We start from the raw sequence: 57,671 nt of genomic DNA, 5'->3' as shown, positions 1-57,671 counted from the left end.
TTTATGGATCAGTGTATTGTTTTTTGGGTCTTTTGTTCTAGATGATAACAGTACTAAGTTCAGATATAAGTACTAATTTGTTATGAAAAGATATGTCAATAAACAGATCTTAGTTATTGAATAATAGATATATGCGCATTCATCTACAAAATATATGTAACCCGTTTTGCATTTAGAATAAAATGTAAAAGAAAAGTCTCAATTTGAGTGATTTTTTGTAATGAAATGAAGAGAAATTGTACTTAGACAAGCTCAGCAGAGCTATCGAGAATAGGATTTTGATTAAAAAAAACAAGTACACAAAAGGATGTATTGATTATACTACTAGTGAAATTCTAAGATAAATTTTTCGGACATTTTTTGTACTATAAGATTAGCATATAATTAGATACAGAATTTAGTAACGTGAAAACGTATTTGCCAACATATGAGGTTATGGTTTTAGATTGACATTTAATACCATCAGTCAATTATAAAAAATCCTCATCGTATTAGTAATGCGATAAGGATTTTAAATTTGTTTTTTTAGTTTAAAAAACTAATGTATCTTCATCTAATCACAGTTTCTAGATGGACAAAAAAATGGCATATTCGTAACCACACCGCAGTCACAACCATCGTAACCGCCATTTACAGTTTTCTGCGCTTCTTTTGCAAGTACTTTAACTCCTTCTAAGTTTAAAATGTTTTTTTTCATTGTGTAAAAATTTTATTTATTATAACGTTTTGTATTATCTTAAAATACATAATCTACCGAATGGAGAACTAGGAACGGCAACACACTGATAATTATAACTAGCAGTAAGATCAACACAATCTCTATTATTATGGCATGGTAAGAGTAACCCTCCATTGATTGTTTTTTGTTGTTCTCTGGTTAAAGCTTTTCCTAAGTTTGATAATTTGTTAATCATGATGTAAAAAATTTAAGTTTATTTATTACGCGATGTAATAAGTATACTTAAGGTATTATTTAGAAATAAGATACTATTCGTATAGTGGGGCTTTGGTCTAAAATTGTGGATAAACAACAGATTGATGTGGATGTGCATAATAGGTTACATAACTTAAATCTGGATTGTGAAATTTAGTGATGAAATGTTGAAATACGAAAATTTACAATACCTCAAAGAACCAATAGAATTTCTAATACATAAAATTAGTTAAATACTAAAAAGGCTATTATCACTAGAAGGTTTTGGTTTTTTCGAACTACTACTGGTGTTTTTAGATTTTGATGAAGTAGGAGTGATTGTTGATTTTTTATCCTTACCAAGTTGTTCTCCCATAACTAAAGAAGATTTATTTTCTTTCTTAGGTTTTGTTGTCTTTCCTAGATGTAGGAGGTTGGTATGACTAGCTTTATCTTTAGATGATTTAGGATTAATAACTTTTTTAGTTACTGGTTTTACAGGAACTTTAGCTACACTAGGTTGTTCTTTTTCTTTTTTTAGTTCCTTCGTAGATTCCTTGAACTGTTTTAGAGGAGATGTTTTTTGCTTTTTTTTACGAGTAACTCTAGAAACAGGTTTGGTTCTAGGTTTTTCTTTAGGGACGGCTATGTCTCCAAGAATTGGAGATGATTTGGAGGTTTTTTTCTGTTCCAGATTGTTTTTTTGTGTTTCTAATATTTCTTGTTTTTCAGATGGAGTAGGAGTAGGTATAAGTAAATCAGGATCTTCTCCTCTAAGCATCATTTCATCTTCTTGTTTGAATTGAAGCATTTCATCTAGGGTAAAATGACGCACGGGAACATCGATAAAACCTTTTAGATCATCTAGTGAATTGCCGCTAAATATATGCTCTGATAATTGTAGACATTGTTTATGGGTAACATAACGTTGTTTGTGTATTTTACGTAATTGTATTGGATAATCTATTTTCCATTTGTTTCGATCTTTCCAAGAGAAAATAACTATATAGTCTTCTTCTTTTTCTTTGTATAGTTTTATTGATGATTTTATATGAGTAGACGCAGTATCAATTACATTTTGTAATTCTTTATTATTTATTTTTTGATCACTAACGCTTATGTTTTTTGGAATGTCGACAATAGAGGATTTCATGATATTTAATTATTTACTTCAACAATTATTTTAATAGTTAAATCATTTGAAATAACCATCACAGCTTATTGATAACTAGTCTTTGATATTCTTCATTGTTTTTAGGGTTAAATCTTGGAGAATGAGGACTTATAGAAATGCCTAGTACTTTTTGCGTATTAAAACGAGAAGACCAATGCAGATAAATACTTCTTAATTTTTTTAATTCATCTTTACTGATTTCAATTTTTAATTCATTTGATTTCAGGGTGTTATACGATCTTTTGAGTATTGAGTATTTGGAAAAATCATAAGTGCGATATATACTTTCATCATCAAATGGTACGCCACATAATTTGGCTTTTTGTGTCATAAAGTGTAAAGGTATATAGCTATAGGTATTCCATATAGTTTTTCTTGAAGCTAATAGTACATAACGCCAGTGATTTCCACCTGTATTTCTAATGTCAATAAAAATTTTATCATTACTGCCATTCGTTTGTTCTTTATACCATCCATCATCAATAAACCGTTTTTTAATTTTTTCCATTTTGTCTAGTAAAGCTTTACTTTCAGGTTCCTGACTACTATTAGAAAAAAACTCACGACTTTGGTATAGAATTAAATTATTTTCTTCCTCAACAGGATTGTAACCACCACCAATATCAGAATGTACTCCTGGAATTACTATGGTTTGTCTATATCCATTTTTACCTGGTTCACTCCTTCTAAAAGCTGTAATTTTATCTTTTCTGTGTGGCGTTAGTATAGGAGTTATGGAGAACTTTTCGCGATATTCATCAGCAGCAACAATATGGAATATGCCTTTAACTTTATCTAAATCCATTAGTCCTAATTGTTTGACATCATCTTCTAAATTTATTATTCCGTAAGATGATACTGTTTCATACAAACCAGCAAAACGCCAATTAATTTTTAGTTTAATTTCCTGCCTATTTCCTGAAGTATTCAAGAGAAAATACATGTAATTCTCAAAAGTTTCAGAATAAGATTGACCTGTTATTGGGTTTGTTGAAGACCTAGGTGTATGAGGGTTGGAGTTTAGAGAAATAAAATGTCTGGCTGTAGCTGCTCCTCGACTAAATCCAAAAACATCAATAGTAAGTTCTACCATATTAATAGTTTCTTCGGATTTGATAAGTACAGTATCTATGAGTTGTCTAGATGCTAATTTAGCACGTTCTTTTATACCGGTAATTCCAAATCCAGTTCCAAATCCAATATCATTATCATCTTGATCTCTGGTTGTTCCAATTCCATCAATATAAAATGATAATTCTTTTCCTACTTCTTCACCATTATATGTACTCTCGTAAAACTCATAAGCACGGGCTACGTTTGATAGACCATTATTATAACTATCTCCTCTATCTTCAGTAGAAGCTACATTAAACATATTATTCCCTGTTCCATCAAAAAAAATACCAGCAACGGCCGTTACTACACCTCCCTTGCAGGCTGCCATTTGGCCTTCTGCTTTATTTAGTGTAGAGTTTCTTTTTGGAGTACAGACTACAGTTCCAGAATTTCCTGAGTTTATATTGTTAGCATTGTTAGTCATAGTATAATTTTGAATTACTAATTAGGAATTAAAAAAGTTCTTCTTCATTTTCTTCTTCGATGGGTAATCTGGAAATAAACTTAATTTCGGTTTTATCATTTAATGGTTTTTCTTTTCTTTTCCCCGAAGTATCTAATGCATAATTAGGATCACTTACATCATAAGATTCTCCATTTTTAAAATTCGGACTTTCCCCTAGTAAAGTTATATCTTCAATAATCCTATCAGTATCATCCTTATCTTTGCCTACCTGTCTGTAATGAAAAGTTCTACCTTGTAAGTTAAGATCTACCTTTTCTCCATTTGCTTTACCATTAGCTTGAATAATAAGGTCTACCCTAATACCAGGTAAGATAGTATCAGCAGTTACAATATCACCTTTTTTATATGTTTCCCCTTCTTCAGGATCTTGAGCATAGATAGCGTAGATTCTTAATATACGTGGTTCTTCGTTTCTATCGTTTAATACATCATCAAGACTTCCAAATATATTACCTGCTCCTGCCACACCTGTACCATCACCGTCTTCGTCATTTTCTCCTTCTTTTTTGTCTTTTTCAGGAATATGAGTGATTACATCTCCTGCGGTAAATCCACCAGCTGCATAACTTAATCCTTGCATAGATGTGTTAAGTTGGTTCATGTTTTTACCGAGCTTATTTATTCCTTCTTTATATTTTTTAAGAAGTTTTCCCATATGTTTTGCTGCAATACCATCTATAAAAGCATCAAAATCTCCTAGGATATCTAATGTTGCAGATGCTTTATCTAAATCCTCTTGTAACTCCCCGGATTCTTCGTTATATTTTTTTGATTTTTCAGCATATTCTATTTCTTTTAGTAGTTCATTTATTTCTCCTTGTACTCTAGAGTTGAGTTCGTCTCTTTCTACATTAATAGTCTCTTCGACAGTAGGGACGTTAGCAATATCAGTTATATTTTTAGAAGTGTTTATATCGTTATTTAATACTGAGGTTAGATCATTAAGTACCGCTAGAGATTGCCTAACGTTTGCTTGATTATCATTGTTTATTGCAGTAATTCCGAACTCACTAACTGTGCTATTGGCAGCATCAATTTGATCTACTGTATTCTGTATAGGGTTCGTGGTGGGATTTGTTGTATTAGAGGGTGTATTATTTGTTTCTGCAGTTGCTGGAAGCGGATCTTCTGTCAATAATCGGGTACTATTGGCAGATCCTTCATCTACTATAATATCATAATCTTTTGTTGTATCTAACCTAGAAGTATTTTCTGTAAGGGTATCAATATCATTATTGATTCCTGTTAAAAATTCATTGACAGCTCTTTCATTTTCTTCGTTAAAATATTCTTGACTATACCTATTTTCTTCTTCTATTGTTTCAGAAGTAGTATCTGTATTTTCTTGCGTTTCGTTTACATCTTCTATGGTCATTAAATCTTGTAGTTCTTGTTCTTGACCTGTAAGGAGTTGTTTTAACTCTTTCCGTAAGTTATTTAACCTAATATCTAAGTTCGCAACAGAGACATCTAATCCTGCTTTTTTTCTATCTACATCGTCGACAAAATCACTGGTACCTTGTAATGCTTTTGTCACTGATTCATTTTTTAAAAAACCGCCAGCTTCTTTGGCTGCATCTGCAATGCCATCAATCGCATCATTAGCTGCCTGTGCTACTTCAGTGGCCTTTTTAGTTACAGAATTTGCTGCTTTATTAATTTTGGACTGCGCTTTATCAACTATGTTTTCTGGAGCGGCTGGAGCGACAGGAGTTGGTATAAAAGTAATATCACCTCCATACGCATCACATTTTAATGTATCCTCTACGGTTAGTGGTTTGTTTTTTAGGGAGGTAGTGTTTTCAATATTGGCATCCCATAGACTGCAAGAAGCAAATACACATTTTTTTAATGGATTAAGGTTACAATTAGCAAATTGTTCGATGTTTAGTTGTAAATCAATAGAATTATCTAATAAAATAGGTTTACCCTTTATATGTACATTGGAAGGGTTGGCTTTTAATTTAGAAGGTGTTGTTGAACCAGAACACAAGATTTGCATTTCGCTTATAGCAACCTTAACAGGGACTTTTTTGGGTTCTTCTTTATTAGCAGCCATATATTTTATTTTTTAATTATTATATCTCTACATCCTTTTAACGTATATATAGTTAAATACTAAAAAAGCTTTTCTCCTTTATAGGTTTTGATTTTTTTGAAATATCCACAGTGTTTTTAGGTCTTTGGCTAATAGCGTCTTTGCCTTGTTTTTTGTCCAGTTGTTCTCCCAGTACTAAAGAGGATTCATTATCTGTTTTAGGGCTTGATGATTTTATAGTAGATGGTGATTGTGAAGAAGAACTAGAGGTCATATCCGGATCTTCTCCTCTTAACATCATTTTATCCTCTTGCCTAAATTCTATCATTTCATTTAAGGTAAAATGCTGTATAGGTACATCAATAAATTTATCTTCATTGTCCAAATTTCCATATTGATATAGTTTTTTAATGAGGAGCACACATTCTTCAGTGGTGGCATACTGTTGCCTATGGATTTCATATAATTCTACAGGGCAATCTATCTTCCATTGATTGATTCCATACCAATTAAATGAAGCTATGTAATTCTTACTATCCGATTTAAATAATTTTATTTCGGAATCATGATGTTCTGATAAATCCTGAAAATAAGAAAGGGTATCGTTAATGCTTAATTTTTGGTCCATAAGATCAATACATTGTAAACTATCTATAACAGCCGTTTTCATAGTAAAAGAATTATTATATTTATATTATGCTTAGTTCAGAACTGTTAGTTTTTTTATGAAGTTTAAAATTTAGCTGAACAGTTTTTCTATTTAAAGGATTATAAAACATTAGTACTGGAAGATTATTTTTCCTAATTAGACGCACAAGTTTATCATTTCCCATTAATTCTAATTTTAAATCATCAAACTTAATTGGCAATAAGTTAAGGCCAGGTTCTTGAACTAGATCTTTTATTTCTTGCTTTTCTTTCTTAATTTTTTCTGGCCCATAATAGTATACTTTTTCGATTATCTTATCTCTTTCATAGGTAATGTCATTATATAAGTCTACCTCTTTGTTGGAAATGGTAGTGTGGATCTTTCGATAAAAATTATAAGTTTTTACCAAAAGACTTTGATAAGACAATTTAGATAAATCGGAAGATCCTAACCAGCCTTCTTCTTCAAATGGAAGAGCTTCTGCCTTGAATTTACTATAAATTTCATACTTGGGTAAACCTTCTAAACTTTTAAGTGGTTGGGATGGGGTGTTTTCATTGTTTAATTCAGATTTGCTGGGTGTTGTCAATTTTAGTAAACTAACTAAGGTTTGCTTTGGAGCAACATAATCCATTAGATATAATTCCAGAGATAAAGAAGAACTATCTTCTAAAGTTTCGGAATCAAAAATTGGTAAAACGGTACCTCTAATATCAAAATCTCCATTTTTTAATAAGACATGATTTATGGGCATACTTAGTGAAATACCGTTTTTCTTGGCAGAGTTTTTTCCTTTATATTCGAAAATAATAACGTCATTACAACGTATTTCTATTTGACAATTTACACTACTAATATTTAATCCGTATGCAGGGTTGATTAATTTCATTTCATAAGCTTTTTAATCCTCTATTAATTTTAATTTATTTTTAATATTTAAAAAATAGCTTTCTTTTCACTTTTCCAGGGATGATCCCATGCGAAAAAGCTTTTAGAATATTTTTCTTCAAAATTCACACCCACTTCCAGATCGTCAAACCAGAGAATACTAACGGTTCCTGAAGCTTTTGCGTGAACGATAAAAGTAAATTCTACACCGTTGAACATTACTTCTGTATGATTATACCATTGATCTTCCTCATAGCTAAAAACTGAAGCAATATTTAGTGATCCTGCAGGAGTGGCCTCTAACTTTATGCCTGCTTCATATTCAATGCCTCCAGCGGTTCCTTTGTCGAAAACGGCTACAACGAATTTAAGAGCTGGGCTAACTTCAATTTTTGCGGATCTTCCACCTTCATCATTTCCATCAAAGTTCCCTGCAATTTTAAAATCAAGAGATACGTTAAACGTTAATATCTCTTCAATTTTCTTATCTGATAATGACTCGAAGACACCTGCTAATACTGTAATCACTGGCATTTTTCTAGAAGTTTTTACTAGATTGATAAAAATTTCTGCAGCAAGAAAAGGGTCTGCAGAAAAGGAAACTGTAGTCAGTTTTTCTGCTTCATCGAATATAGTTTTATCTCCTACTTTCATTTTATTTTTCCATATAATGTTTACCGTAGGAGGTATAATTCTTACGGAGTAAGCTTTACCCGTTTTACGTTTGGCTTCATCTACAACTATTTTATCAGTTATTTCATTTACTTTTTCCGCAATTTTATAGATCCATCTAAAAATGTTTACAGCTTTTGATACTTTTGATGCTTCAAGTTTGAGAGAGTCTTTTCCTCCATTATATGTAACACCATATGCAAATTTGATCTCTCCTTTTAATTTACCGGAACCCATCGAGATTTTTTTAAGACCAAATACTTTATCTGCTTTCTCTAATTCACTTTTGTACAAAGCTTTATTTCCCTTATTAGTAAAAAAAGAACTGGCAATTGGCGATGTTATTGCAACAGAAAACACGAGACTCCATTCGGCATCAGGAAACACATTAATGTTTATTGTCGAATTTATACGAGCACAAGGTATACTCAGTGGAATATTATATAAGGTACTATGCATAGCTCCAAATTGATCACTAATCAAGTTACCTCCTGGATGAAATAAAAGCCCCATAAAATTATTTAGAAGTCTGTTTTCTTCTAAAAATCTATCATTATAATTAATCTCGAACTTTAGTTCAGGGTTACCATCAGGAAAATTAATTACTTCGGTTTCCCCATCTACTTGATAATAGAGTTGATCTTGTTTATGTTCGCTGGTACGGAACAAATCTTTAATTTCAATTGTAAAATCTTTTTTAGTATTCTTTCCAGTACCAGCAACAAACGAAATAGGCTTATCTATTGGTTGCTCTTGTATGATATTATCTCCATCCTTTTCAATAACTACATATTCTAGAGTTTTGTTTTTAATAACTGTTAGTTTCGTAAATGTACATTCATCCGTTTCTTCGGGAGTTTCTTCTTCAGGTTCTTTTTCTTTTGGTGGTGGATCTACTATAGTAACAGGTGGCGGTAATACAGGTGTAGCCGTATCTTCCTCTTTTTCTTCTTCTTTTTCTTTTGGTAGATCAGGAGCATGAGTAACAACATCTCCAGCTTTAAAACCACCAGTCATAAAACTGGTACCTCTAAGAGAATCATTTAGACGAGACATATTTTTACCCATCTGATCCATTACTTGTTTATATTTTCCTGCAAGTCTACCCAAATGCTTTGCTGCAATACCATCTATAAAGGCATCAAAGTCTCCTAAGACATCTAAAGCAGCAGCACTTCTGTCAATATCTTCTTGTAACTCTTTTGATTCTTGTTGGTATTTTTGCGTTCTTTCCAGGTATTTAATTTCATTCAGGACTTCATCAATTTCTGCTTGTACTTTGGTGTTTAGTTCTGTTTTTTCTTCGTTAATTCTTGCCTCAAAAGGATTACTAGATTGATTATTTTTATTAGAAGCAGGAAGAGCATTTAATATAATCGTTGATGAGTCCGTAGGAGGATTAGGATCCGTAAGTCTGTTTAGTAAAGCTAATGCTTGTAAAGATTCTTCATCTTGTGGCAAAGGTTCGGCATCATAATTACCAAGCGTAGTATTTGCTTCTGTATATTGAGAATTTGCAATATCTGTGTAGTGTTTATCACTTTTCTCATTATTATTCAATATCTCTTCTAGATTTTCTTTATCTGATTTCGAAGAAACTATATTATTCGCAGTTTCTGCACCACTAGTCGAATTATTGTTTTTTGTATTTGTACTAGGAGGTTCATCTGTGAAAAGGCGGGTAGAAGAGTTTTCTGCTGTTATTGTTTCAAAATTTCTTGGTGTTTTTCCTGCCTCAGAAGATACTGTAAGAGTGTTTACATCTTCTTCAATACTATTTAAAAAAGCATTTACACTTTCTTGATTTGCTTGATCAAAAAAATCTTGATTGTACTTTAACTCTTCTTTTTCTTCTTCGGCTTTATTTTCTTCATTAGATTCTGGTACGGCGTTTTCTTCTTCTGTTTTAGCATTATCATCTTTAGGAGCACTTTTGTCTTGCACGGTCATTAAATCCTGAAGTTCTTGTTGTTCTCCAGTAATCAATTCTTTTAGCTCTTTTCTCAGATTTTCTAATCGAATATTTATATTTCCCACAGTAGCATCAAGCTCCGCTTTTTTTCGATCTACGTTATCAACAAAATTACTTGTGTTTGATACGGCTCCTTGTATGGATTCGTTTTTTAAAAAACCTCCTACTTTTTTAGCACCTCCAGCGATATCGTTGATTGCATCACTAGCATCTTGAGCGACCTCAGTGATTTTTTTAGTTACAGAATTAGCAGCTTTATTAATTTTGTTTTGTGCTTTATCAACAACATTTTCTGGAGGAGGTGGTGTACTGGTTTTTTCCGAAATTGTTATTGTACCTATCCCTGTTTGTGCTTGACATTTGATACGATTTCCTTCTATAATAGGAGTTTGTCTTTCGATATCTATTTTTTTCAACTCACCTTGAGTTTCCCATTCACCAATAGGAGCAGGAATACAAGTATTCGTAAGACTTAATGAACAGGTAGGGAAAGGTAAAAAACTAGATGGTAAGCCATCTTTAATCGTGGCCATTGGCTTTTTTTTAACAAACACTGTTGGAGTGGTAGAAATCAAATTAGAGATTCCACAAGGACAGCCTGTACATTCGATTAGAGAATTGCTAGGTGTAAAATGTTTTTGATCTTCTTTTTTCTGTGTAGCCATGATTTATCTCTTTTTCTTAAGCTTGCTAATTTGTTTTAGCTGATATAGATCATTTACTTTTACGCCTAACATAGCGTTGGCTTTATCTATTTGATTTTTTTGATCAAGATCAAAGGTTTCTAGGTAGGAAGCTTCAAAGTTCAAAGCGTATTCGTGTACTCCATAAGATTTAGCAAACAATTTACTGGCAACTTCTTTGTTAAACCTAGCTTTATCGATCTTTCCTGAACGTATCAATTGTTTTCCTTTTGTATCTGCATGGATTCCTGTTATAGCAGTATCTATACGGAAGGGAAGTGTTGTAGTATCAAAAAAGTTATCAAAATCTTTTTGCTGTTCAATAGTGATTTTTTTCATAAGCTCCTGATTATAAATAGGAGGGAATAACACACTGTATATTTCTGACTTTTTAATTAGAGCAACGAAGGATTTATCATCATCTATTAGTGAATCAATTCCTGATAAGAAATTCTGAATTTCCGGAATTAAATAATTAAATTCTTTTTTGATTCGCTTTGCTTGATCGTACCAATCCTCTGCAATTTGACCTCTATTAAGAATTGTAATGATTTCTCCATGAGTATCTGTATATAGTACTATGTTTTTTTGGAGAAAAGCTAGCTCTTGCTCAAGTCCAAACATATCATCTATATTGCTCTGAGATCGGTTACTTATTTTTACATTGTATAAATAACCCAATTGATCTTTTTTTACGAACGTTTTTTCGACCGTTGCCGTGATTTTGTTTTTTGTAGTTTCTTCTGGTGAAATTACTTGTTGAACCACTCCAAAATCATATAAGATGGTATCTGTATTTTCCGAGAGCAAAAGACTTTTTTGTTGTATTGTTGCCAGCATAGGTTTAATTTATTTCCACTTTACCACCAAGAACTTTAACCTTAGCTCCATTAATTAGGTTTTTAGCTGCTCCGGTAATGTTTAATACTCCTGCCGTAATTATAGTCATAATGGCACCACTCTGTATATTGGTCATAATCATACCGGTTATAGATACTCGTTTCCCAAATATTGTGGCGCTTTTATCACCTTTAAAAGAAGCTTTAGAACCAGCTTTAGCTTTTAAATCACTGCCCGCGTTTATGCTAAGATTAGTTCCCGCACTGGAACTTATATCTTTTGTCGCCGTGGATGTAATATTATTCCCCGCGTTCACGGTTAGATCATTACTTGCTTCTATTGCAATATCGGTAGAGGAGAAGGTGATTTTATTAGGTGCGTTGATTGTGATTTCTCCATTACCGCCCATCACAATAGTATTACCGCTAGGATCTGCTATAGTTACACTGCCATCTGCATCATTAAGTGTTACTTGATTTCCACTTCGGGTTTTTATCGCTTTTAAATGATTGTTACCACTTTTAAAACTTTCTGGTACAGAAGAAGCATTGGTTACACTACCTTTTACAATAGGTGTTTCTGCATTGCCACCTTCGTGATCAACAATAACTTCGTCTCCCTTTTCCGGTACAAAATACATTCCTTGTCCAGGTCCTCCGGCGAGACTGGCCTGTCGGATCCAGGGCGAAGTTTCTCCTGTTTCTTTTTGCCAGGCATATTGTATTTTTACACGCCCCATGCCTTCAGGATCTACATTATCTACAACCACTGCGGTTTGTGATTTACCTTTTGGATATGCTTTAATAGAAGTTTTAGGATAGGCATCAGTTTCTGCAGTAACAGCTTCAAAAGTGTTTTCATATCTGCCATTTTCAGTACAACTGTGTTTTATTTTGGTAATTCTATAACCACCATATGAAGAGGTTTCTCCGTCTATTAAGATAGTACTACCAACTGTAATACTAGGATTGCTACTTTTTCCTGTTACTTTTACTTGATTAACTTCATTAGCTTGTTTTTGATGTAATATCTGATCATCAATTCTGGATTTCATTTGTGGATCATCATGAGCACTCACAAAAACCTGTGTTTCTTTCCGAAATAGTTTATCGCTTTTTTGACTAACAGTGGATATAAATCCTTTTGTATTAGAATTTAATTCTTTTGTTTTTACTTCATGAAAAGCATCTGTTAAATAATCATTTGTGAAATACTTAAAGTTATTTGGAATAGCCTCTAGTTTCATTGATAATTCAAGAAGATCGTATCCATAGTGTAATTTTACGGGGTCTTTGCCTTCAGGTTTTCCAAAAACTAATTTAGTTCCATTATAATAAAACCATTCACCATATTGGGCTGCTAATCTACTCGCATATTGAAAAGCACTCTCTTCTTGTTGTACGCTGTAATGAATTGGAGTTGCTTTTTTTGGAGAGATATTGCATTGCAAAATACCTTTGTCGTAACCTGAGAATGTTTTTTCTAAAATTTCTGATATTCCTATATCCTGATGAGAAGTATAATGAGGTCCGTCATCTGCAATAATGCTACAGCTTTTACCTAAAATGTGAACTAGGTCACCAGTTTTTTGATAGAACCCTTTAACTGTATTTACAGTAGTTACAATACCTTTAAATTCTAATATTTCATCATCAGCAAAACCATTGACTGATTGAATTTTCAAAAGAAAAACTGCTCCTAGAAAATTAGCACTTTCTCCTGTAATACTGTCCGTGATGGTGTCTAGTACATCTTTTCTACAGGTTAACTCAAAACTATGATGCGCATCAATTTCCTGATGTAATGATAGATTTTGGAATGCTGGAATTCTTTCGCCGTCTATAAATATTTGTACTTGTGTATCTGTTGCCATAGTATTTTTGTGTTGCCATAGAGAATACTCTATTTGTTCTCTTAAATTAATACTAAGTGTTATTATAAAATAGAGGATGAGGACGAATGGTAGTTATCCAAGGATGTTTGTAGTAGATTTTGTGGTCTTAAATAAATAGAAAACTTAAATAACTAATATGTAATAAGATAAGTTACCTGTTTCATAGTAAGTTGTTCAGCTATAATCTAAAAAACATAGAGGAATTGCATTACTCCTTTCAGATTAGCTGTTGGTCAACAAAATTCACTCGAATGTCCTCAGGTAGACTTTATTTGATGATAAGACTTTTAAGTTTATAACCGATTTAACAATTCATTTTAAAATTAAAAGCAATGAAAACTCAGAACATTTTTTTTAGAAACGTAAATAAAGTAGTATTAGTTTTATCTATCTTATTTATGGCATCTTGTGGTAGTGATGATGATGGAACCGAAGTTGGTTTTGTAGAACTTCCTGCAACACTTTTAACATCTTATACTGGTGTTTTAGGATATAATCCAGTAGATGGATCAGGAATCACTGAAAATACTAGCGGAACAGCAACGTTATCAAGATCCGGAAATACGTACACAGTTAGTTTTAGTGATGGAGTTCCTTCTTTAACAGGAATCACTTTTATAACTGGTTCTAACGGAACTTTTAGTTCAGCTTCTACAGGTTCATCTTCAGACGGCATTGTTGTAGGAGAAGATGATTTAAGAGTAGGAGTTCAGATGAGTGGAAATACTTGGTCATTTGCAACTAATTAGATTGGTTTATTTGAATATCTCTAGGGGAGAGTGGTTTTGGGGAAAACCGCTCTTTCTGTTTTTGTTAGGTGGTAATATTATATTAATTTAACACCCTATAATTCGTAAAAATATGAAACATATACTCACAGTTAAAACAATTACTTTCACATTATTGTGTACAATAATAATAGGATGTGGTAGTAAAAAATCATTAAAAACAGAGGTGATTAAACCTCCAATAGTTACACTGGATTCAGCAGTGAAAAAAATTGGAATCCTTAATAGGAGTATACCATCTGACGAGAATAGTGGATTAGATCAGGTAGATAAAATATTATCTATAGAGGGAGAGAAACTGGATAAAGAAGGTGCTGAGCAAGCGATTGTTGCTTTAAAAACAGCACTATTACAAAATCCAAGATTTACTGAAGTTGTAATATTACCTATAAAACTGGACCAAAACCCCGGTGGAGGCGTTTTTCCTTCGTCTTTAGGTTGGGATCAAATAGAGAGTTTATGTAAAAAGAATAATGTAGATGCTATCTTTACATTAGCGGTATATGATACCGATGCTAAAGCAAACTACACGGTTGAAAATACAAAGATAGAGGGACCATTAGGGATAGAAATTCCTGCAATCGAACATATCGTAAATATAGATACAAGAATCAAGACCGGATGGAGGATTTATGATCCAATTCGTAAAAAGGTATGTGATCAACTCTCCGTTAATGAGAAAACAAGATCAAAGGGTAGAGGTATTAATCCAATAAAAGCAATTGAAGCAGCAACAAACAGAAAACAATCAGTCTTACAGATTAGTCAAAAAATTGGAAGCGATTATGCTTTGAGGTTACTGCCTTATAAAGATAAAGTATATCGAGATTATTATGTAAAAGCCACACCTAATTTTGAAATTGCAAAACGAAAAGTAGAAACCGGACAGTGGGACGGGGCTGCAGAATTATGGGAGAAAGAAACATCCAATCCAGATCCTGAAATTGCTGGACAAGCATGCTTTAATATGGCTTTTTACAATGAAATTAAAGGGGATTACACAAAAGCTATAGAGTGGGCAACAAAAGCATATACCGATTATGAAAATAAAAATGCTTTGAAATATATCGATGAACTAAAAGAACGGATAGAAAATCAGAGAATAGTTAATGAAAATTAAATAAGTAGTGCGAAACAAATCTGAATAATCTTAAAATCAGTGTGTTATGTTTTTGTTAATATGATTGGTATCGATTTTAGAAAAAGATGTCAGATCTGAACTATAATATCTTAATTAATAAAAGTTAACAGCTGGGCAATATTTTGTTATTATAGCGTTAAGTTTAAGAACAATTTAACAATTTATTAAAATTTTAAAAGCAATGAAAATCCAAAACAATTTTTTGAAGAACTTAGGAAAAGCAACGTTAGTAGCATCTGTTTTATTCATGACCTCTTGTGGTAGTGATGACGCACAGGATCTTATAGATGACGTGGCTTGCGAAAATCAGACTTTGGCTTCTAAACTGGCTGTTGAAACAGCAATCACAGCATATGATGCTGCTCCGAGTCAAACTACATGTGTATCACTTAGAGAATTAATTGAAGCATACAGAGATTTTGATTGTATTTCTGACAGTGCATTTTCTGCAGAGTACGACGCCTTACCAACTGATTGTGCAGATGCAGGATCGGGGAACTAATACGGATAGTTCTTTTATTAAATAATATCTTAGGAAAGAGTGGTTTTGGAATAAGATCACTCTTTTTTCTGTTTTTGATAAGTAGTATTACATTAAAACAGAATCTATTTCTTTCCAAACATAGAATCCATGATTGTTTTTATTCCTCTAAAAGCCATGAAAATAGCAAAAGCTGCTCCAATCAATCCTAAAATTAAAATAGGAATATAGTACGGATGATCTTGATTCTTAAATGCTGAATGTATAATAACTGGACTAATAAACATAAATATAAGTGCAATCGCCATGCGTTGTACTCCTTTACCCAGTAATTCTTTATCAGTTCTTTTAGGTTCCATAATTGTTTATTGCGTTACGAACACTGCCATATTTTTCTAATAATTCTGAAGCGATTGAACGATCAATTTTTAACTCTTCCATGATCATTCGAGTACCACGATCAACCAACTTGTTATTGCTAAGCTGCATATCGACCATTTTATTACCTTTTACTCTTCCTAATTGGATCATAGTACTGGTTGATATCATATTCAAGACTAATTTTTGGGCAGTACCGGCTTTCATTCTAGAGCTTCCAGTTACAAATTCTGGACCTACTGTAACCACAATAGGATATTGCGCAGTATCGGCTAATGGACTTCCTGCATTACAGGTGATACAACCAGTAATTATGTTAGATTCATTGCACTTTTTTAGAGCTCCAATAACATAAGGCGTTGTTCCAGAAGCTGCAATACCGATAACAACATCCTTTTCCGAAATTTGATAATCTTCGAGATCTTTCCAGCCTTGTTCCGTGTTATCTTCAGCAAACTCTACAGCTTTCCTTATAGCAGGATCACCACCAGCAATTAATCCGATTACCAGATCATAAGAAACTCCAAAAGTGGGAGGGCATTCACTAGCATCTACTACACCTAACCGACCACTGGTTCCGGCACCCATATAAAAAAGTCTTCCGCCATTTTTTAATTTTTCAACAATTTGAAACACTAATGCTTCGATTTGCGGAATAGATTTTTCTACGGCTTCTGGAACAGTTTTATCTTCCTTATTGATGTTAGATAATAATTCGGAAATGTTCATCTTTTCCAGATGATCATAGTTTGAAGCTTGTTCTGTTGTCTTGGTAAACGTCATGCTTCAAAAATACTGATTTTCCTGATCACTCTTCAATAGTAAATTGAAAACGATTTGCTTCAGATAAATTAAAGTATCCTAAAGCAAAATTATCAGGATTCGTGGTATTAATAATATTTCCTCGTATTTGTACAGGTGGTGTCTGAAAAGGATTTCCTCCTTCTTGTTCGCTTTGTTCTATTAAGATGTTAGAATAATTATAATATCGTTCGTCTATCCCGAGAATTTTGATAGTTACTTCTTCGCCTCCTACCATATCTTCATAAAAATAAGAGAAATTAAAAGCTTCTCCCTGGTAGAATCGATCTTCACTAGGAAGATATAAATTGAAATCAAAATCGAATAAATAAAAATCATCTCGACTACCATCATCCGTAAAGAACACTATAATTTCGGTTTCATCTCCATCAAACAATGTTCCGTCTCCTTGCTCTATATTATCTATAGTAGCGGTTGGTATCAACTGAGTTGTTGCTTTATATGTTTCCTCTTCGTATATAACAGTTAATTCATAATCTGTATCAAATTCCGGAATAATATTAATGTTTTCTGGAATAAAAAGTCCAGGTTCGGTTAATGATTCTACAAAATTAATGATAGAATTGTCGGATAGATTGGTTATAAATACGGTTGCATCACTTACTGTAGGGACATTATCATCAAAAAAAGGAGCTGATAATGTAAGTCGTACTCCACCTATTGCATCAATAGGGGTTTCGTCTAAATAAATTTCAAAAGAAGCGTCTATTACTAATCTAGGTTCTCCGTTAGGAACATCCACATCAATAACATCTTCACAACTCGTAAAAAGAGTAAGTCCGATTAGTGTATATAGTAATTTTTTCATCTTTCTAAAATTTAAAATTATAGGTTACTGCAGGTACTATTCCAAATATGGAAGTTCTCACAGCTTCATTGACTCTAGTTTCTGTATTTTGGCTAAAGTTTATAGAAGCAGCATTTCTGCGGTTATAGAGATTGTAAATACTAAAAACCCATTCTCCCTGCCATTTTCTGTTTTTGTTTTTTCTTGGTGTTAATGTAGCCGAAACATCCATACGGTGATATGAAGGTAAGCGCTGATCATTTCTTAAACCATCATATACAGGTACCACTAATCCCTGATATACAAATTGTCCAGTTGGATAGTTAGTAGGTTGACCAGTTTGAAAAAGGAAATTAGCATTAAATTTCCATTTTTTATTCAATTCATAACTTCCGTTAAAAGAAATATCATGAGTCTTATCAAAAGGTGTATTATACCATTGTCCATCGTTAATACCAATTTCTGTTGGTGTTCTTCCGGGTGTTCTTTGTTCGGATTTGGATAATGTATATGCTAACCATCCCTTAAATTTACCTTGATTCTTCCTGATTAATAATTCTAAACCATAAGCTCGAGCTTCTCCATTAAGAATTTCTTGTTCGATAGCATCGTTTGCAATAAGTTCTGCACCGTCGATATAGTCAATCCTGTTTTCGATATCTTTATAGAACACTTCTGTTTCTAGGGAGTACGCATCATCTTTAATACTTTTAAAGAAACCTAATGCATATTGATTTAATAATTGAGGTTTTACATACTTCCCGCTTGGCGTCCATACATCTAGTGGAGTAGGAGAACTGGTATTGGATAATAGGTGTAGGTATTGAGCCATTCTATTATAACTTGCTTTTATAGAAGTATTATCATTAAAAGCATAAGCCAATGCTACTCTTGGCTCTAGATTTGTGAAATTTTCTATTTGATCACTTCTACTAATTCTCTCTGTTCCGATTGGATCTGCGGCTTCATAAATCTGTAGTTCTTCATTAAATAATAGGGGATTGTCATTTTCGTAGATATTCAATTCGTCTTGTCCTAATCTGGTGAAGTTACTGAGCCTTACTCCATATTGTAAAGATAACTTATTCGAAATTTTATGCTCGGCGTCTATATATACTCCTAATTCATTTGCATATTTATCAATAAGTTTATCTCTTATAATTCCGGAGTCTTGACTATTTGGTTTGATCTCACCTGGATTAAAACGATAGTAAATATCGTTTATACCATAATTAAGCTGAAAATTATCACTTAGGTAATGTTTTAAGTCATATTTTACATTAAAGTTTCTAATACCGGAGTCCCATTCGAAACCAACAAAATCAAGTTCTAAGCCATAAAAATAATCTGAATATATTAAGGATAAATTAGAAAATAGTTTGTCAGAGAATAGATGATTCCATCTTAGATTTAAGACTGTATTACCATAAGTATTTCTAAAACTTTCGCTAATGGAGAATACATCTCGTCCAAAATACCCAGAAAGGAAGATGTTGTTGTTCTCATTAATTTTATAGTTCAATTTTGCGTTGAGGTCATAAAAGTAGGCAACATTGTCATTGCCATCATCAACTAAAGGTAGAAAAAGATGTGCGTATGATGCTCGACCTCCAACCAGAAATGCTCCTTTATTTTTTACAATAGGTCCTTCTGCTAATAACCTACTGGATACGAGACCAAGCCCTCCATTAAGGTGATATTCTTTACTATTTCCTTCTTTTTGATAAATATCGAGTACAGAGGACACACGACCTCCATATTTTGCAGGAATGCCTCCTTTATAGAGTTTGATATCTTTTATGGCGTCTGGATTAAAAACTGAAAAGAATCCAAAAAGGTGCGAGGAATTAAATATTGTTGCTTCGTCCAATAGAATTAGATTTTGATCTGCGGCACCGCCACGAACGTTAAATCCTGAAGCACCTTCGCCACCACTTGTTACACCTGGTAGTAGTATGATAGATTTAATGACATCCGCTTCACCAAGAACCACTGGAATTTGTTTAATAGTTCCAGACGTTAGTTTGTTAAGACTCATTTGCGGATTCTTAATGTTTACTTTTTCTACATTTTCTGTAATCACTACTTCATCTAACATTTCTGAAGCTTCTGATAATTGAAAATTCAATTTTTTATCCTCATTAAGAGTAATTTGTTGAATAATATCTTTAAATCCTAAGTAACTAACTTGTAGCTTGTAAGTTCCTTCAGGTAAGGTAATGGAGTAAAATCCATATTCATTGGTTACAACTCCTTTACCAATTTCAGGAAAGAGTACATTAACGCCGATTAAGGTTTCATTACTGGATTGCTCAGTTATAGTGCCATTAATAGTAAATTTTTCTTGGCTAATAGAGGAATAATGTACTAGTGTGCATAGCATTACTAGCAGTGTATTAATAGAGATATTTTTTTTCAAAAGATATGTTTTTCAGATAGGTATACTAAGGAGACTATAAAGTACAAAATTTGTTACAGCAATTTTATGCTATAAATCTACAGACAATATAGGTATACAAATGTTATTTAATTATTAAAATAAATACTTTGAAAACCAAAGGGCATTCCTGCTTTTAATTAAGGTTTCCAGCAAAAACTAATGGGATACCATTCTTGGGAGTATAAAGAATTACTATTTGTGGATTTAACACTTGATTTGCGTTTAAGATATACTTGGCTGTTCTCTGAAAATACATAGTTAGTATCAATTTTTTTGGTTTTTACAATAACTTTAGTTTTCATTTGGGGCTTTGGTAACATTTCTTTTTTATACAAATTCATAGTATCAATTTTTATGCCTAATTATATATAACTTGTTTTTTAGATATTTTTAAATACTTTTTTTATCTGTAGTTAATTGATAGTGGGTGTTTAATAGATCTTTTTTTAGAAATTATTTTTTTGGGGCTTTTTTCTTATATCTGTTTTTATTTAGATTAAAAACTCCCATTTTAACACCTAAACCAATTGAAAATCCATTAATGTTATCTAGAATATTTGGAATCGGATCGATTGGTGATGAAATTCTATATTTTATACCAGCTTCAAATTGTACATATCGCGATAGGTTATACAAGATATTTACCCCTGGTTCTGCGATTAATGTGATATCAGTATTTTTTAATTGTGGACCAGAAACTTGTATGTGGCCGATACCAATTAAAAATGGAAAAGAGAAATTGAATTTAGATGTGCTAAGCAGTATATTTTCTGAATGAAGGCCACCATAAATAACTAATAAATCAAAATCTCCTCCAAAAGAACGATCTACAGATCTTAAATCAGAATATAGTGCCTTTGTAGTTATTCCTATCTCCATTTTTTTGTTAACAACATATGCTAACTTAATTCCCATAGAGGTAGTTTCATTTTTTTTAATTTGACCATAGCCAAAGTCCAAGCCAAGATATACTCCGTGTACAATGTTTTTTCTATCATTAAACTCTATATAATCTTGATTTTTAGTTTCTTGAGAATATGTTTGAGGAGTGATAAGGATAATTAAAATTATTAAAACACTTTCTTTAAATTTCATAAATTCTATTTATTTGAGGTTTAATTAACCTAAGCTTTACTTTAACTTTTTCTATTCTCTTTTCGGAGCTTTTTTCTTATATCTGTTTTTACCAAGATTAAAAACTCCAACTTTTACTCCTATTCCTGCAGAAAATCCATTGATTCGATCTATACCACTAGGATGGATATTAAATTTACTCGAGAATCTATATTTTACCCCGGCTTCCAATTGTAGAAACCTGGATACATTAAATAGAAGGTTTATTCCAGGTTCAGCAACAAACACTGCATCCCAGTCATAATCATTCTCGTTAAATTCATCGTTATCATCGAACTGCCCATCTATATAGCCAACCCCTCCAAATCCAATTAGTAAAGGAAATGATAGATTTACTCTTGATTTACTGAATAATATGGGTTCTAAGTGCATTCCTGCGTATCCTCCAATTAAATCTTCATCATTAGAAATAGATATTCCTGGTAGATTTTGTTGAGAATAAAAAGCCTTCATGCCAAAACCAACTTCGAATTGTCTGTTGGCGACATATGCTAATTTAAGGCCTATTAATGCTGTGTCTTCTCCTTCAATTTCTCCATAACTAGCACTAAAACCAAGATAGACTCCGTGCACAATATTTTTACGGTCATTAAATTCTATATAATCTTCATCTGTTGATTCTTGAGAATTGATATGATATGTACTAATCAATAGAAAAGTAATTAGTAAGTTGATTGATTTTTTCATGAGTATTGATTTGATTATTGAATTGATAAATGGTTATGTTTTATTCTTCTTTTAATATGATTACTCCTTTTTTGCCGGTAATATTAAAAGTACCTTTATTGGAATCGATTCCGTAATTAGCTTTTATTTCTCTTAATCTTTTCTTACTATCTATTACGTTGTTTTTAATATTTTTGAATGTTTTAGGAATTCTTAATAGTCCTTGTTCTAAGGAAGCACTAAAATCGAAATTAAGACCTGAGACATTAATATCTAGCTCAGAAGATTTTTGGTCAATATTAATGTTTGTGTCGGGTTTAATAATTTTATTTACTTTAAAATCTGCTACATCCATTATGAGATCTACGTCGTTTTTTAAGTTTTCAAGTACTATATTTGAAAACTTGAGTTCTCCTTTTATCCTTTCAATATTTTCTATAGTAATTTTATCTTTACTAGAGAAAATTTCAAGATTGATAACTTGGTCAATAGCAACTGTAGATCCACTACTTATAATTCTGAGATCTTTAGAAGTTTTATGATCAAATTCGCTGTTTTTTAATTTTATCTTTCCATATGTGATAGACTTGGTTTGTAGCTTTCCAAATTTCATTTCGATATTAGCATTAATAATATCGTTATTAATCCACATATCACCATGTTGTAAATTTGTTTTTAACTTTCCATTCCAATCATTAATAATGATATCTCCAAATTTGTTTGTTACCTGAATCTCTGCATTAGTGGGTAGGCTGATTTGGTAGTCTATTTGGATGCTTCCTTTGTCAAAATCAAAAGGGTTTACACGATTGAATACCTTGGAGAAAAAGCTGTCACTTTTCTCTTCAATGTTAGAAAATATGATAATTGATTGACCTACAGTTGTTATAGATGGTTTTATTCTTGCTAAAAGATCTTCGGCTTCATCTTTATCTTTTTTGTTAACTACAATATCTATAGCAACCTCTATCTTATTTTGGCTCCATCCGTTGATAATAATGTTACCATATTTATTTTCTAGTTGTAGTTCTCCTGCATTGGTAAAATCATAAACCTTTTCAATTGATTTAGATAGTTCTTCTTGTGCATTAATATTATACCCAATGTTTAATATCAATACTAGGAGAAATATTTTTTTATAAAATGTATCCTTCATTATCATCGGATTTTTTTGAATCTTTAATTTGTTCTAAAAGATTTTCTATTAATTCAATTCTTTTTTTGTAATTCTGTATTATGGCTTCCAGAATGTATTCATTATTAAGGTTAGCAGCCATTTCTTCTTTTAATAAAAGATGTTCTTTGTCTAGCTCATCCATAAAAGAGAGGAACTCTTCTTTATCCTCTTCAGAAAGTTTAGCATTGTTTTTTACTAATTCTACCTGAAATGAAACCAAGTTTTTGTAGTAAGTGTCAATATCGTTTAATTCTTGATTGGCAAAATCATTTGACTCATTTGCAGCTGTAAAAATAGTAGTCAAAGAAAATACTCCAATCAAAATAACTACAGCTGCGGCTATTTTGATCATCGGAGATCGCCAAAATGTAACAGTTTCTTCTTTAAAATCTGCATTAAGTTCTACATCAATATGCGACCAAAGCTTTGTCCTATCTGGTTTATGCTCATCAAAAAGAAGTTTGTTTTCTTTGATATATTTTTCAAAATCATCCATCTTATTCTAGTGTATTTATAATCTGAATTAGTTTTTTCTTAGCTCTATGATATTGTGATTTGGATGTAGAACTAGAAATTTCTAGTATTTCCGAAATTTCAATATGATCATATCCTTCAATTAAGTATAGATTAATAATCTGTTTGTATCCATCTGGTAATTGTGCTATACCTTTTTTGATTTTAGTTACATCCATTGTTTTAATAGGCTCGTTCATCTCTTCGCCTATATAATATTCATGTTGCTCTAGTGGTATGACAGGTACTTTTTTTAGTTTCAAATGATTAATACTCTTGTTAATTACTATTCTTTTTAACCAGGAACCGAAAGTACTTTCATATCTAAAAGCGGTTAAGTTTTTAAAAGCATCAACAAAACTATCCTGAATAATATCTTCTGCATCTTCTTTGATACCTAATATCCTCATGCTTACATTATACATAGCATCTATGTAGAGTTCATATAGTTTATATTGCGAATTCCGGTCACCAGATTTGCTTTTCTCTATAAGATCCTTATGTGTATAAAGAATGTTAGTTTTCAATTATTTATGATTGATTGTAAGTTTCTTTAAAGTTACTTTTCTTTTCTAGTTATTACTATTGACAAAACAAAAAGTAAAAGGTTGCATCATGTTTGTTTTTTTATGGAGAAAAATAAAAAAAGCCTATAAATACTTTAATTCATAGGCTTTAATTTATTGTAAGATGTATTTTATAAATCAGTCATTGGTGAAATATTGTAAGTTTCCTTCGTTACATAGAGTTAGAATTAAGGTTTTATTTTTTTTCTGTAGCATAACGATACCGCGAGTATCTCCAATTACCGAAAAACCACTTTTATGAGCAGGAATAGCTTGGAAATTACCAGTTCCATCACCTAATAATACGGAGCCTATGCTTGCATCACTGCGTCCCATTTCTACATCGGTATGGTAATTATTTCCAGTTACGATAAGATCTAGGTTTCCATCTTTATTCATATCTATGGGTAAAATACCGTGAACTTCAGAGAATTGAGCTGATTTGGGTAAGTTGTGAGCTTCAAATGTTCCGTTACCTTTGTTTTCAAAATAAGCACTACTAAAGGTATGTGCTAATAATTGCAGAGCTCCTTCCAATTCTTTTTTTGAAAATATTGAATCCAGCGTTGCTTGCGAATATTGATGATACCTCCTAAATTTCTTTTTAATATCCGGATATTGTGTGGCAATTTCATCTAACACATGTTTAGGATAACTTTTTCCATCACTGAAATAATAAAAAGGAAATGCATCGATCCGACCGTTACCATCGAAATCTTTGGCATAAATAGTACCTGGTTGATCTTCTGAAACTTTATAAAATGAATTTTCACCACGGTTTCCAGCGATCAAGTCTAGGTCACCATCCTTATCTATATCCGCTGCAGTAATAGTATTCCACCACCCAGCAGTTTTTAAAAGACCAGCTTGCTCTGTAATTTTAGTAAATTTCGAATTATTATTTTTTAAAATAGTAATAGGCATCCATTCTCCTGCCAGAATTAAGTCTTTATTTCCATCGGTATCATAATCCATCCAAATAGCATCATTAACCATTCCTAAATTTCCGTTATTCGGCAACATATTGGTAGCATTTGTAAAACTACCTTCATTATTGATAAGTAATTGACTTTGCTCTTCAATAGGGTAGGATAGAGGCTTAGCTCCACCACCTATAAAAAGATCCAGATCTCCATCATTATCTATATCATGTGCTGTAACACAGGTTCCATTTTTAAAATTCTTTGGTAATGCATTTTCGGCTTTACTAAAATTACCTGCTCCATCATTTAAATATAATCGGTCCTGATATAAGGGTGAATTATATGCTGAAGCATAACCACCACTTACTACGAACAAATCAAGATCTTGATCAGCATCTGCATCAAAAAAAAGAGCTTCTGCATCTTCATAAGTTTTATCTGTTTCAAATGCTTTAATTTTCTTTTGTATGAATTTACCCTGATTATTTTGAACATACAAAGTTCCGGAGTATCCATTTGCGCCACCTATATATATATCTTCTAATCCGTCATTATTGATATCTCCTTTAGATATGAAAGGACCTTTATTAGATAGTTTATGTTCTAGTAACGGTTCTTGTTTAAAATCGATATAATCATTTTCTTGATGCTGGAATTCAGGAGAAAAAGTGTTTTTAGCCTTAATTAGTAAAGTTTTTTCAACTTTTTCTACAGTAGGTTTATCGATTGCATCTTCAATATTTAATTGGATACGTTGATTAGAAGCAATATTATTTAGTTGTTGGTGTTTACCATTCGGCCATACTACTGATACCGAAGTAATATTTTTGTTTAATCCTACTCCAAAATGTAAAATGGATTCTCCTGAACTAAGGTATCCTCTATATGGAGAACATTCTTGATATTGTATGCCATCTCCAGTGGTAATCGTTACTTTAGCGCCAATACCTGAAGCGTTATTTTTGTTGCCCTTTAACTGAACAGATAGATAATGGTTGTTAGATTTTAGTTCTCTACTATTGTTTCTATATAAAAATGCTTCTTGATTAAAATTATTAGTAATCAGATCCAAGTCACCATCCTGATCTAAATCTGCGTATACTGCACCATTAGAAAATGAAGGTTTATCAAATCCCCAGGAAGTTGATTTTTTGGTAAATGAAAGATCACCATTATTCTTATAAATATAATTTGCAACTGGTGTGGAAGATATTAGATTTAATAACTTCATGTTGTTAAACTTCTTAGCACCTCCTCCTGATGCAATAGCCGTATTAGAATCATATTTTAAAAAATCCATATCGGTTATATTTCTATAAAACCCATTAGAGATAAAGAGGTCTTTAAAGCCATCATTGTCATAATCGGCAAGTAAAGGTGTCCAGCTCCAATCGGTATGTGATATTCCTGATAACTGACCAATCTCACTAAAAGTACCATTACCATTGTTTAGTTGCAATGTATTGCGCATTACTTGATGACCTAATCCAAACTTTACAGCAATATGATACAAATCATATGGACTCTGACCTTTTAGTTGTTTTTGACGATAGTTATGTTCTGCCATCATGTCTAAATTAATTACATCTAAATGTCCGTCATTATTAAAATCAGCAATATCGGATCCCATGGAATTTCTACTCATGTGAAAAAACATGTCGCTTATAGCATCGGTGAATGATCCATCTCCATTATTTATATAAAAATGATCCTTGTCTAAATAATCATTAGCTACATAAAGATCAGTCCATCCATCTTTATTAATATCAGTAGGAGTAACACTTAAGCCAAAGGCTCTATTGAGTAAACCTGCTTTTTTAGTAACGTCCGTAAATGTACCGTTTCCATTATTTCTATATAACCGATCACTAACATCTTCATAGTTAGTATCTTTATATAATATGGTATTCCCGGTTTTATCTTTAGTTGTTTTTATATTTTGAGCATCAACAAAGTCTACACGATGATTAAGTAGATACATGTCCAAATCCCCATCATTATCATAGTCAAAAAAAGAAGCTTGGTTAGAAAAACTCTGATCATTCAGGCCATATTCTGCAGCTTTATTTGTGAAAGTAAGATCTTGATTATTAATAAGTAAAATGTTTTCTCTTAATTCAGGTTCTCCAGCTAGAGAACGACAGATGTATATGTCTTGGTAACCATCATTATTGATGTCTATCATGGAAGTTCCAGTGCTAAAACCAGCATGCAATACTTCGGCAGTTTTAGAAATCTGTTGAAATTTTAAATTCCCTTTATTTAAGAACAGTCCTCCACCAGATAGATTTCCCGAAAGAAAAACATCAGGTAATCCATCATTATTAATATCTCCAACTGCAACACCGCCACCGCCATAGATATATTCGTACGTTATAATATTAAATGTTTCATTTTCTTTAAGCTTGTTGACAAAATAAAAACCAGTTTCTTTAGGGTCTGTTAAGGTGAATAAGGTTTTTTCTTGTTCTCTATTTATTTCTGTTTTAGTTTTATCAATTGTATCTGTTTTCTTTTCATTACAAGATATTATGACTACTAAAAATATGAAACTAAAAAGTCTGAATGATTTAACAAGTTGTAACATGGGTTTACTGGTCTATAAAAGTTTTGATTTTTTTAAAAAGCTGGTATTACTTTCTTTGGTAAAACTAAACATTTTTTATTTGAACAATTTTAAATCTTTTGTTTGTTTCGCAGCACGTTGTTTTTAAACATTTTGAACGCAAAATCTTATAAAAAAAGCGCCATATAAAATACTTTATATGGCGCTTTTTTATGTAAAAGACTATGCTTAGTCTATAATCTTATTCAATGTTTCGCTAGGACGCATTGCATTAGCTACTTTAGTAACATCTGGCCAGTAATAACCACCCATATCTACAGCACTTCCTTGAGCATCGTTTAATTCCTGGATTATTGTGGTTTCATTATCAGATAGTTGCTTCGCTATTGAACTGAATTCTGTTTGAAGATCTGCATCTTTATTTTGTTCTGCAAGTGCTTGGGCCCAATACAGAGCAAGATAGAAATGACTACCTCTGTTATCTAATTCATTTACCTTTCTAGAAGGAGATTTTTTATTCTCTAAAAACTCTTCTGTAGCTTGGTCTAATGCTTCAGCTATTATTAAAGCTTTCTGATTGTTATTAGCTTCTCCTAAGTGTTCTAAAGATACGGCTAATGCTAGAAACTCTCCAAGAGAATCCCAACGTAAGTGACCTTCTTTGTTAAATTGTTGTACGTGCTTAGGAGCAGATCCACCAGCACCAGTTTCGAATAAACCTCCACCATTCATTAATGGAACAATAGATAGCATTTTGGCACTAGTTCCTAGTTCTAGAATAGGGAATAGGTCTGTGTTATAATCACGTAATACATTTCCTGTTACAGAAATTGTATCTTTTCCATCTTTTATTCTTTCTAAAGAGAACCTGGTAGCTTCTACTGGAGACATGATTCTAATATCAAGTCCAGTTGTATCGTGCTCTGGTAAATATTTGTTTACTTTTTCGATTAAACTAGTATCGTGTGCTCTGTTTTTATCCAACCAGAATACCGCTGGAGTACCAGTAGCTCTAGCTCTACTTACAGCAAGTTTTACCCAGTCTTTTACCGGAGCATCTTTGGTTTGACACATTCTCCAAATATCGCCTTCTTCTACTGCGTGTTCAATTAAAACAGTACCAGCAGCATCTACAACACGTACTGATCCGTTTCCTTTGATCTCAAAAGTTTTATCATGAGAACCATATTCTTCTGCCTTCTTAGCCATTAAACCTACATTAGGAACGGTTCCCATAGTGGTTGGATCAAAAGCACCGTGTTTTTTACAAAAATCTATAGTTTCTTGATATATTCCTGCATAACTACTGTCCGGAATAACCGCTTTGGTATCTTGAGTATTACCATCGGCATCCCACATCTGACCTGAAGTACGAATCATAGCCGGCATAGAAGCATCGATAATCACATCACTAGGAACATGAAGATTGGTAATTCCTTGATCAGAATTTACCATAGCTAATTTGGGTCCGTTTTCGTAACATGCTTTTATATCAGCTTCGATAGCGGCTCTTTTAGTAGCGTCTGGTATTTTCTTTAGCTTATTAACAAGATCTCCGAAACCATTATTTACTTCTACACCAATTTCTTCTAGTGTTTCATTATGTTTTGCAAAAACATCTTTAAAGAAAACTTCTACAGCATGTCCGAAGATAATAGGGTCAGACACCTTCATCATAGTTGCTTTCATATGTAATGAAAATAACACGTTCTTATCTTTAGCATCTGCAATTTGCTCTTCTAGAAACGTAATCAATGCTTTTTTACTCATTACAGAGGCATCAATGATCTCACTAGCAAGTAAGGCGGTTTTTTCTTTTAAAACCGTAGTATTTCCATTGTTATCTACAAATTCAATTTTTACATCTCCTGCTTCAGTTACGGTTACAGATTTTTCGTTAGAACGAAAATCACCACTATTCATTGTTGCTACATGTGTTTTAGAGTCACTACTCCAAGCACCCATAGCGTGAGGGTTCTTTCTTGCATATTGTTTTACAGGTTTAGGAGCTCTACGATCAGAGTTACCTTCTCTTAAAACAGGATTTACTGCACTACCTTTAATTTTATCATACCTGCCTTTAATTTCTTTTTCGGCATCGTCCTTAGGTTCTTCTGGGTAATTAGGAATATTGAAACCTTGTAATTGTAACTCAGCTATTGCAGCTTTTAACTGAGGAACAGAAGCACTAATATTTGGGAGCTTGATGATATTAGCTTCTGGTTTTAATGCTAATTCACCAAGTTCTGCTAAAGCATTAGCTTGATTTTGTTTGTCCGAAAGATTCTCTGGGAAAACTGCTAGAATTCTCGCTGCAAGAGATATGTCTTTAGTCTCTATTTCTATACTGGCTGCTTTAGTGAATCTTTTTACAATCGGTAAAAAAGAATAGGTAGCCAATGCAGGTGCTTCATCAGTTTTTGTGTAAACAATTTTTGAGGATTCAATTCCCATATTTTTTTGATTTTAATAGGAAATCTATGTAGCCTTGCGGTTGGATGTCCTATGTATTATACTGTCTATTAAGGAAATAATTAGTCGTTTAACTTTTCTTGGGCAAATAATAGTAGCCTCTCTTTTTCTTTTGGCAGAACACTATCTGTTATTTAATATTATTTGCAGTAAGATTTTCCGAGCGCGAAGATACGAATATAGCGAGGTAAATGCAACCTGTATATTGTTAGTTTTGCGTTAAAGGAATTGAATTATAAATCTTTAAAAAAGATAGGGTATAAAAAATGGTAGTCGTAAAAAAAAGTTGCCTGATTTAAGAATAGTTGTAAAAAATAAAAAGCCATATCATAATACGAATACCTTGATATGGCTTTTGTCCAGAAATAATAAGATTGTTAGCTGTTTTACCCGCTATTAAATAATAACTTTCGTTAGTTTATACCAATGTTTTTATTTCTGTTTTGAGTAGATTTAAATTTATAAAAGAAAATACGATGTTAACCTAAATACTACTCGGGAGACTATTGCGAACACTTTTGTATCTAAATTACGAATGTAATTTTTAGTTTTTTTATCCGAATAGTCCAATGCCACTTAAAATTAAAAAGGTGTCAAAACTTAATTTTTTCTTTTGAATTTCATTCTGAAATGATTTTAAAGAGAACCCTTAAATTTATTTCAACGATGTACTCAAAAAAATAACTTTCGTTTTATATTTATCCTAATCTTAAGATGGTTTATGTAAATGTTCAAAGAACGTGTTTAGAAAAAATACCTATCTAGAATCCTTGTGTCATCTCGATATTACTATATCATTTCTATTATAAAAATAGGGAAAATCGATTGATGGATCAATTTTTTGTATAGTTTTAGTTATCAACTGGTTATGAACTATAGTTATTAACTTTTGTTCATAAAAAAAGGCTGCCATTTGGCAACCTTTTGTATGGTGTAAGAAGTAAGAATTAGCTTCTTTTTTCTTTAATACGGGCTTTTTTACCAGTAAGTTCTCTAAAGTAGAATATACGTGCTCTACGAACTTTACCTCTTTTGTTAACTTCAATTTTCTGAAGTGCTGGTAAATTTACAGGGAAAATACGTTCTACACCTACCGTTCCAGACATTTTTCTGATTGTAAAAGTTTCACTAGAACCAGAACCTCTTCTTTGGATTACAACTCCTCTAAAGAACTGTGTACGTGTTTTGTTTCCTTCTTTAATTTCGTAATATACTGTGATTGTATCACCTGCTGCAAATTCAGGTAATTCTTTTCTTGTAACAAATTCGTCTTGTACGAATTTTACTAAATCTTCCATTTTTGAGATAGTTTACTTATGTTTTATTAAAACAACATTCACGATTCTCGCCAGAGGTTATTTCAATCAGGCTGCAAAAATAAGTATTATTTAATTATTTGCAAGTATTTTTTATGATTATTCTTTTTGTGGAAAACAACTTTGTTACGCTATTGAATTTCAGTTAAGTATAGTTGATTTTAAATTAAGTTTTATCAAGATAAATAAACAGAAATCATACTAATCAATCATCCAACAAATCTGGTCTACGTTCTTTGGTTCTTTGATACGCTTGTTCTTCTCGCCAAGCTTCAATTTTCGGAAAATTTCCTGATGTAAGTACTTCTGGAACTTTCCATCCTTTATAGTCTGCTGGTCTAGTGTAAATAGGCGGTGCTAACAAATCGTCTTGAAATGAATCTGTTAATGCAGAAGTTTCATTGCCTAGCACGCCTGGAATAAGTCTGATAATTGCATCGCACAAAATTAGAGCACCTAATTCTCCTCCAGAAAGAACATAATCTCCGACTGATATTTCTTTTGTAATAAAGTGATCTCTAACTCTTTGATCTACACCTTTATAATGCCCGCATAAGATAATTAAATTACCTTTTAATGACAGTTGATTCGCGATTCCTTGATTCAAAGTGTCTCCATCGGGAGTCATGTAAATAACTTCATCATACTGTCTTTTAGCTTTTAAGCCAGAGATGCACTTATCAATAGGTTCTACCATCATGACCATACCCGCACCACCACCAAATTGATAGTCATCCACTTGTTTATAATTGTCAGTGGTGTAATCTCTAAGGTTATGAAAATGTACTTCTACTAATCCTTTTTCTATAGAACGCTTCATAATGGAAGCTTCAAAAGGACTTTTTAAAATATCAGGTACCACCGTTATTATATCTATTCGCATCTTTTTTAATTAAGATTTGCAAAGATGCAAAACAATACATTAATAATCCAGAAAATTGGTATTACTTAGCTCCGGTTTTACGTTGTTTGTTGATTTCATCCTGAAGTTTACGCATTACTTTTTGTTCTCTTTCTAAAGCTCTACGTCTGTGATCTTCGAATTCTGCTTCTGTCTCTGCTAAAGCTTTTTTAGCTTGAATGGTAACTGAGTTACTATTTTTAAATTTAAAAACAAAGAAAGCTAATAGTGCTAAAAGTCCTCCAACAATAGCCCACATCATCGTTTTGTAACTACCTTTAGTAAATGACATACCAAGAAAAGTCATACTATCCTTTTCTTCAGTAACAGCAGAAAGATCTCCATTTGTTTTTGCTAGAGAAGTTTCCAGATTTGATATAGAAGTTTGTTGTTCAGTAATTTTTTGATTAGAGCTATTTAATTTAGCTTCTAAGGTTTTAAGGGAATCGATGGTGTTTCCTTTTAACTTATCAAGCCAAACACGTTTTACTACCTTGTATTCTTGATATCTACCAGATTTTTTGATTACAACATCAAATTGAGTTTGAATATTTTCTTGTTGTAACGCTTGTTCTGCTGTTAGATTCTCTTCTTGTGCCTGAATGGTTTCAAAAATGGGGAATAGAGCTATTAAAACTAATAGGTACTTTGATAATTTCATGTGTGAATTTTAATTGTTTTTAATGGTTGATTAAAACCTTAAGTTTGATGAAATAAACTTCATAATACTTGCTAAATGAAGTTATTCATTATTCTAAAAGCTTTATTCTTTTTTACGTCAGTCTTTAATTAATTTTAACGCTAATAAAGATACGATATTGTAAATAATTTAAAAGTTTTAATGTGTATATCTTATAGTTGTGTTTATAGAGTTTTAAATTAAATCAAAATGTTGATATGCTTCTCCGAAATAATCATAGAATTGATTAATAATTCTATGTGTTATTTTTTGTAGAGACAATTTGGTAAGAGATAACCTTATTTTATGAAAACTTAAAATTAGAAATAGATTGACAAGTGTATTAAAATTAAAAAGACTGTCCGAAAAGACAGTCTTTTTAATTTTAATACATAATTGTATTTTCTAGTAATATGTATAGCGCCTTACTTTGGCAATATATTTTGATAATCTAATTACTTGATGACTATATCCATATTCATTGTCATACCATACATATAGGACTGCATTATTACCTTTGGCATCTACAATGGTTGCATTGCTATCGTATATAGATGGAGCAGATGAACCTACAATGTCACTTGAAACCAATTCATTGTCTAAAGAATACTTGATTTGTTCTACCAGGTTCCCTTCTAAAGCATATTTTTTAATAATTGAATTCATACTTTCTTTAGATGCTTTCTTATCTAGATTTAGATTAAGAATTGCTAGAGATCCATTAGGTACAGGTACTCTTATAGCATTAGAAGTTAATTTTCCTTCGAAACTTGGCAATGCTTTAGAAACTGCTTTTCCAGCTCCTGTTTCAGTGATTACCATGTTTAAAGCGGCAGCACGACCTCTTCTATACTTATTGTGCATATTATCTACTAAATTCTGATCATTAGTATATGCATGTATAGTTTCTAAGTGACCATTTATAACTCCAAAGCTTTCGTCTACGGCTTGTAGGATTGGAGTAATTGCATTGGTAGTACAAGATGCTGCAGAAAAGATATTTACTTTATCTGGATTATGTTCTTTGTGATTTACTCCGTGTACAATGTTTGGAATTCCTTTTCCTGGTGCAGTAAGTAAAACTTTATCAATTCCTTTGGCGATTAAATGTCGGCTTAAAGCTTCTTTGTCTCTAAATGCTCCAGTATTATCTATTAATAATGCGTTATCAATTCCGAAAGAAGTATAATCGATATCTTCAGGGTTATTGGCACTAATAATTTTCACAGTAGTTCCATTGATGATCAAAGAACTGTTTGCTATATCGGTTTCTACTAAACCAGCAAATTCACCATGAACGGAGTCATTTCTTAATAACGAAGCTCTTTTTTCTAAAATTTCTTCGGTGATAGATCCTCTGGTTACAATAGCTCTTAACCTTAATTGACTTCCTTTTCCAGTAATAGTCATGAGTTCTCGCGCTACTAAACGTCCAATACGTCCGAAACCATAAAGGACCACATCTTTAGGAGAAATGTTTTTAAACTTCTTAGCGTCCTTTAATTTGTTCATAACAAAACTAGTTGCAGAATCAAATTCATTACCAGCAAGATGGTACTCATACGTAAGTTTACCAATATCTAATTTGGCAGGAGGTAAGTCCATTAATTTAATGGCTTGGGCAATTTCTACAGAGTCAAAAATTGAAATTGGTTTTTGAACAAACTCACCCGCGTATTCGTGTAAATTAAGAATTTCACTTACGTTTTTATCAATTAACTGATTTCGAAACAATACTAATTCGATAGAATTATCGTACCATAAATCACTTACAGTTTTAATGAAAGCCACTGTTGCGCGGCGTCTGTCTGCCTGAAAGGCAAGTTCTTTCTCATAAACTTCGTTAGAACTCATAATGTGTTGTGTTTTACAATCTTGAAATTTCGCGCAAAAGTATGAATTTCAAACGTTTTCGTAAAGCTTTTTTAATAAAAAAATCCCATTACTTTTCGTGAGTAATGGGATCATTGATTTTATAAGGTGTCATGCTTAATTCTGGAAAACAAATTCACGTTTTTCTCCATCTCGATCTATTAAGCTAATAGTGATATCTTCTTCAGGATATTTACTTTCTATAATCTGTTTTACCTGTAAAACATTTTTAACTTTTTTACCATCAATTTCACTGATGATTAATCCTTCCAGATTGTAGCGTTGCATTTTTTGGCTTAGTGCTTTACTAATGATTACTCCGTGATCCAGGTTGAATTTCTTTAGGTATTCTGGGTTTGGATTAGCTACTTCTACACCAACATCTTCAATATTATATCGTTGGATTACATATTTGGATAGTGTTACGGGTAAATTTAGTTCACCGCTGTCGCGCTTAATTTTTACGTTAATTATATCATTAGGATTTTTGGTGTTCACATAACCAGTGAGGTCAGAGAATTTTTTAATTCTTATACCATCTATTTCTTTGATAATATCTCCAACTTTAAGTCCAGCTTTTTTGGCACCACTGTCTTCTCCTACATTTGTGATAACGACACCTTGAGTCTCTTTTAAATTATATTTGGCTTTAATTTCGGAAGTTAGATTATCTCCATTTATCCCGAGTATTCCTTTCTGAACATCTCCAAATTCTAAAATATCTTCTACAATTTTACGAGTATTATTAGAGGGGACAGCAAAAGCATATCCTACATAACTTCCTGTTTGAGAGGTGATCGCCGTGTTAATTCCGATTAATTCTCCTTTAATATTTACTAAGGCACCACCACTGTTTCCTGGATTTATTGCCGCATCGGTCTGGATAAAAGATTGGAAATTACTATCATATTCATTCAGATCTCTGGATTTTGCACTAATGATACCAGCCGTTACCGTAGAGGTTAAATTAAAAGGGTTACCAACAGCCAGAACCCATTCTCCTATTTTAGCGCTATTAGAGTCTCCAAAAGGAATGTAGGTTAATTTTTCGTTGGTATCAATCTTGATTAAAGCAATGTCAGATTGAGGTGCAGTACCAATTACTTCTGCTTTGTAGGATTTATTATTGTTTAAAGTTACTTCTAGATCAGTTGCGCCGTCTATCACATGATTGTTAGTTACTATATATCCATCCTCTGTAATGATTACTCCAGAACCGGCTCCTTGGATTCTTCTTTCTGTAGTTCCACCATTTCTAAAATACTCCATAAGATTTCTTGGAGTTTTAGTAATTCCATATTGTTTGACATGGACTACTGCATTTACAGTTTTTTCTGCTGCTATTGTAAAATCCGCATTCATATTTGCGGTATTTAAATTCGTGGCATTATATGTTGCCGGAATGAAGGATGTTTTTGGTGTGTATTCAGGTTTGTTAATGACAATGCTGTCAGGTTCCAAAAATGCCTTATATGCTCCTAATGTCACAACACCTGCTAAAATAGCGACAACCAATAAGCTCAAAAATCTTTTCATCTTCTTTTCTTTTTTTGTTTAATTTGACTAGTACTATATAATAGACTCTTTATAACTATTAAAATTACAATTATAGTATATTTTTTTTTGATATTTAACGCGCCATTAACAACAATAATATGGTTACTTTCTTTGTACCTTTGCTCTTTATAATTGAATAAGAATAATGAACCTTACTTTTTATAAATATCAAGGAACTGGTAATGACTTTGTAATCATTGATAACAGACAGTCAATTTTGTCCAAAAATAATACCAAACTTTTTGCAAGACTTTGTGATAGAAAATTTGGAATAGGGGCAGATGGTTTGATGTTATTAGAACTCCCTGAAAATGAGGAGGATGATTTTACTATGGTATATTTTAATGCAGATGGTAATGAAAGTTCTATGTGCGGTAACGGAGGAAGATGTTTGGTGGCATTTGCAGCATTTCTAGGAGTTATAGAAGATACAGCTACATTTACGGCTATTGATGGAAAACACAAAGCAGAAATTAAAGATGGGCTGGTTTATTTGCAAATGCAGAATGTTTCGAAGGTAGAGCAATACGATTCTCATTTATTTTTAGATACTGGTTCTCCTCATCACGTCACCATGGTTGATAATTTAGTTGATTTCGATGTTACAAATATTGGACGCGAAATTAGAAATGGAGCGCCATATTTCGAAACAGGAAGTAATGTTAATTTTGTAGAGAAAGCGGGAGAAGATTTGTTTTCGGTAAGGACATATGAAAGAGGAGTGGAAGATGAAACTTTATCTTGTGGCACAGGAGTAACTGCTGTAGCGTTATCTATGTATACAACAAAGATGACTGATAAAGAACAAGTGAATGTTAAAACGCTAGGAGGTAAATTAAAAGTTACTTTTAGAGAGACTGCTAATGGGTATGAAGATATATTTCTTATAGGTCCTGCAGAACAAGTTTTTAAAGGAGAAATTACATGTTAACACTTAAGGGTGAGCATATTTATTTAAGAGCATTAGAGCCAGAAGATCTTGATTTTGTTTATCTAATTGAAAATGATGAACGAATATGGGAGATGAGTACTACGCAAACGCCATATTCAAGGTTTTTGATAAAGCAATATTTAGAGAATGCACATCAAGACATTTATGACGCTAAACAGTTACGGCTAGTAATATGTTCTTATGATGAAGCTGCGCTTGGGCTTATTGATCTATTTGATTTTAATCCAACTCACAATAGGGCAGGTGTAGGTATTCTTATTGCAGAAGAAGAACATCGAGGTAAAGGTTATGGAAAAGAAGCTTTGGCTCTTATTAAAAATTATGGTAAAACGCATCTTCGTTTACATCAATTATATGCCAACATTGCTGAGGATAATGTAGCTAGCATCAAATTGTTTGAAAAGGAGGGTTTTGAAAAAATAGGAATAAAAAAAGAATGGAACCTTGTGGATGGTGTCTACAAGGATGAACTTTTATATCAACTTATATATGTACATTAAGAAATTATTATTGTTAATAGCCGTAATAGGATTAATTGTAGGTGGATTGTTTGCGTATTATGTATATCAAGCAGTTTTTTCTCCGAATACAAATTTCGAAACGGAAACGACTACGGTTTATATTCCTTCTGGAACCACATATCCTGAATTTAGAAAAATTATATATCCTTTACTTAAAAATACTTCAAGTTTTGATAAAATAGCTAATAAAAAAGGATATACTAATAAAGTAAAAGCTGGAAGATATATTTTAAAGAAAGATTTAAATAATAATGAACTTGTCGATCTTTTAAGAAGTAAAAACACCCCAATTCAGTTGAGTTTTAATAATCAAGAAAGATTAGAGAATCTAGCAGGTAGAGTTGCGCAACAAATAGAAGCAGATAGTATATCGTTGGTTAATGCTTTTAAGGATGAGGTTTTTATTAAAGAGAAAGGTTTTACGATTGATGATGCTTTAGCAATGTATATTCCAAATAAGTATGAATTTTTTTGGAACACATCGGCAGAACAGTTTAGAGATCGTATGTTAAAGGAATATAAGCGTTTTTGGAATGATAAAAGAAAGGAAAAGGCTAAGAATATTGGTTTAACTTTTAATGAGGTGGCCACAGTTGCTTCGATTGTTCAAAAAGAAACCGCTAAGGTAGATGAGCGTCCAAGAGTAGCTGGGGTGTATATGAATCGTTATAAAAATGGATGGAAGTTGGATGCGGATCCTACCGTTATCTATGCGCTCAAAAAACATAAAAATGATTGGGATGCTGTTATAAAAAGAGTACTTTATAAAGATCTTGAGCTAGATAGTCCCTATAATACTTATAAATATAAAACTTTACCTCCAGGGCCTATTACGATGCCCGATATTTCTTCTATTGATGCCGTTTTGAATCATGAAAAGCATGACTATTACTTCTTTGTAGCTAATGTAGAAAATTTTGGCTACCATAAATTTGCTAAGACTTTAGCTCAGCATGCCAGGAATAAAAAGCAGTATGTAAATTGGATTAATAAACAAGGAGTAAAACGTTAGAATTCACTCGGTTTTTTGTAGGAAAAAAATAAGTTTTTTTCTCGTTTTAGGAATATTTTCTATTTATTTATTAACAATATCGTTTGAAATCTTGTGAATTACTCATCGCACTTGCTTTTTACTTTTTATCGATTAAAACCAGCTATTTGACGTTCAAATACAAGTTTTAAGACTTTTTAGGTGTTTTTTTATCGAATTTTAACGTTTATTTTAATGTAAAATGCTGTTTTTCAGCATTATAATAAATTTAACAACTGATGCTGTTCTGTTTAAAAAAAAGCTGTATATTTGCACCGCAAAAATTTAAGTAGAGGGGAACGTCTTTTTGATGTCTACTTAGAAATTTTTTATATGATAAAAAGGATAATTGGACTTTTTGTAATTCTTACAATCGGGGGAATCGTTTTAGTAAGTTTTACACCAAAAAATCGCACAGATTTAGGCTCATACAGCACTGCTGGTTTAGATCTCTATTATATCGCTCCTAACTTTAACGAGGTAGAAGATGATTTGTTAGACAATTTTATTTACCCAGAATTAGGTAAATCTTATGTTGGTTTTAAAGAAGCCTTAGCTTTTAAGGAATCAAGAGGGGATTATGGAGTTGTAAATCAATTTGGGTATATGGGTAAATATCAATTTGGTATTGGAACCCTTGCGATGATCGGAATAAAAAACAAAAATACTTTTCTTAATAATCCAGAACTTCAAGAGAAAGCTTTTTATGCGAACCTTTCTAGGAATAAATGGATTTTACGTAGAGACTTAAAATGGTTTGTAGGTAAGAGAATGAATGGTATTGTTGTTACTGAATCTGGAGTATTAGCTGCAGCACATCTTGCAGGGCCTGGTGCTGTTAAAAAATATTTGCGTAGTGGTGGAGTAGATGGTTTTGCAGATGCATTTGGTACAACAATCCGTTACTATATGAAACGTTTCGCTGGATTTGATACTTCATTTGTAGTTCCTAATAGAAAGGCAAAAGCTTAAATCTAGGCTTTATAACATCAAAAATCTCTTTGGATAATAAATATTGTAGGCTTCTTATGTAGCTCTATTTGTTCGTTTTTCCATTCTTCAATAGTTTTAGTGGCAATATATTCTGTGGTTAGTGTAATATCGCTGGCTATACATAATCGAGTTCCTGGATTTAGAATAGATACGAGATCTGCAAGCATTTTATCGTTTCTATATGGAGTTTCGATAAATATTTGTGCCTGATCCTTTTCTAAAGAGTTTTTCTCAAGAGATTTTATAGTAGATTTTCTTTCGCTTTTGTCGATTGGAAGATATCCGTTAAAACAAAAATTTTGTCCGTTCATACCACTACTCATCATAGCTAAAAATATGGATGATGGTCCGACCAAAGGTGTTACTTGAATTCCTTTTTCATGTGCTAACCGTACTACTTCCGCACCGGGATCAGCAATTCCAGGGCATCCTGCGTCAGAAAGAAGACCAATGGATTCTCCATTAAGACATGGAGCTAGGTAGTTAGGTATTTCTGAAGCGTCGGTATACTTATTAACTGAATGAATGATAAGTGAGCGTTGAGATTTGCTCGGGCTAACTTTTTTTATAAACCTTCTTGCTGGTTTTTCATTTTCAACAATATAATGATTAACCTGTTCTAAAACTTTTTTTATAGATATTGGTAATACTTCCAGAGGTACATCATCGCCTAATCTGGTTGGTATTAAATATAATTTTCCTTTTGGATCTAGGGGTTTGGATTCCATAGTTTATCTGATAACTAGTTTTTGATTAAATGAATTCTGGTTTATGCGTATTGTAATATTGCTAATTGTGATTTCAAATAGCATAATCCTGATGGATTTAGATTTGTTTTTAAGAAGAGTTAAATTTGGATAAAAAGTTAAAGTCTTTTTCAATGAATGATATATTTAAGCTGGATTAACTGTTACTAAATATACAAAAACTTTGTTTTTTATCTTTAATCTCTCTTATAGCTTTTTGATTATACTGTTACAAGCTTTGTTTAGCATATCGAATACATCTTCAAAACCTTGTTCTCCACCATAATATGGATCAGGAACATTTAAATCTTCATTTGAATGCAGCTCGTTTAAAATAAGTTTTACTTTTTGCTTATCTTTTTCGTTTCTAGCAAGTTTGATAATATCATCATAATTAGAATTATCCATAGGGTAGATGAAATCATAAGTGTCAAAATCGCTTACTTTAAACTGTGTAGCTCTTTGATTTGTAATGTCAATTCCATGTTTTCTTGCTGTTTCTATAGATCTTATATCAGGTTTTCCGCCAATATGATAATTACTAGTTCCGCAAGAGTCTACCTGAAACTTTTCAGAATCTATTTTAGAAGCTAAAATTCCTTCTGCTAATGGAGACCTGCATATGTTTCCAAGACATACCATTAAAATTTTAATCTTCATGTAAATTAAAAATTAAAGGGTAAGTTTTTTACCAAGATCCTCAACGTATTTTCTGAATTGTTTGTCGGTAGAGGATAGGTTGTCTACTGTTTTACAGGCGTGAAGCACTGTAGCGTGATCTCTTTTTCCAATTTGCGTACCTATACTAGCTAACGAAGCTTTAGTAAGTTTCTTTGCAAAAAACATTGCTAGCTGACGAGCTTGAACAATATGGCGTTTACGTGTTTTGGATTGAAGCGTCTCTACATCCATCTGGAAATAATCACTAACTACTTTCTGTATGTAATCAATGGATACTTCTCTTTTGGTATTTTTTACGTAATTATCTACAATCGCCTTAGCAAGATCAATTGTAATATCTTTTTTATTGAAAGAAGAGTGTGCGATTAATGAAATAATGGCTCCTTCTAATTCACGGATATTAGTTTTGATATTATTTGCTAAAAACTCTACAATATCTTCTGGCATTTCCACACCATCTCGATATAGTTTGTTTTTTATAATAGAAATTCTAGTTTCGAAATCTGGTTGATGCAGTTCTGCTGATAATCCCCATTTAAAACGAGAAAGTAATCGTTGTTCTATATCCTGCATGTCTACAGGAGCTTTATCACTTGTTAGGATTACTTGCTTTCCGTTTTGATGCAAATGATTAAATATATGAAAGAAAACATCTTGTGTTCCTGCTTTTCCGGATAATAGCTGAATATCATCAACTATCAATACATCTATAATCTGATAGAAATGTATAAAATCATTTCGATTATTCTTTTTTACTGATTCTATATATTGCTGCGTAAATTTTTCGGCAGAGATATATAAAACCGTCTTTTCCGGGTAATTGTCTTTTATGTTTACTCCAATCGCATGAGCGAGATGGGTTTTTCCTAATCCTACCCCTCCAAATATTAATAAAGGATTAAAAGAAGTTCCTCCAGGTTTATTTGCTACTGCCATACCAGCAGATCGAGCTAATCTGTTAGAATCACCTTCTAAGAAATTATCAAAATTATAACTAGGATTTAGCTGAGACTCAATTTTCACGTTTCTAATTCCAGGAATTACAAATGGGTTTTTAAGCTCAGGATTTTTACTTTTTATAGGTACATCAACTTCTTGAGAACTTACAGCAGTTCTATTAGAACTTGGTATTTTCTCAGTAAAAGGTTTTTTGTTACCATAGGTATTTTCCATTTTAATGATATATACCAATTTTGCAGTTTCTCCTAATTCTCGAGTAAGAGACACTTTAAGAAGATTGACATAATGTTCCTCTAGCCACTCATAGAAAAATTTACTGGGTACTTGAATACTTAAAGCGCTATCCGTAAGCTTTACAGCTTTAATAGGTTCAAACCAGGTTTTAAAAGCTTGAGGGGTAATGTTGTCCTCTATAAAAGACAGACAATTATCCCAAACTGATTGCGCAGTTATATTCATTGGAGTGGTTAGATTACTTTTATTAGGTTATTAACGGAAAATTGTTGAAAAAGTTCCTTCTTTTTTTGCTTGACAAATATGTGAACAAAAAATGTAAAAAAAAAACGATTTTGGGGTTGAATTTTAATTATTTTTTTTGCATACTTAAATAGATGTAATTTTACACGCTTCACCTTTTTTTTAATCAAATATATGTCAATCACTTCCGAAACTTTATTAAAAGTTAGATATTCTGAAACAGATCAAATGGGTGTTGTCCATCACGGCAATTACGCACAATATTTAGAGTTAGCCCGAATTGACTGGTTATCACGATTAGGTGTTTCTTATAAATCCATGGAGGAAAGCGGTATTATGCTTCCTGTATTTGCTTTAGATTTTAAATTTAAGAAATCTGCCTTCTTTGACGACGAATTAACTGTTAAAACTTTTTTAGCGAAAATTCCTACAGTGCGTATTGTTTTTGACTACAAAATTTATAATCAAAACAATGATTTATTAACAATTGCCTCTTCTACCTTGGTTTTTGTCGATGCTAAAACAAGAAAACCAATTTTATGTCCTTCTTATTTACTGGAAATAATAGAAAAGGAATTAGTTGTCTAATTGTTTAATTTCTACTTCGTACAACGCCAAGAAAAGATCATTTATTTCATCGGCAATCGTTTTTCTGACAGAAATAAATAATTTACAGTCTAATTCTAGTTTTTGATTGGTAATAGTTAGCTGACGTTCTTTGATTATTCGCATTACCTTATTCATATTTTTATATTCAAAAGTGATGCAAAAATCGATGTTAATAGTTTTTTCTACTATGTTAGAAGCTTCTAATGATAATTCTGCGGCAGTTCTATAGGCGTTTATCAATCCTCCGACACCAAGTTTAACACCACCAAAATAACGAACAACTACTATTAAGATGTTTGTTACCTGAAAAGATTGAATCTGACCATAAATCGGTTGCCCCGCAGAATTAGAAGGTTCTCCATCATCATTACTGCGATATCTGATTTTTTCTGTACCTATCTGCCACGCATAACACCAATGCCTTGCAGCATGATGTTGTTTTTTTAACGAATCAATAATTACCTTAACTTCTTCTTCAGAAAAAATAGGATAAGAATATCCAAAGAACTTACTGTTTTTATCTTTGAATAACACCTCTTCTCCTGGAGTGTCAATGGTTTTATATGTGTCTTTTATGTTCAATTTTTTTATTATTAAATAGAAAAAGTAACAAACAAGATACTCATTATGGCTAGTACGATTCCTATCCAGTTTTTAAGTAGTAGCTTTTCTTTAAAAAAAAGGATTCCTGCAAATGTAGAAACTAATAAAACAGCTACATTGTTGATTATAAATACTGTAGAGCTGTCTATGTTTTCATTTCGTAATGCCTGAATCAAAAAATAAATAGAAAAGTAGTTAGGTATACCTAGGCAAATTCCTGCAATAATGTTTTTAACGTTTATTTTTAGAGTACCTTTTGCTGCTTTATATGCTAATGTAAATATTCCTAAGATAGCAGCAAAACTAAAAATGGTTGCAGAGAAAATAGGGACATCCATTTTAGCAACATAATTAGTTTCCATAAATTTTAGACTAGTATCTATAATACCTCCTCCAAGGAAAACTAATAATGGATAAATTAGATTCTCTTTTTTTATGGCAATTCCTCCAACTGTTTTCATTGAAGTCATATACACGGCAATCAATGCGATAATAATCCCAATAATTTTTAGAGCTCCAGTAATCTCATTATAAACAATGATCCCAAATATAACAGGTATTGCAACACTCATTTTACTAGCTACTGCTGCTACAGAAAGTCCGTTTTTCTGAGTAGTGATGGCCATAAAGTTAAATACCAGAATAAAAATGAATCCTAATGCAATAGTTCCGTAAAACCAACTGGATTTTGTGATGCTAATGATGTCAATAGGCTCGGTATAGGCTACCAAACCAGAAATACAAGCAATAACATAATTAACAATAATTGCTTGTTGTGTGTCTATATTATACTTTGCAAATAGCTTAAAAGTAATTAAAATCCAACTTGATGCGAATATGCTTAATAGTAGGTATATCAAAATAAATCGGATTTTATTGTGAAAAGGTTTGTGATATCTTCTGTTTCGGGGTTGTTATTCCAGATATTAATTCCTAATTGTTTTGCTGCATTAGTATTGTCAAAAGTATCATCTATAAAAAGAGTTTCAGAAGGATTTAATTGATGGTTGTTAATTACAAATTGAAAAATATCTAGATTGGGTTTTCTTAGATTGATTTCGTGCGAAAGGTAAAAAGTATCAAAACAAGATTTAAACTCATAATAAAAGGACACGTGTTCTTTAATCCAATCAATATGTAATTCATTGGTATTACTCAGTAAAATCAATTTATAATTCTTCTCAGTAGCTAATTTTTGAATAAATTCTAAACGGTGCTTAGGGAAATCTTTTAAAATAGCATTCCAAGCATCTATGAGTTGTCTTTCTGTAGAATTTGGCAATAGTTTTTTATAGTAATTGATAAACTCTACTGTAGTGATATTGCCTGTTTCATAGGATTCGTTAATGTGTTCCAATTCTTTGGTCAGTGAGGATATACCTAATTTAGAAAGCTCTTTTAAGGTAGCTGGTTTATCAAGATTGATAAATACATCACCAAAATCAAAAATAATAGTTTTAATCATTTTGATATATGCTTAAAGTATCTCCTATAATTTTTTCTTCAGAAGTTAATTTGCCTCCTGGTATTGGAGCTTTTGTTCCTTTTGAAAAAGTATTTGTTCCGGTAAATATTCTTGCTTCATTCCAAAGATTTGAATCGATAAAAGATTGAATTGTATAACTACCACCTTCAATAATCACAGATTGAATTTCGTGTTGATAAAGAATATTACAGACTTCATTAACGATCGTGTTTTCTGGGTTAACAGTTTCGTAGTATAAGTTATCACTATTCTCCTTTTTATGATTATGAGCAGTGATAATAATAGTTTTTACTGTTTTGTCAAGAATAGTTGAGTTTTCTGGGATTTTGTTAGATAAATCGATTAGAATTCTAACAGGGTTTGTTCCGGACCAATCTCGTATAGTGAGTTTTGGATTATCTTTTATAACAGTTCTGTTTCCTACTAAAATAGCCTGTTCTTCTGCTCGCCATTTGTGTACTAATTGCCTGGAATACGAATTAGTAATCCATACAGGTGCTCTTTTTTCAGTCTTTTCGGGAGCGATAAAACCATCAGATGTTTGTGCCCATTTCAGTATGATATAAGGTCGTTTTTTATTATGAAAAGTAAAAAAACGTTTATGATGTTCCTGACATTCCTTTCCTAAAACACCCAGAGTAACCTTGCATCCGGCATTTTTTAATTTTTCTATGCCTTTTCCTGAAACTTTGCTATGAGTATCTATCGTACCAATAACCACATTGGGTATATTGTGTTTGATTATGAGGTCGCTGCAAGGAGGAGTTTTGCCAAAATGCGAACAAGGCTCCAGAGTAACATATAATGTAGCTTCTTTTAAAAGAGATATGTCTTTTACAGAGCTTATAGCATTTACTTCGGCGTGATTACCTCCATAAGCACTAGTGTAACCTTCTCCAATAATAATGTTATTATGCACAATAACACATCCAACCATTGGATTGGGCCTGGCACTGCCAAAAGCATTTGTGGCGATTTGGATACATCGCCTCATATATGTTTGATGTATATTCACACTGTTATTTTAAAGGTACTTTTTGTTCTTTGTCAATCTTGTACGGATAAGAAAAGCTTCCTAAATGATACCTGATATTTCCTTTGTAATGTATAAGAAGTGAATCGGTCTGTACCATTTTTAGTACATTACCTAAAAGGTTGTTTTTATTTTCGTTATAAATTTTTGATAGAGAAAAGGTGCCTTCCAAAGGTATTGTAAATTCTTTTTTTGAAGGAACATCAAATTCTTGAGAAGATATAGTGCCTATGTCTATGTTATCAACAAAAACGTGAATGTCATCGATAGAAAGTTTCCCACTTAGATTATTTGGATTATCAAATACCGCATCAGCTTGAATACTTACATTGCGCATACTGACATTTTTAACGTCAATATTGGAGACATGTTTGAACTCTGGTTTTTTGGATACAGAACAGCTTGTGATAACTGTCAATATTGTTGATAATAATAAAAGCTTCTTCATTGATTTCTGTATAGATTTAATGTATATTTCATCTGATTAAAAAGATAAGATATCATCAGTATTTTAGATTAACAAAAGTAGTATTTATATTATAATGGATACCATAAAAATTCGTTCAGTTGCTCCAGGAGATAATAAGGCTCTAGCACAAGTAATTAGGGATGTTTTAATAGAGATGGGTGTTCCCAAAGTAGGAACAGCATACGAGGATGAAGCATTGGATATGATGTATGAAACCTATGATGCTCCCAGAAAAAGATATTATGTAGTAGAAGATGATGGAAAAATTATTGGTGGAGCAGGAATCGCGCAGTTAGAAAAAGAAAGCTCAGAAATATGTGAGCTTCAGAAAATGTATTTTCTTCCAGAAGCTAGAGGAAGAGGATTGGGGTCTAGAATGATGAACAAATGTCTCGAATTTGCCAGAGAACAAGGGTTTGCAAAATGTTATTTGGAAACCATGCCATATATGGAAGATGCCAGAAAACTATACGGCAAGGTTGGATTTACTTCTCTTGAAAAGCCTATGGGAGATACAGGACACTATAGTTGCCAGGCATGGATGATAAAAGAACTATAGGTTTGAAAATTAAAGACCTTAGAAAAGATTTTGTGGATTCCTTGTCAGGATTATATGATCCTGAAGAGGTGTTGTCTTTTTTTTATATACTTTCTGAAAAGTTTCTTGGGTTAAGACGTGTGGATGTAGCTTTGGCTTTGGATAAAGTAATTAGTGAAGAACAATTACTAAAGTTTTTGGATGCTAAAAAAAGATTGGAGAATCAGGATCCAATTCAATATGTGCTCGGAGATACAGAATTTTATGGGTTGCTATTTAAGGTTAATCAAAATGTATTGATTCCCAGACCAGAAACTGAAGAATTGGTAGATTGGATTATAAAAGATTATCAGAAAAGAGAAAGTGACAAGAAATTGAAGATATTAGATGTCGGAACAGGTAGTGGATGTATTGCTATTTCTTTAGCTAAAAATCTACCAGAAGCAGATGTGTATGCTATTGATGTCTCTAGAGATGCTCTTGAAATTGCTAAAACAAATGCTAATCATAATAATGTTTCAATACAGTTTATTCCTGCAGATATACTTCAGTTAGATATGTTAGAAGAACGTTTTGATGTTATAGTTTCTAATCCGCCTTATGTTAGAGAGCTAGAAAAGAAAGAGATAAAGCCAAATGTGTTAGAAAAAGAGCCTCATCTAGCACTTTTTGTATCAGATGAAGATCCATTAGTTTTTTATAAAAAAATCACAACTTTAGCAAAAGATAATCTTACTGCTGAGGGCTTGTTGTATTTTGAAATTAATCAATATCTTGGAATCGAAACTAAAAGTATGATTGAAGAACAAGGATTTAAATCGGTAACGCTGCGTAAAGATTTATATAACAATGATCGTATGATTCGAGCTGATTTATTTAATATATAATTTATGAATAACTTAACTTCTGTTTGTGTCTTCTGCGGAAGCAGCGAAGGAAATGATACCCAGGTAATTGATGAAGCATTACTGTTAGGAGAAAAATTAGCTCAGCAAGATATTACTTTGGTATACGGAGCTGCAAAAATTGGAATCATGGGAAAGGTGGCAGAAGGAACACTTACTCATAAAGGAAAAGTAATAGGAGTAATCCCTGAATTTCTTAAACTTAAAGAAGTAGTTCATTTGGGATTAACAGAATTAGTGACGACCAATAATATGCATGAGCGCAAAATGAAAATGCATGAGCTTAGTGATGGATTTATTACGCTTCCTGGAGGTTTTGGGACACTAGAAGAATTGTTTGAAATTATTACCTGGTCACAATTAGGGTTACATCAAAAACCAATAGGGCTGTTAAATATTAATGGGTTCTATGATCATTTACTACATCTGCTAGAGAATATGGTGCGTAATGGTTTTCTGAAAATGGATAATTATGAGTTGCTATTAGTGGATGATGATATAGATCGCTTACTTATGAAGATGAGAGAATTTAAGCCAGCTCAAGTACCAAAATGGTTAAAGGCTAATAGAACATAAATAAAATATAGTAATAAAAAGAATACTGCTACCAGAAAACTGATACCAGCACAATGAATATAGAACAACAAATCAATCAATTACGAGAAGAGTTACGACAGCATAATTATAATTATTATGTACTTGACGCAGCCACAATAAATGACTATGAGTTCGATATGAAACTTAAAGAACTACAGGCTTTAGAAGAGAAACATTCTGAGTTTTATGATCCCAATTCACCTACTTTACGAGTAGGAGGAGAGGTTACTAAAAATTTTAATACCGTTGTGCATGAGCAACGTATGTACTCTTTGGATAATTCATATTCTAAGGAAGATTTGCTGGACTGGGAAACCAGAATTAAGAAACTGGTAGATGGAGATGTAAGTTATACTTGCGAGCTGAAATACGATGGTGCTTCTATCAGTCTTACTTACGAAGATGGAGAATTGATTCGTGCAGTGACCAGAGGAGATGGAATTCAGGGAGATGATGTAACTACCAATGTAAAAACTATTAAATCTGTTCCTTTGAAATTAAAAGGTGATTATCCTCCGAAGTTTGATATCCGTGGAGAGATCGTGTTACCCTATGAAGGTTTTGCAAAAATGAATCAGGAACGAATTGCAGCAGGCGAAGAACCCTATGCAAACCCTAGAAATACAGCTTCCGGAAGTTTGAAACTTCAGGATAGTAGTGAAACAGCTAAACGGCCATTAGATTGTTTGTTGTATAATCTTGCAGGAGATCGATTAGGGATTTCTTCTCAATATGAAAGTTTAGAGAAAGCAAGATCCTGGGGATTTAAAGTTCCACAGGAGTCAAGGTTAGCGAATTCTGTGGATGAAGTTTTGGAGTTTATTAATCTGTGGGATGAAAAAAGAAGAGATTTGCCGTATGAGACTGATGGTGTAGTGATCAAAGTAAATAATCTGCAGCAACAAGAAGAGTTAGGTTTTACTTCTAAAGCACCGAGGTGGGCTATGGCATATAAGTTTAAAGCCGAACAAGCAGTGACTAAACTTAACGAAATTACATATCAGGTAGGTAGAACAGGAGCAATAACACCTGTAGCAAATCTAGAACCTGTACAATTAGCAGGAACTACTGTAAAGCGAGCATCATTGCATAATGCAGATCAGATAGAGAAACTGGATATAAGAGAAGCAGATACGGTTTTTGTAGAAAAAGGAGGTGAGATTATACCAAAGATTGTGAGTGTAGACTTCACTAAAAGGGATAAGAACTCCGTTCCTACTCAATATATATCTTCTTGTCCAGAATGTGATACAGAGCTAATCAGAAAAGAAGGAGAAGCACAACATTATTGTCCTAACGTTCATGGTTGCCCTCCTCAGATTATAGGTAGAATACAACATTATATTTCACGAAAAGCTTTGGATATAGAAGGTTTGGGTGGAGAGACAGTCGCATTACTAGTGAAAGAAGGTTTAATTACTAACTATGCAGATTTGTACGACTTAACAAAAGAACAAGTAATCCCACTGGAACGCATGGCAGAAAAAAGTGCAGAGAATCTGGTAGAAGGAATTGCAAAATCTAAAGAAATTCCTTTTGAGAGAGTTCTATTTGGTTTGGGGATCAGATATGTTGGAGAAACTGTAGCAAAAAAACTAGCTAAACACTATAAAATTATAGACGCAATTGTGGCTGCTACCGAAGAAGATTTAGTCAATGTAGATGAAATAGGAATTAAGATTGCCCAAAGTGTAAGAGAATTTTTCGATGCGGAATCCAATAGAATGTTAATTGACAGGCTCAAGAACTATGGGGTGCAATTACAAATTTCTGCGGAGAAATTAGCTAATCAGACCGATACGCTTAAAAGTCAAACCTTTGTAGTTTCTGGTGTTTTTGAAAAAGTATCCCGAAATGAGCTCAAGAAACTAATAGAAGATAATGGCGGTAAAGTATCTAGTTCGATTTCTTCTAAAACGACCTATGTGGTAGCTGGCGCTAATATGGGTCCAAGTAAATTAGAAAAAGCAAATAAACTGGAGATTGCAATCATAAGTGAAGATGATTTTCTTAACTTAATTGGATAATGAAGGTAAGAACACTTATAAAAATATTACTATTAATTACGGGAAGTTTATGTGTTTTAAGTACCATTTTGCAAAACCCAACCATTGAGTTGTATGTAAAACCAATGACAGTACCGTTATTTTTTATGTTGTATTGGTTTAATGTAGATAAAGTTGATGCTTTATTTGTGATGGTCTTATTACTTTGTTTTCTAGGAGATATATTCTTGTTAACAGGTGTAGAGAATGGTTTTAAGTATGTGTTGCTAAGTTATACCTTGTGCTATTTTATTCTTTTTTATTTCCTATATAAAAATCACAACCCTATAGATTATAATACTACAGACATAATTTATATGGCAGTCTTCTTTGTGTTTTGGACAATTATAGCTTATGCTATATATGCCGTTACGAATCAAAATATGGGAGATATAAGACCTTATGGAATAGCTTATTTGATCATTCTTTATTCTTTATTAATTGGAGCCATTTTTCAGTATATAAATATAAGATCTCCAAAATCTCTTTGGTTTGCTATTGCTATTTTAAATTTTGTCATCAGTGATGCATGTTTTGCGTTAGATCGGTTTTATGTTCCTTCATTAGAGTTAAGAATTATAAATGCCATATATCAATTATTAGCAGTGTTTTTCTTAGTAAAGTTTAAAATTTCAAGCGCGGATCCCTTAAAAATTAGGAATTAGAACTAGTTGGTTGACATGATTTCATTTATTTGACTGAAATTTAGTATATTAACAAAAGGAAAAATTGTTTAATATGGTGTATAAAGGGGGATATTCCCTTGTTTTTACACAAGCTAAATTTAATGGATGGAGGAAAACTACTAAGATTTTTAATTTCTTTTTTGATTGTATTGCAAGTGCTGGGATTTGTATTTCAAATTCATGTTTTAAGTACTTACGGTAAACCAATACTATTTATTTTAATCACTTTACATTATGTATGGAGTAGTAAAAAAATAAAAGTACTTCATATTATTGTTCTTTTTGTGTTTTTTATTTCAGAATTAATGCATTCGATTGATGATTTAATTACTATAAAACATAGAATGTTGGTTAATATAGTTGGTTACATACTGTTGTTTTACTTTTTGTATTATAATCATAAATCTTTTAAATATAATCGTAGAGATGTTTTTACACTAATATTAGGAAGTTCATTGTATACCGTTATATTTTTTATTACGTATTCGGTTATAAGAGAGCCGATGGGAGATTTATATCTGATAGGGTTTCTTTATTTGTTATTGCTTTATGTTTTGCTGATTGTTGGAGCAATGCATTATATAAATATTAGATCAGAAAAATCATTATGGTTTTTTTTGGCAATGCTAAATTTTGCTTTTAGTGATTTTATTTTGTTGATAGATAAATTTTATCTTGAGTCGAATGAGCTAAAGGTGATTAGATTAATTTGTTTACCTCTTTCGCTGATTTTTTTAGTGAATTATATGATTACTAAATATAAATATCTTAAGTCTGAAGAATTTGAAGGGTTTTAAATTATAAATTAAAATATAGTTGAGTAAAAGAAAACTTGCATATCAATTATTGTTTATTTCAGGTGCTTTGCTGTTATTAACGTCTATTTTTAATGAAGAATGGTTGATTTATACTAAACCTTTGGTTGTTTGTTCAGTTTCATTTTTTTATGTTGTAGAGGTAGAAAGAGTAAATTTTTTAGTATTGGTAGCATTGCTCCTGATTTTATCAGCAGAAATTCTATCTGTTATAGATTTCAAAACACATTTTAGAATAATAAATATTCTTGGTTCATTATATTATATTTTAAATATGATTTTATTGCGGAAAAGTCTTCAGAAAGTCAAAATACAGCTGAAGAAAATTTTTACGCTTCAATTGGCAATAACAATGGGATTGATTACATATGTTGTTTATTCTGTAGCTGATATGATTTCTTTGAATATTGATGATGATCAAGTGTATCTTAATATTTTTATTGTCTTATTTATATTATTTATTGGTTTTTGTTATTATATCTATCTTAATAGTAGGACAGTGGTTAGTTCATCCTTAATGATTGCTGCGTCTTGTTTCCTTATCGTAAATATTCTTACCGTGCTCAATAAGTTGTATGTTTATCTCGATATTTTTGTTGTTATTACCAACGTTTTACAAGTTTTTGGTCATTATTTTTTAATTAAATTCTTTATCGAACAAGAAGACTTGAAACCTAATAATGTTGAGTTTTTTTAGTTTAATTGTTGATTTTTAATATCTTAACCGGGTATTAGGTTGTATGAAAAAACTTTTGTTAAGATTGAGAGGTATTAAGGGTATATATATATTGTTTTATTTTTCTTTTTTGATTGTTGTCCTAGTTGCTATGTTTTTAAAGGAAGAGTATTTGGTTTATACTAAGCCATTAATTCCGATCTCATTGATACTTATTCATGTTTTTAATGTTAAATCGATAAATCCTTATTATGTAGTGAGCATGTTAGTCATTCTGGCTAATGATACGTTAGTCTATATTGATTTTGCTAAGTATTTTGATCTAGTTGCCATAACAATCATAACATTTTATGTGTTATGTGTTTTTTTACTGAGAAAGTATATAACTCTTGCAGATTTACAACTAAAGAAATTCTTGACTTTTCCTATAATAATCAGTTTGACGCTTATATCATATTTGATTTTTTCAATATCTCAATTAGTACTTCCTAGTTTAATGGATTCGGTAGTTTCTTTTTTTATGATTCTAATAGCACTTTTGTTTTTTGTTGGAGTTTGCTTCTGTATATATATTATTGATAAGTACGAAAGTAATTTTAGGCTTTTCATTTCCGCAAGCTGTTGTCTTTTTGTGAGTGCTTTATTGTTAATCAATTATTTTTATTTCTATACAAGAGTGTTTACGATACTTATTAATATTGCTGAAATAGCGGGACTTTACTTTTTTCTTAGGTTTTTGATGGAAGCAAAACCAATTGATCTAGAATACGAAAAAGACAGGTATTTTTAGAATGTATGTAAGTGTTAATCTCGTAATAAAACAGATTGTGCTTGTATTGTTATTTAAATAACTAAAAGTTAAATACTTTGTTGTTTTTCTATTTTTCTTAGTGTATACAACGTACTTTTAAAATGTAAAATAGCTACATTTGTGTCTTAATCTTTATTTATAAATGATTTTAAAGGGTCTTAAAAAAAATGCACTAAAAAAAAGCATTGAATCTCACATAAAAAAAAGAAAGTCTCTTGCAAAAGAGGTTTCTGGCATAAAGAGTTTAGCAGTTCTGATAGATGCTTCACAGTCTGTTAATGTGCTATCGGTAGTTAAGCTAGCTAATGAATTGGGAGTTAAGTCAGAGCGACTAAAAGTAATGGGATATAAAGAAGATCAGAAAGAAATTTCTGATGATAAAGATGCTGCTTACTATAATGATAGGAGTTTTGGTGTTAATGGATCTGTTAAAAGCAATTCGTTAAATGATTTTATAAATAATGATTATGATGTTTTGATCAACTTCTATTCAGAAAGCAAGTTAGAATTGGATTATGTAGCTGCTGCATCAAAAGCTAAATTTAAAGTTGGTTTTGCAGAAATTGATAATCGTATTAATGATTTGGTAATAGGTGCTGCTAATCAAAACATAAATCTTTTTATTTCCGAATTAAAAAAATATTTAAAAATTTTACAGATAATATAATATGAGTGCTTTTCTGAGAGGAACTGGTGTAGCATTGGCAACGCCTTTTAATAATGATGGTTCAATTGATTTTGATGGAGTTGGATCATTAGTCGAATTTTGTATCGATGGTGGGGTAGAGTATCTGGTAGTCTTGGGAACTACTGCAGAGTCAGTAACGCTTACAAAAGAAGAGAAAAAGAGCTTAGTTGCACATATTGTAAAAATAAACAATAAAAGGCTGCCACTTATGATAGGTATAGGTGGTAATAATACAGCGGCTATTCTTGAGGAGATGCGAGATACGGATTTATCTGATTTTGATGCTATATTGTCTGTAGTTCCTATGTATAACAGGCCAAGCCAAGAAGGTATTTATCAGCATTACAAAACTATCAATGATGAAGCTTCATTACCCGTTTTGTTATATAATGTTCCATCAAGAACGGGTACCAACATGACTGCCGAAACTACACTTAGATTGGCACAATTAGATAAGATCATAGGAATTAAAGAGGCTACAGGAGATTTTACACAAGTGCTTAAAATTCTTAAAGATCGACCAAAAGACTTTCTTGTTATTTCTGGAGATGATGCTTTGGCATTGCCCGCTGTCGCAGCTGGTGGAGATGGAGTGATTAGTGTTGTCGGTCAAGGTTTTCCAAAAGAATTTTCGGAAATGATCCGTTTAGGACTTTCTGGAGAAACAAAAAAAGCATTTGAAATACTTTATAAAATGCTGCCAATTTTGGATTACGCTTTTGAAGAAGGCAATCCAGCCGGAATCAAGAATATTTTAAAGGTAAAAGGAATCTGTGAAGATTATTTACGATTGCCTTTAATTTCGGTTTCTAAGAATTTGGCTAACAAGATAGAGGAATTCGTAAATAATAACTAATAGGCTTTTATGGCTAAAAGAATTAAAGACCCTGGAATTGGTTTATCTTCTGATGAACAGGCTAAACGGTTTATTAATTCAGACGGTTCTTTTAACATTAAACATATCAATAGACGTACTTCTATTTCCAGAAGTTATAACTATTTAATTAGTATTACTTGGACAGAATTCTTTTGTTGGGTTCTATTAGGATATGTATTGATAAACTCGTTTTTCGCTATAATATATACTGTTATTGGAATTGCTGCGATCGCAGAACCTACAGGAAATCTATTTAGAGATTTTCTAAAGGCTTTCTTTTTTTCTGCCCAAACAGTAACTACTGTCGGATATGGTGCTATGGCACCTACTGGAGTTATCTTTGGGGTGATTTCTTCTTTTGAAGCTTTAATTGGATTATTAAGCTTTTCCTTTATTACAGGGTTGTTGTATGGAAGGTTCTCTAAACCGAAATCTAGTATCAAGTTTAGTGATGTTATGGTTGTGCGAGAACATAAAGGAGTAGATTGTATTATGTTTAGATTGATGAGTAGGAGTACTAATGTGATGATTCGCCCAAAAGTACAGGTTACATTAGCATTATCTCAGAAATCCAAAGATAAAACGTATGTAAATAATTTTTATAATTTAAAATTAGAAAGAAACGAAATTACATATTTACCAACAACTTGGACTGTAGTTCATCCAATTAATGAATCCAGTCCTCTGAGTGAATTTAATAGAGAAGACTTGTTAAGATTACATGGAGAAATCTTAATATTAGTAACCTATTATGATGAGTCTTTTGCCCAAGAACTTCATCAGGTGCATTCGTATGTATTGAATAATTTAAAATTAGATGAAGCGTTTGTTCCAGCATTTCATTATGATGAAGATGGATTCACTATTTTAGATCATGATAAAATTGGTGAAACAAAAAACTGTAAATCAGATAGTTAATCGTTGTTTCTTTTTCTTTTTTATTTTGCAACAAGCAGACATTTATTTAGTTATTTAATAGATGAATTAAAGTTTTTGTAATACGGTAGAAATATCTATTTTTGCCAGATGTTTTTTTAAGATATGAAGAGATTATTGTTTTTGCTGATTTTTGTGTTAACCCTTGGTTCTTGTAGTGAATACCAAAGAGTACTAAAAGAAGAAGAAGTTGGGCCTAAATATAAGTTAGCAGAAGAGTTATATAAAGAAGGTAAGTATAAAAAGGCATTACGTCTTTTTGAGCAAATCGTTCCTCAGTTTAGAGGTAAGCCGCAAGCAGAAAGGGTAATGTATTACTATTCTGATACATATTATAATTTAGAAGACTATTATCTAGCAGGATATCAGTTTGAGAGGTTTGCTAAATCTTATCCTAATAGTGACAAAAGAGAAGAAGCTTCTTATAAAGGAGCGAAGAGCTATTATTATTTATCACCAAGATATAGTTTAGATCAAAAAGAGACAGATGAAGCTTTAGAGAAACTGCAAACATATATCAATACGTTTCCAGAAAGCGAAAATCTAGAAGAAGCAAATAAATTAGTTGCTGAACTAAGAAATAAAAAAGAAAAGAAAGCTTTCGAGATAGCAAAGCAATATCATCATAGAGAAAATTATAAAGTGGCTATTAACGCTTTTGATAATTATTTAATTGATTATCCAGGATCCACTTTTAGAGAAAAAGCATTATATTACAAGCTAGAATCGCAATATTTATTAGCTATTGGTAGTTATGAGGTTTTGGTAAAGGAAAGGTTAGAAATAGCTAATGATTTTTATAATAATTATAAAAAGTACTTTAAAGAAGGAGAGTTTACTGCCAATGCTGAAGAAATATCAGAAGATATAAAAACAAGATTAGAAAAATTTAAATAGAAAATATAGGAGAAGATGGATTTGAAAAAAAGTAATGCCCCAGTAAATACAACTACTATTGATAAGAATTTAGTAGACCAACCTACAGATAATATTTATGAGGCTATTTCTGTAATATCTAAGAGAGCTAATCAAATTAATACAGATATTAAAAAG

At 32.0% G+C, this 57,671-nt stretch carries 54 protein-coding genes (1 of these 54 cut by a window edge); 20 read left to right on the top strand and 34 right to left on the bottom strand.

All coding sequences use genetic code 11. The annotated features are described in order from the left end of the window. Nucleotides 1-553: 553 nt before the first annotated feature. From Q0829_RS06195 to Q0829_RS06150, 10 genes are all read right to left on the bottom strand, one after another. Nucleotides 554-697, bottom strand: a complete 144-nt coding sequence (locus tag Q0829_RS06195; RefSeq protein WP_298541142.1) for a hypothetical protein — start codon at nucleotides 695-697, stop codon at nucleotides 554-556. Nucleotides 698-731: 34 nt separating this feature from the next. Beyond that, nucleotides 732-914, bottom strand: a complete 183-nt coding sequence (locus Q0829_RS06190; RefSeq protein WP_298541140.1) for a hypothetical protein — start codon at nucleotides 912-914, stop codon at nucleotides 732-734. A gap of 249 nt (nucleotides 915-1,163) precedes the next feature. Next, the gene (locus Q0829_RS06185; protein WP_298541139.1) at nucleotides 1,164-2,066 is read right to left on the bottom strand and encodes a hypothetical protein; all 903 of its coding nucleotides are present in this window, start codon (nucleotides 2,064-2,066) and stop codon (nucleotides 1,164-1,166) included. A 58-nt stretch (nucleotides 2,067-2,124) separates the two neighbouring features. Beyond that, the gene (locus Q0829_RS06180; protein ID WP_298541137.1) at nucleotides 2,125-3,627 is read right to left on the bottom strand and encodes a DUF2235 domain-containing protein; all 1,503 of its coding nucleotides are present in this window, start codon (nucleotides 3,625-3,627) and stop codon (nucleotides 2,125-2,127) included. A 28-nt stretch (nucleotides 3,628-3,655) separates the two neighbouring features. After that, nucleotides 3,656-5,728, bottom strand: a complete 2,073-nt coding sequence (locus tag Q0829_RS06175; protein WP_298541136.1) for a PAAR-like protein — start codon at nucleotides 5,726-5,728, stop codon at nucleotides 3,656-3,658. Nucleotides 5,729-5,780: 52 nt separating this feature from the next. Further along, entirely contained in the window at nucleotides 5,781-6,377 is a 597-nt protein-coding gene (locus Q0829_RS06170; protein ID WP_298541134.1) for a hypothetical protein, read from the bottom strand. A 19-nt stretch (nucleotides 6,378-6,396) separates the two neighbouring features. Beyond that, nucleotides 6,397-7,245, bottom strand: coding sequence for a hypothetical protein (locus Q0829_RS06165; RefSeq protein WP_298541131.1), 849 nt, complete (start codon nucleotides 7,243-7,245; stop codon nucleotides 6,397-6,399). A gap of 47 nt (nucleotides 7,246-7,292) precedes the next feature. Further along, nucleotides 7,293-10,553 (bottom strand): hypothetical protein, encoded by a 3,261-nt coding sequence (locus Q0829_RS06160; protein ID WP_298541130.1) that lies wholly within the window; start codon nucleotides 10,551-10,553, stop codon nucleotides 7,293-7,295. A gap of 3 nt (nucleotides 10,554-10,556) precedes the next feature. Beyond that, nucleotides 10,557-11,411, bottom strand: a complete 855-nt coding sequence (locus Q0829_RS06155; protein WP_298541129.1) for a hypothetical protein — start codon at nucleotides 11,409-11,411, stop codon at nucleotides 10,557-10,559. Nucleotides 11,412-11,415: 4 nt separating this feature from the next. Continuing rightward, complete coding sequence (locus tag Q0829_RS06150; protein WP_298541127.1) at nucleotides 11,416-13,284, bottom strand: phage baseplate assembly protein V; 1,869 nt, start codon at nucleotides 13,282-13,284, stop codon at nucleotides 11,416-11,418. Nucleotides 13,285-13,637: 353 nt separating this feature from the next. Here Q0829_RS06150 and Q0829_RS06145 point away from each other — a divergent pair, with 353 nt between their 5' ends. The 3 genes from Q0829_RS06145 (at nucleotide 13,638) to Q0829_RS06135 (ending at nucleotide 15,736) form a co-directional block, all read left to right on the top strand. Beyond that, on the top strand, nucleotides 13,638-14,054 hold the full coding sequence (locus Q0829_RS06145; protein ID WP_298541126.1) for a hypothetical protein: 417 nt from the start codon (nucleotides 13,638-13,640) through the stop codon (nucleotides 14,052-14,054). 112 nt (nucleotides 14,055-14,166) lie between these two features. Continuing rightward, complete coding sequence (locus tag Q0829_RS06140) at nucleotides 14,167-15,213, top strand: DUF6340 family protein (RefSeq protein WP_298541123.1); 1,047 nt, start codon at nucleotides 14,167-14,169, stop codon at nucleotides 15,211-15,213. Between the two features lie 202 nt (nucleotides 15,214-15,415). Beyond that, nucleotides 15,416-15,736 (top strand): hypothetical protein, encoded by a 321-nt coding sequence (locus tag Q0829_RS06135; RefSeq protein WP_298541120.1) that lies wholly within the window; start codon nucleotides 15,416-15,418, stop codon nucleotides 15,734-15,736. Between the two features lie 104 nt (nucleotides 15,737-15,840). Here Q0829_RS06135 and Q0829_RS06130 read toward each other — a convergent pair whose 3' ends face one another. The 16 genes from Q0829_RS06130 to Q0829_RS06055 form a co-directional block, all read right to left on the bottom strand. Then, the gene (locus Q0829_RS06130; protein ID WP_298541117.1) at nucleotides 15,841-16,074 is read right to left on the bottom strand and encodes a DUF6095 family protein; all 234 of its coding nucleotides are present in this window, start codon (nucleotides 16,072-16,074) and stop codon (nucleotides 15,841-15,843) included. After that, a complete protein-coding gene (gene murQ / locus Q0829_RS06125; RefSeq protein ID WP_298541114.1) occupies nucleotides 16,064-16,876 on the bottom strand; it encodes an N-acetylmuramic acid 6-phosphate etherase in 813 nt (270 codons plus the stop codon). The genes Q0829_RS06130 and murQ overlap by 11 nt, the downstream gene beginning before the upstream one ends. 25 nt (nucleotides 16,877-16,901) lie before the next feature. Then, nucleotides 16,902-17,723: a DUF4249 family protein gene (locus tag Q0829_RS06120; RefSeq protein ID WP_298541112.1), complete on the bottom strand. Its 822-nt coding sequence runs from the start codon at nucleotides 17,721-17,723 to the stop codon at nucleotides 16,902-16,904. A gap of 4 nt (nucleotides 17,724-17,727) precedes the next feature. After that, on the bottom strand, nucleotides 17,728-20,085 hold the full coding sequence (locus Q0829_RS06115; RefSeq protein ID WP_298541218.1) for a TonB-dependent receptor: 2,358 nt from the start codon (nucleotides 20,083-20,085) through the stop codon (nucleotides 17,728-17,730). Between the two features lie 510 nt (nucleotides 20,086-20,595). Further along, complete coding sequence (locus Q0829_RS06110; protein ID WP_298541110.1) at nucleotides 20,596-21,237, bottom strand: hypothetical protein; 642 nt, start codon at nucleotides 21,235-21,237, stop codon at nucleotides 20,596-20,598. A gap of 51 nt (nucleotides 21,238-21,288) precedes the next feature. Continuing rightward, the gene (locus tag Q0829_RS06105; RefSeq protein WP_298541107.1) at nucleotides 21,289-21,963 is read right to left on the bottom strand and encodes a hypothetical protein; all 675 of its coding nucleotides are present in this window, start codon (nucleotides 21,961-21,963) and stop codon (nucleotides 21,289-21,291) included. Between the two features lie 40 nt (nucleotides 21,964-22,003). Beyond that, nucleotides 22,004-23,098: a hypothetical protein gene (locus Q0829_RS06100; protein WP_298541105.1), complete on the bottom strand. Its 1,095-nt coding sequence runs from the start codon at nucleotides 23,096-23,098 to the stop codon at nucleotides 22,004-22,006. After that, entirely contained in the window at nucleotides 23,079-23,615 is a 537-nt protein-coding gene (locus Q0829_RS06095; protein ID WP_298541102.1) for a hypothetical protein, read from the bottom strand. The genes Q0829_RS06100 and Q0829_RS06095 overlap by 20 nt, the downstream gene beginning before the upstream one ends. 1 nt (nucleotide 23,616) lies before the next feature. Then, on the bottom strand, nucleotides 23,617-24,159 hold the full coding sequence (locus tag Q0829_RS06090) for an RNA polymerase sigma factor (RefSeq protein ID WP_298541099.1): 543 nt from the start codon (nucleotides 24,157-24,159) through the stop codon (nucleotides 23,617-23,619). Nucleotides 24,160-24,336: 177 nt separating this feature from the next. Beyond that, nucleotides 24,337-27,708, bottom strand: a complete 3,372-nt coding sequence (locus tag Q0829_RS06085) for a VCBS repeat-containing protein (protein ID WP_298541097.1) — start codon at nucleotides 27,706-27,708, stop codon at nucleotides 24,337-24,339. Nucleotides 27,709-27,915: 207 nt separating this feature from the next. Further along, nucleotides 27,916-30,141 (bottom strand): NADP-dependent isocitrate dehydrogenase, encoded by a 2,226-nt coding sequence (locus tag Q0829_RS06080; protein WP_298541094.1) that lies wholly within the window; start codon nucleotides 30,139-30,141, stop codon nucleotides 27,916-27,918. A gap of 965 nt (nucleotides 30,142-31,106) precedes the next feature. Beyond that, on the bottom strand, nucleotides 31,107-31,457 hold the full coding sequence (gene rplS / locus Q0829_RS06075; protein WP_298541091.1) for a 50S ribosomal protein L19: 351 nt from the start codon (nucleotides 31,455-31,457) through the stop codon (nucleotides 31,107-31,109). A 223-nt stretch (nucleotides 31,458-31,680) separates the two neighbouring features. Then, nucleotides 31,681-32,358, bottom strand: coding sequence for a tRNA (guanosine(37)-N1)-methyltransferase TrmD (trmD, locus tag Q0829_RS06070; RefSeq protein WP_298541089.1), 678 nt, complete (start codon nucleotides 32,356-32,358; stop codon nucleotides 31,681-31,683). Nucleotides 32,359-32,419: 61 nt separating this feature from the next. Further along, nucleotides 32,420-33,037: a tRNA (guanine-N1)-methyltransferase gene (locus tag Q0829_RS06065; RefSeq protein ID WP_298541087.1), complete on the bottom strand. Its 618-nt coding sequence runs from the start codon at nucleotides 33,035-33,037 to the stop codon at nucleotides 32,420-32,422. Nucleotides 33,038-33,460: 423 nt separating this feature from the next. Next, nucleotides 33,461-34,909, bottom strand: coding sequence for a glyceraldehyde-3-phosphate dehydrogenase (locus Q0829_RS06060; protein WP_298541085.1), 1,449 nt, complete (start codon nucleotides 34,907-34,909; stop codon nucleotides 33,461-33,463). A 135-nt stretch (nucleotides 34,910-35,044) separates the two neighbouring features. Beyond that, on the bottom strand, nucleotides 35,045-36,463 hold the full coding sequence (locus tag Q0829_RS06055) for a trypsin-like peptidase domain-containing protein (RefSeq protein ID WP_298541083.1): 1,419 nt from the start codon (nucleotides 36,461-36,463) through the stop codon (nucleotides 35,045-35,047). Between the two features lie 166 nt (nucleotides 36,464-36,629). Between Q0829_RS06055 and dapF the strand changes: the two genes are divergently transcribed. The 4 genes from dapF (at nucleotide 36,630) to Q0829_RS06035 (ending at nucleotide 39,959) form a co-directional block, all read left to right on the top strand. After that, a complete protein-coding gene (dapF, locus tag Q0829_RS06050) occupies nucleotides 36,630-37,415 on the top strand; it encodes a diaminopimelate epimerase (RefSeq protein ID WP_298541080.1) in 786 nt (261 codons plus the stop codon). Next, nucleotides 37,409-37,936, top strand: a complete 528-nt coding sequence (locus Q0829_RS06045; RefSeq protein WP_298541078.1) for a GNAT family N-acetyltransferase — start codon at nucleotides 37,409-37,411, stop codon at nucleotides 37,934-37,936. Before dapF ends, Q0829_RS06045 begins: the two co-directional genes overlap by 7 nt. Next, on the top strand, nucleotides 37,926-38,969 hold the full coding sequence (gene mltG, locus Q0829_RS06040) for an endolytic transglycosylase MltG (protein ID WP_298541076.1): 1,044 nt from the start codon (nucleotides 37,926-37,928) through the stop codon (nucleotides 38,967-38,969). The genes Q0829_RS06045 and mltG overlap by 11 nt, the downstream gene beginning before the upstream one ends. Before the next feature lie 351 nt (nucleotides 38,970-39,320). Beyond that, nucleotides 39,321-39,959 (top strand): peptidoglycan-binding protein LysM, encoded by a 639-nt coding sequence (locus Q0829_RS06035; protein ID WP_298541074.1) that lies wholly within the window; start codon nucleotides 39,321-39,323, stop codon nucleotides 39,957-39,959. A gap of 17 nt (nucleotides 39,960-39,976) precedes the next feature. On the opposite strand, the gene Q0829_RS06030 is transcribed toward Q0829_RS06035, so the two are convergent. The 3 genes from Q0829_RS06030 to dnaA all read right to left on the bottom strand — a co-directional run bounded on the left by Q0829_RS06030 (nucleotide 39,977) and on the right by dnaA (nucleotide 42,826). Then, the gene (locus Q0829_RS06030; protein ID WP_298541072.1) at nucleotides 39,977-40,708 is read right to left on the bottom strand and encodes an SAM-dependent methyltransferase; all 732 of its coding nucleotides are present in this window, start codon (nucleotides 40,706-40,708) and stop codon (nucleotides 39,977-39,979) included. Nucleotides 40,709-40,933: 225 nt separating this feature from the next. Continuing rightward, on the bottom strand, nucleotides 40,934-41,386 hold the full coding sequence (locus Q0829_RS06025) for a low molecular weight protein-tyrosine-phosphatase (protein ID WP_298541070.1): 453 nt from the start codon (nucleotides 41,384-41,386) through the stop codon (nucleotides 40,934-40,936). 12 nt (nucleotides 41,387-41,398) lie between these two features. Then, entirely contained in the window at nucleotides 41,399-42,826 is a 1,428-nt protein-coding gene (dnaA, locus tag Q0829_RS06020; protein ID WP_118456613.1) for a chromosomal replication initiator protein DnaA, read from the bottom strand. A gap of 192 nt (nucleotides 42,827-43,018) precedes the next feature. Between dnaA and Q0829_RS06015 the strand changes: the two genes are divergently transcribed. Beyond that, nucleotides 43,019-43,432, top strand: coding sequence for a thioesterase family protein (locus Q0829_RS06015; protein ID WP_298541068.1), 414 nt, complete (start codon nucleotides 43,019-43,021; stop codon nucleotides 43,430-43,432). Here Q0829_RS06015 and Q0829_RS06010 read toward each other — a convergent pair. The 5 genes from Q0829_RS06010 to Q0829_RS05990 are packed head-to-tail and all read right to left on the bottom strand — an operon-like array spanning nucleotide 43,421 to nucleotide 47,023. After that, entirely contained in the window at nucleotides 43,421-44,035 is a 615-nt protein-coding gene (locus Q0829_RS06010; RefSeq protein WP_298541066.1) for a YigZ family protein, read from the bottom strand. The two genes, Q0829_RS06015 and Q0829_RS06010, sit on opposite strands and share 12 nt — an antisense overlap. 11 nt (nucleotides 44,036-44,046) lie before the next feature. Further along, nucleotides 44,047-44,916: an EamA family transporter gene (locus tag Q0829_RS06005; protein ID WP_298541065.1), complete on the bottom strand. Its 870-nt coding sequence runs from the start codon at nucleotides 44,914-44,916 to the stop codon at nucleotides 44,047-44,049. After that, nucleotides 44,913-45,521, bottom strand: coding sequence for an HAD family phosphatase (locus Q0829_RS06000; protein ID WP_298541063.1), 609 nt, complete (start codon nucleotides 45,519-45,521; stop codon nucleotides 44,913-44,915). Before Q0829_RS06000 ends, Q0829_RS06005 begins: the two co-directional genes overlap by 4 nt. Beyond that, on the bottom strand, nucleotides 45,514-46,557 hold the full coding sequence (ribD, locus tag Q0829_RS05995) for a bifunctional diaminohydroxyphosphoribosylaminopyrimidine deaminase/5-amino-6-(5-phosphoribosylamino)uracil reductase RibD (protein WP_298541060.1): 1,044 nt from the start codon (nucleotides 46,555-46,557) through the stop codon (nucleotides 45,514-45,516). Before ribD ends, Q0829_RS06000 begins: the two co-directional genes overlap by 8 nt. Nucleotides 46,558-46,561: 4 nt before the next feature. Next, entirely contained in the window at nucleotides 46,562-47,023 is a 462-nt protein-coding gene (locus Q0829_RS05990; RefSeq protein WP_298541057.1) for a hypothetical protein, read from the bottom strand. A gap of 94 nt (nucleotides 47,024-47,117) precedes the next feature. Between Q0829_RS05990 and Q0829_RS05985 the strand changes: the two genes are divergently transcribed. The 12 genes from Q0829_RS05985 to Q0829_RS05930 all read left to right on the top strand — a co-directional run. Next, the gene (locus Q0829_RS05985; RefSeq protein ID WP_298541055.1) at nucleotides 47,118-47,603 is read left to right on the top strand and encodes a GNAT family N-acetyltransferase; all 486 of its coding nucleotides are present in this window, start codon (nucleotides 47,118-47,120) and stop codon (nucleotides 47,601-47,603) included. Further along, a complete protein-coding gene (gene prmC / locus Q0829_RS05980; protein ID WP_366892739.1) occupies nucleotides 47,582-48,469 on the top strand; it encodes a peptide chain release factor N(5)-glutamine methyltransferase in 888 nt (295 codons plus the stop codon). Before Q0829_RS05985 ends, prmC begins: the two co-directional genes overlap by 22 nt. Nucleotides 48,470-48,472: 3 nt before the next feature. Then, entirely contained in the window at nucleotides 48,473-49,063 is a 591-nt protein-coding gene (locus tag Q0829_RS05975; RefSeq protein ID WP_298541053.1) for a TIGR00730 family Rossman fold protein, read from the top strand. A 53-nt stretch (nucleotides 49,064-49,116) separates the two neighbouring features. Then, nucleotides 49,117-51,111 (top strand): NAD-dependent DNA ligase LigA, encoded by a 1,995-nt coding sequence (gene ligA, locus Q0829_RS05970; RefSeq protein ID WP_298541050.1) that lies wholly within the window; start codon nucleotides 49,117-49,119, stop codon nucleotides 51,109-51,111. After that, entirely contained in the window at nucleotides 51,111-51,794 is a 684-nt protein-coding gene (locus tag Q0829_RS05965) for a lysoplasmalogenase family protein (RefSeq protein WP_298541048.1), read from the top strand. Before ligA ends, Q0829_RS05965 begins: the two co-directional genes overlap by 1 nt. A gap of 122 nt (nucleotides 51,795-51,916) precedes the next feature. Beyond that, on the top strand, nucleotides 51,917-52,612 hold the full coding sequence (locus Q0829_RS05960; protein WP_298541046.1) for a lysoplasmalogenase family protein: 696 nt from the start codon (nucleotides 51,917-51,919) through the stop codon (nucleotides 52,610-52,612). Nucleotides 52,613-52,631: 19 nt separating this feature from the next. Continuing rightward, nucleotides 52,632-53,327: a hypothetical protein gene (locus Q0829_RS05955; protein WP_298541043.1), complete on the top strand. Its 696-nt coding sequence runs from the start codon at nucleotides 52,632-52,634 to the stop codon at nucleotides 53,325-53,327. A 932-nt stretch (nucleotides 53,328-54,259) separates the two neighbouring features. Further along, on the top strand, nucleotides 54,260-54,784 hold the full coding sequence (locus Q0829_RS05950; RefSeq protein ID WP_298541041.1) for a hypothetical protein: 525 nt from the start codon (nucleotides 54,260-54,262) through the stop codon (nucleotides 54,782-54,784). A gap of 1 nt (nucleotide 54,785) precedes the next feature. After that, on the top strand, nucleotides 54,786-55,661 hold the full coding sequence (dapA, locus tag Q0829_RS05945; RefSeq protein ID WP_298541039.1) for a 4-hydroxy-tetrahydrodipicolinate synthase: 876 nt from the start codon (nucleotides 54,786-54,788) through the stop codon (nucleotides 55,659-55,661). A gap of 9 nt (nucleotides 55,662-55,670) precedes the next feature. Next, nucleotides 55,671-56,600 (top strand): ion channel, encoded by a 930-nt coding sequence (locus Q0829_RS05940; RefSeq protein ID WP_298541037.1) that lies wholly within the window; start codon nucleotides 55,671-55,673, stop codon nucleotides 56,598-56,600. A 123-nt stretch (nucleotides 56,601-56,723) separates the two neighbouring features. Then, entirely contained in the window at nucleotides 56,724-57,515 is a 792-nt protein-coding gene (bamD, locus tag Q0829_RS05935) for an outer membrane protein assembly factor BamD (RefSeq protein ID WP_298541035.1), read from the top strand. Nucleotides 57,516-57,530: 15 nt separating this feature from the next. Further along, nucleotides 57,531-57,671: the beginning of a DNA-directed RNA polymerase subunit omega gene (locus Q0829_RS05930; protein ID WP_118456596.1), read on the top strand. It continues 192 nt past the right edge of the window; only the first 141 of its 333 coding nucleotides appear in the window; the start codon lies at nucleotides 57,531-57,533; its stop codon lies beyond the right edge, outside the window.

The sequence above is a fragment of the uncultured Aquimarina sp. genome (genome assembly GCF_947492405.1).
Lineage (GTDB): Bacteria > Bacteroidota > Bacteroidia > Flavobacteriales > Flavobacteriaceae > Aquimarina.
This window is presented reverse-complemented; position numbering and strand designations above follow the sequence as displayed.

What these genes read in the sequence shown, in the direction of transcription:
- Q0829_RS06060 (WP_298541085.1), bottom strand. Translation starts at nt 34,909, where the DNA reads ATGAGTTCTAACGAAGTTTATGAGAAAGAACTTGCCTTTCAGGCAGAC.
- Q0829_RS06065 (WP_298541087.1), bottom strand. Translation starts at nt 33,037, where the DNA reads ATGAAATTATCAAAGTACCTATTAGTTTTAATAGCTCTATTCCCCATT.
- Q0829_RS06135 (WP_298541120.1), top strand. Translation starts at nt 15,416, where the DNA reads ATGAAAATCCAAAACAATTTTTTGAAGAACTTAGGAAAAGCAACGTTA.
- Q0829_RS05960 (WP_298541046.1), top strand. Translation starts at nt 51,917, where the DNA reads ATGGATGGAGGAAAACTACTAAGATTTTTAATTTCTTTTTTGATTGTA.
- dapF (WP_298541080.1), top strand. Translation starts at nt 36,630, where the DNA reads ATGAACCTTACTTTTTATAAATATCAAGGAACTGGTAATGACTTTGTA.
- Q0829_RS06115 (WP_298541218.1), bottom strand. Translation starts at nt 20,085, where the DNA reads ATGCTATGCACACTAGTACATTATTCCTCTATTAGCCAAGAAAAATTT.
- trmD (WP_298541089.1), bottom strand. Translation starts at nt 32,358, where the DNA reads ATGCGAATAGATATAATAACGGTGGTACCTGATATTTTAAAAAGTCCT.
- Q0829_RS06055 (WP_298541083.1), bottom strand. Translation starts at nt 36,463, where the DNA reads ATGAAAAGATTTTTGAGCTTATTGGTTGTCGCTATTTTAGCAGGTGTT.
- prmC (WP_366892739.1), top strand. Translation starts at nt 47,582, where the DNA reads ATGGATGATAAAAGAACTATAGGTTTGAAAATTAAAGACCTTAGAAAA.
- Q0829_RS06160 (WP_298541130.1), bottom strand. Translation starts at nt 10,553, where the DNA reads ATGGCTACACAGAAAAAAGAAGATCAAAAACATTTTACACCTAGCAAT.
- Q0829_RS06080 (WP_298541094.1), bottom strand. Translation starts at nt 30,141, where the DNA reads ATGGGAATTGAATCCTCAAAAATTGTTTACACAAAAACTGATGAAGCA.
- Q0829_RS06140 (WP_298541123.1), top strand. Translation starts at nt 14,167, where the DNA reads ATGAAACATATACTCACAGTTAAAACAATTACTTTCACATTATTGTGT.
- murQ (WP_298541114.1), bottom strand. Translation starts at nt 16,876, where the DNA reads ATGACGTTTACCAAGACAACAGAACAAGCTTCAAACTATGATCATCTG.
- bamD (WP_298541035.1), top strand. Translation starts at nt 56,724, where the DNA reads ATGAAGAGATTATTGTTTTTGCTGATTTTTGTGTTAACCCTTGGTTCT.
- mltG (WP_298541076.1), top strand. Translation starts at nt 37,926, where the DNA reads ATGTACATTAAGAAATTATTATTGTTAATAGCCGTAATAGGATTAATT.
- Q0829_RS06190 (WP_298541140.1), bottom strand. Translation starts at nt 914, where the DNA reads ATGATTAACAAATTATCAAACTTAGGAAAAGCTTTAACCAGAGAACAA.
- dnaA (WP_118456613.1), bottom strand. Translation starts at nt 42,826, where the DNA reads ATGAATATAACTGCGCAATCAGTTTGGGATAATTGTCTGTCTTTTATA.
- Q0829_RS05965 (WP_298541048.1), top strand. Translation starts at nt 51,111, where the DNA reads ATGAAGGTAAGAACACTTATAAAAATATTACTATTAATTACGGGAAGT.
- Q0829_RS05975 (WP_298541053.1), top strand. Translation starts at nt 48,473, where the DNA reads ATGAATAACTTAACTTCTGTTTGTGTCTTCTGCGGAAGCAGCGAAGGA.
- Q0829_RS06195 (WP_298541142.1), bottom strand. Translation starts at nt 697, where the DNA reads ATGAAAAAAAACATTTTAAACTTAGAAGGAGTTAAAGTACTTGCAAAA.
- Q0829_RS06150 (WP_298541127.1), bottom strand. Translation starts at nt 13,284, where the DNA reads ATGGCAACAGATACACAAGTACAAATATTTATAGACGGCGAAAGAATT.
- Q0829_RS05950 (WP_298541041.1), top strand. Translation starts at nt 54,260, where the DNA reads ATGATTTTAAAGGGTCTTAAAAAAAATGCACTAAAAAAAAGCATTGAA.
- Q0829_RS06120 (WP_298541112.1), bottom strand. Translation starts at nt 17,723, where the DNA reads ATGAAAAAATTACTATATACACTAATCGGACTTACTCTTTTTACGAGT.
- Q0829_RS06145 (WP_298541126.1), top strand. Translation starts at nt 13,638, where the DNA reads ATGAAAACTCAGAACATTTTTTTTAGAAACGTAAATAAAGTAGTATTA.
- Q0829_RS06095 (WP_298541102.1), bottom strand. Translation starts at nt 23,615, where the DNA reads ATGGATGATTTTGAAAAATATATCAAAGAAAACAAACTTCTTTTTGAT.
- Q0829_RS05940 (WP_298541037.1), top strand. Translation starts at nt 55,671, where the DNA reads ATGGCTAAAAGAATTAAAGACCCTGGAATTGGTTTATCTTCTGATGAA.
- Q0829_RS06025 (WP_298541070.1), bottom strand. Translation starts at nt 41,386, where the DNA reads ATGAAGATTAAAATTTTAATGGTATGTCTTGGAAACATATGCAGGTCT.
- Q0829_RS06175 (WP_298541136.1), bottom strand. Translation starts at nt 5,728, where the DNA reads ATGGCTGCTAATAAAGAAGAACCCAAAAAAGTCCCTGTTAAGGTTGCT.
- ligA (WP_298541050.1), top strand. Translation starts at nt 49,117, where the DNA reads ATGAATATAGAACAACAAATCAATCAATTACGAGAAGAGTTACGACAG.
- Q0829_RS05985 (WP_298541055.1), top strand. Translation starts at nt 47,118, where the DNA reads ATGGATACCATAAAAATTCGTTCAGTTGCTCCAGGAGATAATAAGGCT.
- Q0829_RS06155 (WP_298541129.1), bottom strand. Translation starts at nt 11,411, where the DNA reads ATGCTGGCAACAATACAACAAAAAAGTCTTTTGCTCTCGGAAAATACA.
- Q0829_RS06180 (WP_298541137.1), bottom strand. Translation starts at nt 3,627, where the DNA reads ATGACTAACAATGCTAACAATATAAACTCAGGAAATTCTGGAACTGTA.
- Q0829_RS06170 (WP_298541134.1), bottom strand. Translation starts at nt 6,377, where the DNA reads ATGAAAACGGCTGTTATAGATAGTTTACAATGTATTGATCTTATGGAC.
- Q0829_RS06030 (WP_298541072.1), bottom strand. Translation starts at nt 40,708, where the DNA reads ATGGAATCCAAACCCCTAGATCCAAAAGGAAAATTATATTTAATACCA.
- Q0829_RS06035 (WP_298541074.1), top strand. Translation starts at nt 39,321, where the DNA reads ATGATAAAAAGGATAATTGGACTTTTTGTAATTCTTACAATCGGGGGA.
- Q0829_RS06110 (WP_298541110.1), bottom strand. Translation starts at nt 21,237, where the DNA reads ATGAAATTTAAAGAAAGTGTTTTAATAATTTTAATTATCCTTATCACT.
- Q0829_RS05990 (WP_298541057.1), bottom strand. Translation starts at nt 47,023, where the DNA reads ATGAAGAAGCTTTTATTATTATCAACAATATTGACAGTTATCACAAGC.
- Q0829_RS06185 (WP_298541139.1), bottom strand. Translation starts at nt 2,066, where the DNA reads ATGAAATCCTCTATTGTCGACATTCCAAAAAACATAAGCGTTAGTGAT.
- Q0829_RS06130 (WP_298541117.1), bottom strand. Translation starts at nt 16,074, where the DNA reads ATGGAACCTAAAAGAACTGATAAAGAATTACTGGGTAAAGGAGTACAA.
- Q0829_RS06015 (WP_298541068.1), top strand. Translation starts at nt 43,019, where the DNA reads ATGTCAATCACTTCCGAAACTTTATTAAAAGTTAGATATTCTGAAACA.
- dapA (WP_298541039.1), top strand. Translation starts at nt 54,786, where the DNA reads ATGAGTGCTTTTCTGAGAGGAACTGGTGTAGCATTGGCAACGCCTTTT.
- Q0829_RS06000 (WP_298541063.1), bottom strand. Translation starts at nt 45,521, where the DNA reads ATGATTAAAACTATTATTTTTGATTTTGGTGATGTATTTATCAATCTT.
- Q0829_RS06100 (WP_298541105.1), bottom strand. Translation starts at nt 23,098, where the DNA reads ATGAAGGATACATTTTATAAAAAAATATTTCTCCTAGTATTGATATTA.
- Q0829_RS06045 (WP_298541078.1), top strand. Translation starts at nt 37,409, where the DNA reads ATGTTAACACTTAAGGGTGAGCATATTTATTTAAGAGCATTAGAGCCA.
- rplS (WP_298541091.1), bottom strand. Translation starts at nt 31,457, where the DNA reads ATGGAAGATTTAGTAAAATTCGTACAAGACGAATTTGTTACAAGAAAA.
- Q0829_RS06165 (WP_298541131.1), bottom strand. Translation starts at nt 7,245, where the DNA reads ATGAAATTAATCAACCCTGCATACGGATTAAATATTAGTAGTGTAAAT.
- Q0829_RS06105 (WP_298541107.1), bottom strand. Translation starts at nt 21,963, where the DNA reads ATGAAAAAATCAATCAACTTACTAATTACTTTTCTATTGATTAGTACA.
- Q0829_RS06085 (WP_298541097.1), bottom strand. Translation starts at nt 27,708, where the DNA reads ATGTTACAACTTGTTAAATCATTCAGACTTTTTAGTTTCATATTTTTA.